The sequence below is a fragment of the Kitasatospora sp. NPDC059827 genome (assembly GCF_042731675.1).
Classification (GTDB): domain Bacteria; phylum Actinomycetota; class Actinomycetes; order Streptomycetales; family Streptomycetaceae; genus Kitasatospora.
On the sequence record NZ_JBHWIV010000055.1, the window covers coordinates 1 to 57458 of the forward strand.

Genomic DNA, 57458 nt, shown 5'->3' on the forward strand with positions numbered 1-57458 from the left:
GGGCCCGGGGGGGTTCTCCGGGGGGGTCCGCGTGGGGGGGGGGGGGGCCCGGGGGCGGCCCCCCCCCCCCCGGGCCCCCCACCGCGTCCGGTCCTCAGCGGGACGACCGGAGGACCGTGGCCGGAGTCGCACGGTCGGAAGAACACGGTCAGAAGAACACCGACCGCCGCTGCACCAGCAGCTGGTACAGGGTGTGCTGGATGGTCTCGCGCACCTCGTCGGCCAGGTCGAAGACCAGCATCGGGTCGTCCGCCGCCTCCGGCGGATGGCCGTCGGTGGCGATCGGCTCACCGAAGCGGATCGTCCACTTGGTCGGCAGCGGCAGCATCCCGAGCGGCCCCAGCCACGGGAAGGTCGGCGTGATCGGCACGTACGGCAGGCCGAGCAGCCGGGCCAGCGTCTTCACGTTGCCGATCATCGGGTAGGTCTCCTCCGCCCCGACGATCGAGCAGGGCACGATCGGCACCCCCGCGCGCAGCGCCGAGGAGACGAAGCCGCCGCGGCCGAAGCGCTGGAGCTTGTAGCGCTCGGAGAACGGCTTGCCGATGCCCTTGAAGCCCTCCGGCCAGACCCCGACCAACTCGCCGCGCGCCAGCAGCGCCTGGGCGTCCTCGTTGCAGGCCAGGGTGTGGCCGGCCTTGCGGGCCAGCTCGTTGACGCCCGGCAGCACGAAGACCAGGTCGGCCGCGAGCATCCGCAGGTGCCGGCGGTGCGGGTGGTGGTCGTGGATGGCCACCTGGGTCATCAGGGCGTCCAGCGGGATGGTGCCGGAGTGGTTGGCGACGATCAGGGCGCCGCCCTCGGCCGGGACGTGCTCGATCCCCTGGACGTCGATCCGGAAGTACTTCTCGGCCAGCGGGCGCAGCAGCGAGAGCAGCACCTCCTCGGTGAGCTCCCGGTCGAAGCCGAACTCGTCGACCTCGTAGTCGCCGGTGATCCGGCGCCGCAGGAAGGCCAGCCCCTCGGTGGCCCGGCCCTCCCAGCCCTTGCCGAACAGCCGGGTGGCCGCCGGGCCGAGCTGGCCGGACAGCGCCCCGCCGACGGCCCCGGCGAGCCGGTCGGCCAGGCCGGGGGCCTGCGGCGAGCTCCAGCTGGGGGCGGACTCGATCGGGATGACCTTGGCCTCGCCCGGTGCGTTGTCGGCGGCGGCACTCATCGCGGGTTCAGCTCCTCGGGCGGCGGGTCGGTACGGCGGGGGCGGCCCCTTCGGGGCCGAGCAGGGCGGTCAGCCGGTCGGTGACGGCGGCCAGCCGCTCCGGCGGCAGCAGGCCGGGGCCCCGTGCGGCGGCGAAGTCGGCGAAGGCCTCCGGGGTGCTGAACGCCGGACGGTAGCCGAAGGTCTCCCGCAGCCGCGTGGTGTCCACCACCCGGCCGTGGGTGAGCAGCCGCAGCTGCTCGGGCGAGACGTCGACCAGCCGGGTCTGCCGGGCCAGCACGGCCATCCAGCTGACCGCGGGCAGCAGCAGCGGCAGGGTGGGGCGGCCGAGCCTGCGGGCGCACTGGGAGAGCAGCAGCACGCCCTCCCCCGCCACGTTGAAGGTGCCGGTGTTGACGGTGCCGGGCTCGGGCTCGCCGGCGGCCCGGCAGAGCACCGCGACGGCGTCGTCCTCGTGCACGAACTGCAGCCTGGGGTCGTAGCCGAGCACCGTCGGCAGCACCGGCAGCGCGAAGTACTCGCTGAGCGGGGTGTCGGCGCCCGGGCCGACGATGTTGGCGAAGCGCAGCACCGTCACCGCGACGTCCGGGCGGCGCCGGGCGAAGCCGCGGACGTAGCCCTCCACCTCGGCCGCGTCCTTGGCGAAGCCGCCGCCGGGCGGGTCCTTCGGCTGGATCCGCTCGCTGAACACCGCCGGGTCGCGGGGCGCGGAGCCGTAGACGCCGGTGGTGGACTTCACCACCAGCCGGCGCACCCCGGGCGCCTTCTGGCAGGCGCCGAGCAGCTGCATGGTGCCGATGACGTTGGACTCCTTCACCGCGGAGCGGTTGGTGGAACCCAGACCGGTGGCGCTGACGCTCAGGTGCACCACGGTGTCCACCCGGTGCTCGGCGATCACCCGGGAGACCGCGGGGCGGCGCAGGTCGAGCTGGTGGAAGGTGTACGGGGCGGCGGGCCCGTCCGGCTCCCGGGGCGGCAGCCGCGGCGGCTGCACGTCCACGCCGACGACCCGGTCCACCCCCGGGCGGCGACGGAGCTCGGCGGCGAAACGGGCACCGAGATGGCGTGCCACGCCGGTGACGAGCACGACCACACCCACGGTGCTGCACCCCATTCCCTCGACCCGAGCGGCCTGCGTGCACCGTACCGCGCCGCCCCACCGGGCCGTGAAACGACACCGCCCGCCCCGGGCCACGAGGGCCGGGACGGGCGGTGGAAGCGCTGGGCGCGCTCAGCGCGGCCGGGGGCGCTTACTTCTTGTTGCGACGCTGAACGCGGGTCCTCTTCAGAAGCTTGCGGTGCTTCTTCTTGGCCATACGCTTGCGACGCTTCTTGATGACAGAGCCCACGGAACAACCCTCGCTCACTGAGACTCTCGTCCGTGAGAGACGGAGTCCATACGACTGACGTGAGGGCCTAGCCTACCGTCCGCGTGGCCCGGGCCGTAATCGCGCTCCCTTGAAGCGGGAAACTCGCGGGAAATCCGGGGCGAACGGGGACGGATCCACGGCTGTGGACCCGCCCCCGACCGCCCCCTCGGCTACGCGCTCTCGAGCCGCACGTAGGACTCCTTGAGGTACTCGTGCACCGCCTGCTGGGGCACCCGGAAGGACCGTCCGACCCGGATGGCCGGCAGCTCTCCGCTGTGCACCAAGCGGTACACCGTCATCTTGGACACCCGCATGACCGCGGCCACCTCGGCCACGGTCAGGAAGACGACTTCCTGCAGGGGACGCTCGACGGAACTCATGACCATCACCCGACCCTTACCCGTGTGCAAGGCACCGGCTTCCCCTCCGGTGACTCCACCGGCACACGTGTATCCCCAGAGTAGTTATGGGTGGTACCAGTGGGAAGAGGGGAGGTGCAGTCCTCGTACGGTGAGAGATAGGACCGTTGCAGTACGTAGTCACTCGGCGGTTCGCCCCAGGGGGCGTACGCACGGCCCGGCCGGCGCGCGGCCGGGGCGGCTGATTCAGGCCAGCAGACCGTGGTGGGGGAACACCGCGCGGCGGGCCGCGAGGATGGCCTGATCGAGTCGGTCGGCCGGATCGTAACCCGAGTCGAAGTCGCGCCAGGACGGGCGGGCGCCGTCGGTCATCCGCAGCGGGGCCGGGCGGCGGGTGCGGCGGTAGACCTCGGCGCGCCAGGACTCGGGGGTCTCGGTGGCCGGGTCGACGGGCCGGCCGGCGGCGGTGGCGACCAGGTGGGTCCAGCTGCGCGGGACGACGTCCACCACGGCGTAGCCGCCCCCGCCGGTGGCCACCCAGCGGCCGCCGGTGAGCCGGTGGGCCAGCCCGTGCAGCTCCTCGGCGATCAGCCGCTGGGCGTCCACCGTGACGGCGAGGTGGGCCAGCGGGTCCTCCAGATGGGTGTCCGCGCCGTGCTGGGTGACCAGGACCTGCGGCCGGAAGGCGGCGAGCAGTTCGGGCACCAGGGCGTGGAAGGCGCGCAGCCAGCCGGCGTCGCCGGTGCCGGCGGGCAGCGGCAGGTTGGCGGCGGAGCCGGGGGCGTCCGGGCCGCCGGTCTCGGTGGGCCAGCCGGTCTGCGGGAAGAGCGTGGCCGGGTGCTCGTGCAGCGAGACGGTCAGGACCCGGGGGTCGTTCCAGAAGGCCTCCTGGACGCCGTCGCCGTGGTGGACGTCCACGTCGACGTAGGCGACCCGTTCGGCGCCGAGTTCGAGCAGCCGGGCGATCGCCAGGGCCGGGTCGTTGTAGACGCAGAAGCCGGAGGCCTTGCCGGGCATCGCGTGGTGCAGTCCGCCGGCGAAGTTGACGGCGTGCGGGGTCTCGCCGTGCCAGACCGCCTCGGCGGCGGCGACCGACTGGCCGGCGATCAGCGCGGCGGCCGAGTGGACGGCCGGGAACGACCAGTTGTCGTCGGTGCCGAGCCCGTGCCGGGGGTCCGACTGCTCGGGGTGGGCGGCGGCGTGCTTGACCGCCTCCACGTACTCCTTGGTGTGCACCAGCTGCAGGGTGGACTCCCCGGCGGCCGGCGCGGACCGCACCGTCACCCCGGGCCCGGTGGCGAGTCCGAGGGCCTCGACCAGGCGCATGGTCAGCGCGAGCCGGGCCGGGTCCATCGGGTGGCCGGGGCCGAAGTCGTAGGCGGTGACGGCCTCGTCCCAGTAGAGGTGCAGGCCGCAGGAGGAGTCACGCTCGGCTTCGGGCATGGCCTCCACCGTAGTGGGTGGGGGCGGCGGGCCCCGCCCGCCCCCACCGTCAGGCGGCGGCGGGGGCCGGCCGCGGTGCGGGTGCCGGGGCGAAGCGCTCGGCCAGCGGCAGCACGGCGAGCACCAGCAGCATCGGGGCGAGCAGCGCCCAGCGGTACGAGCCGGCGTCCGCGATCGCCCCGACCAGTGGTGAACCGACCAGGAAGCCCACGTAGTTGAAGAGGTTGAGCCGGGCCACGGCGGCGTCCGAGTCGGCCGGGAAGAGCCGGCCGCCGGCCGCGAACACCTGCGGGATGATCGCGCAGATGCCGAAGCCCAGCACGGTGAACGCGGCGATGCCCGCCCAGGGGGCGGGCGCCAGCGCGGCCAGCCCGAAGCCCAGCGCGGCCAGCGCGGCGCCGGAGCGCACCACCGGGACGGCGCCGAAGCGCTGCACCGCGCGGTCGCCCAGGAGCCGGCCGAGCAGCATCGCCACCATGTAGCCGAGGTAGGAGAGTTTGGCGAGGTCCTCCCGGCTGCCCAGGCCGTCGGTGAGGTACTTGACGCTGTAGTTGGAGACCGAGGCGTCCGCGATGTACGCGAAGGCCATCGCCAGGCAGAGCGGCAGCAGCGGGCGCCAGGGGATGGGCCGGGCGGCGGCCTCCGCGGCGTCCCGGACGGCGTCGCCGAGTTCGGCCGGTCCGGCGAACCTGGTGCCGGTCAGCACCGCGAGCGGGGCGACCACCGCCGCGGCCGTGCCGAACAGCACCGGCAGTCCCAGGTCGTAGTGCGAGCCGAGGCCGGCGACCGCGGCGCCGAGGATGCCGCCGAGGCTGAACGCCGCATGGAAGCCGATCATGATCGAGCGGCCGTAGCGGTGCTGGAGGCCGACCCCGAGCATGTTCATACTGGCGTCCAGCGCCCCCACCAGCAGCCCGAAGGCGCCCAGCGCGAGGGCCAGTTGCCACAGCGTGCCACCCAGCCCGGCGCCCGCCAGGCTGAGGCAGACGGCCGGCTGGACGACCCGCAGCACAGCCCGGGCGCCGGTGCGCTTCACCAGCTGCTCGGAGAGGATCGAGCCCACCCCGGCCAGGATCGGCACCGCGGCGAGGAAGACCGGCAGCAGGCCGTCGCTCAGCCCGTACCGGTGCTGGATCTCCGGGATGCAGGTGACCAGCAGCGCGAAGGTGGTGCCCTGGAGCAGGAAGCTGACGGCGAGCGCGGCCCGCCCGGCCCGCAGGCCGGGCGGGACGACAGGGGGGACGACGCTCATGCGGGACCTCGCTACTGGCCGGTAGAACGATGTTGGCCGAGAGCGTAGGGCGTGCGCCGCCTTTGCGGGAGGGGTCGCGCAGCGGTCATTTCCCGCCGGAGGCCAGCTCCCGGGAGCGGTCCCGGGCCGCCTCCAGGGCGCCGAGCAGCGCGGCCCGCACCCCGTGGTTCTCCAGCTCGCGGATCGCCGCGATGGTGGTGCCGGCCGGGGAGGTGACCGCCTCGCGCAGCTTGACCGGATGCTCGCCGGAGTCGCGCAGCATCACCGAGGCGCCGATCGCGGACTGCACGATCAGGTCGTGCGCCACCTGCCGGGGCAGGCCGAGCAGGATGCCCGCGTCGGTCATCGCCTCGACCAGGAAGTAGAAGTAGGCCGGGCCCGAGCCGGACAGCGCGGTGGCCGCGTCCTGCTGGGCCTCCGGCAGCCGCAGCGCCTTGCCGACCGAGCTGAAGATCTCCTCGGCGCGCGCCAGGTGCTCCTCCCGGGCGTGCGAGCCGCCGGAGATGACGCTCATCCCCTCGTCCACCAGCACCGGCGTGTTGGGCATCACCCGCACCACCGGGGTGCCGGCCGCGAGCCGCTCCTCGAACCAGGCGGTCGGGACGCCGGCCGCCGCCGAGATCACCAGCCGGTCCGGGCTGATGTGCGGGGCCAGCTCCTCCAGCAGGGCGCCCATGTCCTGCGGCTTGACCGCGAGGATCAGGGTGTCGGCGAGCTTGGCGGCCTCGGCGTTGGAGACGGCCACCACGCCGTAGCGGTCGGCGAGTTCGGCCGCGCGCTCGGGGCGGCGGGCGGTCACCAGGACGTCCGCCGGGTCGGTGCCGGCCCGCAGCAGACCGGAGAGCAGGGCCTCGCCGATCTTGCCGGTGCCCAGGAAGGCGATCTTCTGTCCGTGTGCTGCGCTGCTGCCCATGGTCCGCTCCTTGCCTCGGTACTGCGGCCATCCTCGCACCGCCCGGCGGCGCCCGTCCGGACCGTCCGGTCCGTGGTCCGCGGGGCTCCGGCGGGCCGGGGACGGCCCGGGAGCACCGGAAGGGTCCGGGCGCGCGGGCTTTGCCCCTAGGGAGAAAACTCGGGGGTTTCCCCTATGGCCTCCGGGCCCGGGCGGGCGCACCGTGGAGCCATGGCACACGACGAAATGTCCCGACGTGAGAACCGGCAACTCGCCGACGCCTCGGCGACGATGGGCCCGTGGCGGACGGCCGCGGGAGTCGGTGCGGTGGTGGGCGCGACCGCCCTGGGGGTCGAGGCGATCTCCGGGGACTGGTCACTGGCCATGCTGGCCGGACCGGCCGGCTGGGCCCTGTTCTTCCTCTTCCTGGTCGGCACCGTCGGCGGTCAGCTGCGCCGCGACACCACCGACCGGCGGCTGCGCCGCTGGGCCGACGCGCACCCGTGGCAGTCGGCGCTCCCGGCGGCCGGCGGACTGCTGGTGCTGAACACCCTGGCGCAGTACTTCCTCGGCGACAGCGGGCTGTTCGGGTCCTTCTTCATCTCGCTGCTGCCGGCCGGCCTGCTGCTGGTGATCGCCGGGGTGGTGGGCTCGGTGAAGCAGGCCCGCGGCAAGGGCTAGGGCCCGGGCGCCGGGTCGGCGGTCAGCGCTTGCGCTTGCCGCCGGGTCGGCCGCTGCGGCCGGTCTGGCGCTTCTCGTACTGCTCGACGGCCTTCCGGTGGGCGTCCCGCCGGACGGCCTCGCCGGGGGCCTCGACCAGGCTGCGGGCGAAGTAGGCGGCCAGGCTGCCGACCCCGCCGATCAGCCAGACGGCGCCGAGCGACTTGTCCTCGGCCATCCAGCCGGTCAGCTGGTCCCTGCCCTCGGTGAGGACCTTCCAGGTGCGCCGGACGGCCATCAGCGAGCAGACCGCGATGGCGGCGGTCAGCAGCCCGTTCAGGAAGCCGCCGCTCTCGGAGAGGGCGATGCCCTCGACGCCGAAGCGCAGCACCAGTGCGGCGGCGGCGGTGGCGGCCAGGGCGCCGACCGAGACGCCGACCCGGCGCAGCCAGTAGCCGTTGTCCCGGTGGAGCCAGGAGGTGCCGAAGAAGCGGATCGGCTCCGGCTCGGGGGCGCCGGCGGGCTTGGGGGCGGGGGTGGGGGGCTGCTCGCTCACGTCGTCGATTATCACCCGGGCACCGCGGAACGAGGGAGGAGCCGTCCCGGGCGGGACGGCTCCTCCGGGGCGTGCGGGGTCAGCCGAGCTTGCTGACGTCCCGGACGGCGCCCTTGTCGGCCGAGGTGGCCATCGCCGCGTAGGCCCGCAGCGCCTGGCTGACCTGGCGCTCGCGGTTCTGCGGCCGGTAGCCGTGCCCGGCCTCCAGCGCCCGACGGCGCTCGGCGAGGACCTCGTCCGGGACCTCCAGGGAGATCGTCCGGGCCGGGATGTCGATGGCGATGGTGTCGCCGTCCTCGACCAGCGCGATGATGCCGCCGGAGGCCGCCTCCGGGGAGGCGTGGCCGATGGACAGGCCCGAGGTGCCGCCGGAGAACCGGCCGTCGGTGATCAGCGCGCAGGCCTTGCCGAGGCCGCGGCCCTTGAGGAAGGAGGTCGGGTAGAGCATCTCCTGCATGCCCGGGCCGCCCTTGGGGCCCTCGTAGCGGATGACGACGACGTCGCCCTCCTTGATCCGCTTGGCGAGGATCGCCTCGACCGCGGCCTCCTGGGACTCGCAGACCACCGCCGGGCCGCTGAACGTCCAGATGGACTCGTCGACGCCGGCCGTCTTCACGATGCAGCCGTCCTCGGCGAGGTTGCCGTACAGCACGGCGAGGCCGCCCTCGACCGAGTAGGCGTGCTCGACGCTGCGGATGCAGCCGCCGGCGGCGTCGGTGTCCAGCGACTCCCAGCGCTCGGACTGCGAGAAGGCCTCGGCGGAGCGCTTGCAGCCGGGTGCGGCGTGCCACAGCTCGACGGCCTCGGCGGAGGGCGAACCGCCGCGCACGTCCCAGGTCTTGAGCCACTCGGCGAGCGAGTCGGAGTGCACGGTGTGGACGTCCTCGTTGAGCAGCCCGCCCCGGTACAGCTCGCCGAGGATGGCCGGGATGCCGCCGGCCCGGTGCACGTCCTCCATGTAGTACGAGCCGTTGGGCGCGACCTTGGACAGGCAGGGCACCCTGCGGGAGACCGCGTCGATGGCCCGCATGTCGAAGTCCAGCTCGGCCTCCTGGGCGGCGGCGAGCAGGTGCAGGATGGTGTTGGTCGAGCCGCCCATGGCGATGTCCAGGGCCATGGCGTTCTCGAAGGCGGCGCGGCTCGCGATCGCGCGCGGCAGCACCGAGGCGTCGTCCTGGCCGTAGTGGCGGTTGGTGATCTCGACGACCGTGCGCCCGGCCCGCTCGTACAGCGCCCGGCGGGCGGTGTGGGTGGCGAGCACCGAGCCGTTGCCGGGCAGCGAGAGGCCGATCGCCTCGGTGAGGCAGTTCATCGAGTTGGCGGTGAACATGCCCGAGCAGGACCCGCAGGTCGGGCAGGCGTTCTCCTCGATGATCGCGATGTCCTCGTCGGAGACGTTCTCGTTGACCGCCTGGGAGATCGCGTCGATCAGGTCCAGCTTGCGCACGGTGCCGTCGACCAGGGTGGCCTTGCCGGCCTCCATCGGACCGCCGGAGACGAACACGGTCGGGATGTTGAGGCGCAGCGCGGCCATCAGCATGCCGGGGGTGATCTTGTCGCAGTTGGAGATGCAGATCAGCGCGTCGGCGCAGTGCGCGTTCACCATGTACTCGACCGAGTCGGCGATCAGGTCGCGCGAGGGCAGCGAGTAGAGCATGCCGCCGTGGCCCATCGCGATGCCGTCGTCGACGGCGATGGTGTTGAACTCGCGCGGGATGCCCCCGGCCTCCTTGATCGCCTCGGAGACGATCCGGCCGACCGGCTGGAGGTGGGTGTGGCCGGGGACGAACTCGGTGAAGGAGTTGGCGACCGCGATGATCGGCTTGCCGAAGTCCTCGCGGGCTACGCCGGCGGCCCGGAGAAGCGCCCGGGCGCCTGCCATGTTGCGACCGTGGGTGACCGTACGGGACCTCAGCTCGGGCACTGTGCTCCACTCCTTCGGGGCTCTCGCCGACGCCCCGCCGGTGATCAGGGTGCGGGGGCCGTTGTGGCTTACGAGCCTACGCCCGCCGTCCGGCCGGCGGACGGCGCGTCCGCGATGCGGGCAGCCGGGGCGGGGTGCGTACGGGGACCGGCGGCGGACGGACGGGCGGGCGGCATGCGGGCGGGCGGCGGGCGGGCGGGCGGCATGCGGGCGGGCGGGCGGCGGACGGGCGGCGTGCGGTCAGGCCGGCTTGACGGCCACGGTGAGGTCCAGGGTGAACGGTTCTGCGACCACGCCGTCCGGGAACTCGACGGCCATCGCCGCCCGCTCGGCGGCCAGCACCGGGGCGCGCTCCTCGGGGCTGAGCGAGGCCAGGTAGGAGCGGGAGGTCAGGTCGGTGAGCACGTGCTCGACGGTGACCTGCCGCTCCCAGCGCAGCACCGTCCGCTCGACCACCAGGCCGGCCGGGGCGAAGTGCCGGGTGTGGCCGCTGATCCCGCCGTAGCCGCGGTAGCGGCCGGGCAGCGCGGCGGCCAGCCGCTCGGCCCGGGCCCGGACCCACGGCACGGTCTCGTCGTGCACGTTCCACCAGGTGGCCAGGGCGCCGCCCGGCCGCAGCACCCGGAGGGCCTCCGGGACGGACCGCTCGGGCCTGGTCCAGTGGAAGGCCTGGGCGTAGCCGATCAGGTCGGCGGAGGCGTCGTGGAAGGGCAGGTCGTCGCCCGTCCCGCGGACCAGCGGCAGGGCCGGCGAGGAGGCCAGGAACTGGGCGGCCATGCCGTCGCTGGGCTCGACGGCGACGACCTCGGCACCCCGGGCGGCCAGCAGCCGGGTCGCGATGCCCGTCCCGGCGCCGACGTCCAGGACCCGGGCGCCCTTGAGGCCGCGACCCCAGATCCGCTCCACCGCGTCGAACAGCTCGTCGGGGTAGCCGGGGCGGCCCCGGTCGTACTCGGCGGCGACCGCGCCGAAGCTCACGGCGAGTTCCCGGTAGTCCCGATCCTCCGTCATGTCTCCCCCTCCGAGCGGCAGTTCGGGCCCGGGCGGGCCCGGTGCTCAGCGTACGCGCGAGGGGGTGGCGAGGTGCAAGCGGGTGAAGGCGAGGGCCTCGGCCAGGTCGGCCTCGCGTTCGGCGGGGGACGCGGAGCGGCGGGTGTTGACCTCCAGCACCACGTGGCCGTCGAAGCCGGTGCGGGCGAGGTGCTCCAGCAGTTCGGCGCAGGGCTGCTTGCCCCGGCCGGGGATCAGGTGCTCGTCCTTGCCGGAGCCGCTGCCGTCGGCCAGGTGGACGTGGGCGAGCCGGTCGCCCATCCGCTCGACCATGGCGAAGGTGTCGATCCGGGAGGTGGCCACGTGCGAGAGGTCGATGGTGAAGTGCCGGTACTCCTCGTCGGTGACGTCCCAGCCGGGGGCGTACGCCAGCACCTCGCGGTCGCGGTAGCGCCACGGGTACATGTTCTCGACGGCGAAGCGGACGTCGGTCTCGCCCGCCATCCGGTTGATGCCCTCGACGAACTCGCGGGCGTACTGCCGCTGCCAGCGGAACGGCGGGTGCACCACGACGGCGCTCGCGCCGAGCTTCTCGGCCGCCGCCCGGGCCCGGACCAGCTTGGTCCACGGGTCGGTGGTCCAGACCCGCTGGGTGATCAGCAGGCAGGGGGCGTGCACGGCCAGGATCGGCAGCTGGTGGGCGTCGGAGAGGCGGCGCAGCGCCTCCAGGTCCTGGCTGACCGGGTCGTTCCAGACCATCACCTCGACCCCGTCGTAGCCGAGCTTGGCGGCCAGTTCGAAGGCGACGGCGGTGCTCGCCGGGTACACCGAGGCGGTGGACAGCGCCACCTTGGTGTCCGGGATGTGCAGGGTCGGGTGCTGGGGCAGCACCAGCCGGTCGGTGGTGCGCAGCAGCGGCGGGCGGGCGGCGTCGCGCTTGGCGGCCTTCACCGAGCGGACGGACTGGACGGCGGCCTTGGCGGCGCCGGCGGCCTTGCGCGCCGCGGTCTTCTTGGCGGGGGCTGGGGCGGAGGCGGCGGGGGCGTCGGCGGGGGCCTTGGCGCTCTTGGCCGCCTTCGCGCTCTTGGCGACCTTGGCCACCTTCGCGGCCTTGGCCACCTTGCCCGCCTGTGCCGCGGTGGCGCCCTTGACCGCCTTGCCGAGCCCGGCCTTGCCGAGTCGGCCGCGCGGGCCGGCCGGCCGCGGCTGCCCGTCCGCTCCGGGAGCGCGGCCCTCCTGCGTTCCGTCCTCGCCCGCTGGTTGCACCACGGGAGACAGCGTAAGCGGAGCGCGCCCCGAACGGGGGCGGACGCCCGGCGGAGTGACCGCCGGCACGCTCCCCCGCTACTGGGTGAGCGCGGGGCGGCGCTGGTCGGTGGGACTGTCCATGGCGTCCAGCTCGCGCAGGATGATGCCCTCGCGCAGCGCCCACGGACAGACGTCCAGCTCGTCCAGGCCGAACAGGTCCATCGCGGCGTCCGCGACCAGGGCCCCGGCCAGCAGCTGCTTGGCCCGGCCCTCGGAGACCCCGGGGATCTGCGCGCGCTCGGCGACGGTCATCGTGGACAGCCGCGGCAGCCAGGCGGCGAGCCCGCTGCGGGTGAGCCGGCGGTCGGCGTACGGGCCGGCGTCGGCGGGGGCGGCGCCGGTCATCCGGGCCAGCTGCTTGAAGGTCTTGGAGGTGGCGACGGCGTGCTGCGGCGCCCCGAGCCGGGAGATCTCGCCGACCACGTTGGCGATCTCGGCGCGGACGTGCCGTCTCAACTCGCGCAGCGCGTCCGGGTCGGCGACGTCCCCGGGCAGCCAGCGGGCGGTCAGCCGCCCGGCGCCGAGCGGCAGCGAGCAGGCGACGTCCGGCTGCTCGTCCAGGCCGCAGGCGATCTCCAGGGAGCCGCCGCCGATGTCCAGGTTGAGCAGCCGGCCCGAGGACCAGCCGAACCAGCGCCGGACGGCCAGGAAGGTGAGCCGGGCCTCGTCCTGCCCGGAGAGCACCCGGAGTTCGACCCCGGTCTCGGCGGCGACCCGGCGCAGCACCTGCTCGCCGTTGGCGGCCTCGCGGACGGCCGAGGTGGCGAACGGCAGGATGTCGACCACGCCCTTGTCCTCGGCGACCCGCAGCGAGGAGGCGATGTGGCCGATCAGCCGGTCGACGCCGGCCTCGCTTATCGCGCCGGAGCCGTCGAGCAGCTCGGCCAGGCGCAGTTCGGCCTTGTGCGAGTAAGCGGCCAGCGGGGCGGCACCCGGATGGGCGTCCACCACGAGGAAGTGGACCGTGTTGGAACCTACGTCGAGTACACCGAGTCGCATAACTCTCCACGCTACGCGATCCGGCCGTGGAGGAGATCGGTTGTGACCGTATTCGCGCTGGTCCAGGTCGTTCCCGACCGTTCCGGGTGCGATCGGTGGGTGGTGCCCGACGGCCGTGCGCTCAGTGGCCGCGCGCTCAGTGGCCGCGCGGACCGGACCGGCGCTCGGTGCGGCAGTTGGCGTCCAGCCAGCGGCGGGCCGGGCCCGGGGTGTCGGTGATCAGGCCGTCCGCGTCCCGGGCGGTCATCAGCTGCCAGGCCTCGGCGTCGTCCAGCGTCCAGACGTAGACCTCGCGCCCGGCCTTGCGCTCGGCCGCGATCCGGGTGGCACTGGCCAGGCCCGCGTCCAGGGCGATGCCGTCCAGCTTGAGGTCCCCCGGGTCCTCGGCGATCCCGCCGCTCTGGATCAGCACCACCGGCAGCGCGGGGGCCACCGCGTGGGCCTGGCGCAGGTTGGCGACCGAGAAGGAGTAGAGCACGACGTGCGCCCGGCTGCCGGCCGCGATCCGGGCGATCCGGGTGACGTCCTCGGGGCGCTGCCACTTGATCTCCATCAGCAGCGTGGCGCTGCTGGTGGAGAGCCGCGTCAGCAGTTCCTCCAGGGTCGGGACGGGCTGGGCACCGCCCGGGCCGACGGTCACCCGCAGGGCGGCGACCTGGGCGGCGGTCAGGTCCGCGACGGCGCCCTTGCCGTTGGTGGTGCGGTCCACGGTCGGGTCGTGCATCAGCACCGGGACGCCGTCCCGGGTGGTCTGCACGTCGGTCTCCAGCCAGTCCGCGCCCTGGTTCAGCGCGGTGTCGAAGGAGGCCATGGTGTTCTCGGGCGCGTTGAACGGCGCACCCCGGTGCCCGATCACCACCGGGGACGCGCACACCGGCGGCGCGGTGGCCGAGCGGGCCTGCAGCGCGGGACCGGCGGAGGCGCACCCGGTGGCCAGGACCGCGAGCGCGGCGAGGGCGGCCGTCTGGGCGGCGCGGGGCGGGGCGGTCACGGCTCGGTGCTCCGGTTTCGGTCGCTCGGGGTCGGTTGCTCGGGGTCGGTTGCTCGGGGTGGTTCGCTCGGGTCGGCTGGTACGCGGTCGTCCGATCCTCCTGACAGCCCCGCACCGACGTCCGGTTCCCCGGTCCGCCGGGATCGCCGGGATCGGCCGGATCGCCACGGCCCGCGGCCGGATCAGAGCAGGCCGTCCCACAACTGTTCCACGATGACGGCCCACCAGTTCTCCGGATCGCCGTAGACCGTACCGTCCAGCTCCGCCAGCCCCCGCTGCAGGGCGTCCACCGCCGTACCCGCCGCGGCCGGATCCAGCCCGCGCAGGGTCGGCCACCAACCGGCGAACAGCTCCAGGCAGCGGACGAAGGCCCGCAGGTCGGCGTTGCAGTGCCGGGCCGTCGCGTCGTCCGGGTCCACCGCCCGGACGGCGCCCTCCACCGGGTCGAGGGTGATCAGCGCCCAGCCGTCCGTCCCCAGCACCAGCTGCCCGGCCGCCGCCGTCCGCTCCCGCTCGGCCGCCCGGGTGCCGCGGCCGAGCGCGGCGAGGTACGGCGCGAGCGGGGGCAGCACGGTGCCCGGGCGGGAGCCGTCCGCGATCGCCTCCGCACCCGGGTGGTGCAGCGCGAAGAAGCCGTCCACCGCCCTCGGCAGCCCGACCGCCAGCAGCAGCGCCGCCGCCTCCCCGGGCAGCTCCGCGCGCACCACCTCCGCCGGGTCGAAGCGCTGCACGCCCGCCGGACCGAACCGCCCGGCCAGCCGCTGCGCCAGCGCGGCGTCCGGCTCCGCCGGCAGCGGCGGCACCGCCCGCGGGAACGGCACCCGGTTGCGCCCCGGCCCGTCCGTCGCGTCCGACGCGTCCGTCGCGTCCGGCCCGGCGGGCAACTCCCGTACGGCGGCGGCCCGGTGGTCGAAGCGCGGGCCGTACGGCAGGTCGAAGTCCAGCCGGGCGTGCGGCAGTTCGGCCGCCAGCGCATACGACCAGTAGCCGCCGGGCAGGGCCGCCATCCGCAGGTCGGTCCGCACCGCCAGCACGTCCTCCGCCGTGACGCCCCGCTCCCGCAGCCACCACCAGCCGCGCAGCGCCGGATGCGGCAGCCCGGCGGCCGAGCGCAGCGCCAACGTGCGGGTGGCGCCGGTGCCGTCCCGGTACGTCAGCTCGGCCCGGGCGCCCCGGCCGGTGGCCGGCGGCCGGGTCGGGTCGTGGCCGCCCGCACCGACGAAGTCCCGGTAGAGCCCGACCACTTCGTCCACCGGCACGGACGGCCAGACCGTGAACCGCCCGCTCTCCCGGTCCACCACGGCACACGCGGCCCCGACCTCCTCGGGCGCCCGGCGCTCCCCCGTCCGCGGGTCCACCTCCACCCGCGGCGGCTCCGCCCAGAGCACCCACCCCAGCTCGAACTCGTGCGCGCACACCCGCCGTGCCACCCCGGCCCCCTGCGGCAGGTCCCCGTTGATCCACCGGTGCCCCGCCTCCACCGCCTGCGCCCGAGCGATCACGCGTCCACCCCCGTCGAACCGAATCCGAACGCCACCATCATCCAGCCCCGATCAGCCACCGGGGACGACACTGGACCCCGCCCGCCCGACCATGACCTCCGGAGGAACGGTGAACACCACACCCGTGCACGGCCGACAGCCCGTCGCCCGCACCCAGGGCGCCGTCGCCGCAGCCCTCCCCCCGGCACAGCGGAAGGAGTTCCACCGGGAGATGGACGAGGCAGACGAGGAGACGATCGACGGCGTCCTGCGCCGCTGGTGGCTGCGCGCACAGCTCTACCGCGACCCGGAGGGCGACCGCATCCACACCGCCGTCCGGTCCGGCACCGCTCCCGGCACTCCTGCGTCCACGGTCCTGCGCCGGCTCGGGGCGCCGTGAGCCTCAGGTCCGCGACTCGGGGCACCGCTCCCGCCCCTCGTCGATCGCGGCCAGGACGTCCACCGTGCTGACGCCGGCGCTGGTCTCCCGATCCAGTCGGGCCACCGTCTCCGCCAGCGTGGGCTTGGAGGTCTCGCGCGCGATGAGGTCCAGGACATAGGCGTTGAGCGACTTGCCGGCCCGGGCCGCACGAACTTCGAGGATCCGGAGCTGGTCTTCCGGGACGTCCCGGATCGTCAGGGCGGTCATGCCTGGAAGGTAGCGCTGCTGCACGCATCTCCGCGTGCAGCAGCGCTGTTCCCGGCTGCAAAGGCGCTCAGGCCACCGCGAGGTCGAGGGGCCGTCCCTCCGGGTTCAGGACGATGGCCCAGAGGCCCTGGGTGGCGGGGTGGAGGGGGGCGGGGCCGCGGCGGGCGAGTTGGTGGTCGAGGTAGGTGACGGCGTCCCGGTGGTTGACCGCGTTCCAGGCGTGCGGGCGACCGTAGGCGTCCAGGGTGAGCAGGACGGCCTGGGCGCCGTGCCCGGCCCGGCGGAGTTCGGCGGCGAGGCGGGTGAAGGCCTGGCCGCCGTCGCCGAGGTCGCGGAAGGGGGCGCCGAGTTCGCGTTCGGCGCGGTCGCGGCCGCCGCGTTCGCCGGCGTCGCCCTCGGTGGGGATGCGCGGGGCCGCGCAGGTGGGGCGGCCGGTGTAGGTGTCGACGGCGGAGAGGGCGATCTCCAGGCTGTTGTTGGCCCGGCCGGGTTCGCGGTGGCCGCCCGCGTTGACGGCCTCGGTCCAGCCGCCGGCCGCCGGGTCGGGGTGGCGGGCCGGCCGGTCGTCCTGGTCGCGGGGGACCCGTCGTTCGAGTTCGGCCTGGTGCTGGGGGTCGACCGGGCCGAGCCCGCCGGGCCGTCCGTACGGGCGGCTGTCGGCGATGGTGCGCAGTCGGGGTTCGGGGTCGTCGGCGAGCGGGCCGCGGCGGGCGCGCAGGGCGAGTTGGAGGGCCAGCGCGTGGGCGGTGGCGACCGGGACGGCACCCCAGGCGAGGGTCGGGTCGGCGAGGGGCGCGGCGGTGTCCCGGCGGCGGCCGTCGGGGTGGTGGGGCTCGGGCCGGCCGATGACCGGGGTGGTGCCGACGATCGGCGGCTCGGTCGGCGGTGGCGGTGCGGTGGCCGGGCCGTGGGTTCCGGCCGGGGTGCGGGGTGCGCCGGGCTGCGGTCCAGCGGCCACCGGCGCGCCGACGGCGGGTGCACCGGCCGCGGGGGTGCCGACCACGGGGGTGCCGACCACGGGGGTGCCGATGGCGGGCGCCCCCGCCCCGACACCGTTGCCGAAGGGCGCGGCCGGGTGCGCCGGGTAGCCGCCGGCGGCGAGCGGGCCGGGCCCGACGGCGCCGATCGGGCCGGCCACCGGGTAGCCACCCGAGTAGGCCGGTGTCCCGAACGGCCCGGGCGCACCGACCACACCGACGACGCCGACCGGCCGGACGACCGGGGGCGTGTCCGGCGCCGGGCTGTAGACGGGTCCGCCGGTGGACGGCGCGGTGACGGGTGCGGGCGGCGCGGCCACGGAGTCGGTCCGTACGGTCACCGGCACACTGCCGCCACCGCCACCGCCGTTGGTGTGGGTGGGCGCCTGGAGCGGGTAGTCCCCGTCCGACCAGCCCGCCGCCACCGATGAGCCGCCCTGGTGGGCGGGGGCCGCCGCCCGGACCGACGGCCCGTCGTCCCGGGCGGGCGGCGACCAGTCGGCGGCCGCGGCCACGGACCGGTGCGATCCGCCGTACGAGCCTCCGTACGAGGGGCCGGTGGCCGCCGCCGCGGCCGGGTCGGCCGTCGACACCGAGGCAGGGACGGCCGTGGGGTCCGCGGTGGGGTCCGCGACGTACGACGCCGCGGAGAGCACGGACGGGACCACCGGCGCGCCGGCCCGGTCCGCCGTCGGCTCCCCCGGCACCTTCGGGTCGCCCCCGGGAGCCCTGGGGTCCCGGGGGTCCCGGGGGTCGGTCAGGTCGGTCAGGTCGGCCAGGTCGGCGAGCGGCAGTCCGTGCAGGTCCTTGCCCGCCCGGTCGGTGAGCACCGGCTGCCCGTGCTCGTCGAGCCGGACGGCGAGGTCGGCCACCCCGACCACCGGCTTTCCGTCCGGCCCGGTCACCACCAGCAGCCCGGCGGCATCGGCCACCGGTGTGCCGTCGGAGCGCAGGATGACCGGCTTGCCGTCCGTACCGAGGACGGGCTGCCCGTGGGCGTCGAGCGCGACGCTGAGGCCGGGCACGCCGACCAGCGGCTTGCCGTCCTTCCCGGAGAGCACGACCAGGCCGGTGCCGTCCTTGCCGAGCACGCCCGGTTCGGCGAGGGCCACGGGCAGTCCGGCGGCGAGCGGGTCGAAGCCGGCCGCGGTGCGGTAGGAGGCGGTGGTGACGCCGGGCGTGGCGGCGGCGCCCAGGCGCAGCAGGGCGACGGCGGAGGGGTCCTTGAGTGCGGTGGCCAGGGCGTCCTTCATGCCGCGCCCGAGTTCGGCGAGCAGTCCGGCGATCTTGAGGGCGGCGGTCTCCACCGCGACGGCCTCGATGCTCGCGGCGACCTGACCGGCGGCGGTGTTCTCGACGCCGGCCGCGAAGCCGGCGGTGGACTTCGCCAGTCCGCCGAACACTCCCGTCTGCCCGGTCTGCCCGGTCCGGTCGGCGCTGCGGGCCACCCCGGCCGCGGTCTGCCGGACCTCGGCGGCCTGCTCCCGGGCCTGCTGGAGCTCGGCGGCCAGGTTCCGCAGGGTGGCGATGATCTCGGCCTTGCAGCCGTCGACGTCCTGCGCGGCGGTGTCGAAGGCGGCGGCGACCAGCCCGACCGCGGTGTGGGCGTCCGGCAGGCGGCCCTTGCCGCCGTCGCTGCAGGTGCGCCAGTAGGCCGTGAAGGAGTCGACGGCGTGGCCGGTGTTGTCGGCGGCCACCCGCTGGGCGGACTCGCCGCCCCGGCGGGTGATCCGTTCGGCCTCCGCCGCGAACTCCCGCCAGTGCGCGGCCGCCGTGCGCAGGGCCCCCTCGTCGGCCTGCGGCCACGGGTGGCCGGTCCTGGCCAGGAGCGGGACCAGTTCCTCGGGCAGTTTCCGGGACACGCGCTTCTCCCCCTTCGAGCCGGGCCGTTCAGACCGACATGTCCTGGGGGACGGCCGGTGCCGCCCCCGGTGTTGCCCCGGTTCCCGAAGTCGTCGGCGGGCCCTGGTACACGGCGGGCCGGGCGACCGCCCCCGGCACGGCTGCGGCCGGTCCGGTGTTCGCGCCGAAGCCGTCCGCCGTCGAGGTGTCGGTGTCGGTGGTCCGCTCGGCCATGGTGTGCAGTCCGGCGCCGACCCGGCCCACCTGGCCGGCCAGGGCCCTGAGCCCGCCGAGGAGTTCACCGTGCGCCGGGCCGTAGACGGCGGCGAAGGCGCTGCCCGGCTGGTCGGCGCCCCAGGGCGTGCCGAGCGCGGCCAGGTCCTTCTCCAAGGTGCCGACGGCCTTGCCGAGTTCGCGTCCGAGCTTCTCGAACTCCCTGCCCTCGCCGTGGAGTTCCCACGGTTTGAGGGCGAACCCGGTGTCGCCGCCGTCGGACTCGCCGGTGCTGCCGCCTGCCATCCCCGTACCTCCCCGTAGCGGACCGCGGCCGCCATCCTAGGCACGCCGCCGCCTCCGCCCGGCGGACGGCCGCACCTCTTCACCCCGCCTTCACCGCGCCCCGGGCGCGTGCCGAACGCGTCCCGGGCGCGCGGCGGGCGTCGCCCACCGGCCCGTACGCCCCCGCGAAGCTCTACCCTTGCCGGGTGGCACCAGCAGAAACGTCCAAGAAGAAGGCCAAGGCGAAGCCCCCGGCCGCCCCCGCCCCCGTCGACCTCGCGATGCCGACCCTGCGCCGCGAGATCCCGCGCGACGAGGTCCCGCTCGACTTCCCGCGCGCCTGGGTCGAGTTCGCCGACCCCGCCGACGAGGAGCAGGTCTTCCGCTGCGACCTGACCTGGCTGACCTCCCGCTGGTCCTGCGTCTTCGGCCAGGGCTGCCACGGCATCCGCGAGGGCCGCGGCGAGTCGGACGGCTGCTGCACGCTGGGCGCCCACTACTCGGACGAGGACGACGAGAAGCGCGTCCTCGGCCACGCGGCCCGGCTGACGCCCGAGCTGTGGGAGAACTTCGCCGAGGGCACCGACGCCAAGGGCCGGATCCGCTCCGACGGCGGCGTCACCATGCTGGACGAGGACGGCGACCGCCAGACCCGCCGGGTCGACGGCGCCTGCATCTTCGTGAACAGCCCGGACTTCGCGGGCGGCGCCGGCTGCGCCCTGCACGCGCTGGCCCTCAAGGAGGGCCGCGAGCCGCTGGAGACCAAGCCGGACGTATGCTGGCAGCTGCCGGTCCGCCGCACCTACGACTGGATCGACCGCCCCGACGACACCCGCTACCTCCAGGTGACGATCGGCGAGTACGACCGCCGCGGCTGGGGCCCGGGCGGCCACGACCTGCACTGGTGGTGCACCGGGGCCCCGGCCGCGCACCAGGGCGCGGTGCCGGTGTACGTCAGCTACCGCCCCGAGCTCACCGAGCTGATGGGCCGCGAGGCGTACGAGGTGCTGGCCCGGCTGTGCGAGGAGCGGATCGCCACCAAGGGCGACCGCAGGGTGGCCCCGCACCCGGCGGACCCGGTCAAGAAGGCCAAGGACAAGAAGTAGCGGCTGCGGGCCCGGTCCCCTTCCGGGGAGCCGGGCCTTCCCGTCGGTAGACCGGTCGGTCCAGACGGCCGTCGGTAGACCGGTCGGTCCAGGCGGCCATCAGTAGACCGGTCGGTCCAGAACCACCAGTAGACTGGCAGGTCCAGAACGGCCACCAGTAGACCGGTCGGTCCAGACAACCGTCAGTAGACCGGTCGGTCTATTTGTCGATGTCGCCGACCACGAAGAACATCGACCCGAGGATCGCCACCATGTCGGCGACCAGCGTCCCGGGCAGCAGCTCGGTGAGCGCCTGGATGTTGTTGAAGGACGCCGACCGCAGCTTGAGCCGCCACGGCGTCTTGTCACCGCGCGAGACCAGGTAGTAGCCGTTGACCCCGAGCGGGTTCTCGGTCCACGCGTAGGTGCTGCCCTCGGGCGCCTTGAGCACCTTGGGCAGCCGCTGGTTGACCGGGCCGGGCGGGAGGGTGGCGAGCTTGTCGAGGCAGGCGTCGGCGAGGTCCAGCGCGTTGCCGGTCTGCTCCAGCAGGCACTCGAAGCGGGCGAGGCAGTCGCCCTCCTCGCGGGTGACGACGGTGAGCACCTGCCGCAGTTCCTCGGAGCCGTACGCGAGGTAGGGCTCGTCGCGGCGCAGGTCGAGGTCGAGGCCGCTGGCCCGGGCGATCGGGCCGCTGACCCCGTACGCCTGCGCCTGGGCCGCGGTGAGCACGCCGACGCCGGCGGTGCGGGCGCGGAAGATCTCGTTGCCGAGGACGAGGTCCTCGAAGACCGGCAGCTGGGCGCGGACGGTGGCGACGGCGGCGCGGACCCGGCCGAGCCAGCCGGCCGGGAGGTCCTCCTTGAGGCCGCCGACCCGGTTGAACATGTAGTGCATCCGGCCGCCGGAGGCCTCCTCCAGCACGTGCTGGAGGTCCTCGCGGCCGGTGAAGGCGTGGAAGATCGGGGTGATCCCGCCGAGCTCCAGCGGGTAGGAGCCGAGGAACATCAGGTGGTTGAGCACCCGGTTGAGCTCGGCGAGCAGGGTGCGGATCCACACCGCCCGCTCGGGGACCTCCATGCCGAGCATCCGCTCGACGCCGAGCACCACGCCGAGTTCGTTGGAGAAGGCGGAGAGCCAGTCGTGCCGGTTGGCCAGCATGATGATCTGCCGGTAGTCACGGGCCTCGAACAGCTTCTCCGCACCGCGGTGCATGTAGCCGATCACCGGCTCGGCGGTGACGATCCGCTCGCCGTCGAGCAGCAGCCGCAGTCGCAGCACGCCGTGGGTGGCCGGGTGCTGCGGGCCGATGTTGAGCACCATGTCGGTGGTGCCCGCCCCGCCGGTGAAGTTCTCGGCTCCCGCCCCGATGCCGACCGTGGTCTCCCTCATGACCCCAGAGTCTGCCATCCCGGCAGGGCCGCCAGGCTCGTCGGTACCGGCATGCGGACGGCTTGCAGGACCCATCCGAAGCCGCCCAGCCCGGCCGGGTCGGTGAGTTCGGCCCCCTCCCCCGCGCCGCTGAGCGCCCGCAGGTAGCCGGCCGGGTCGGTGGAGGCGAGCGCCAGCGGCGGGCGCCCGCCGCTGACCCCGAGCGCGCGCAGGGCCTCGCGCTGCGTCGTCCACAGGCTGTGGAGACCGGGGACGGCGACGGCGTCCAGCGCGACGTGCGCGGTCACGTCGCGGGAGCCGTCCGGCACCGGGGCCACCTCCCGGCCGTCCCGGAAACCGGTGAAGGTCCCGAACGGCGGCCGCCGCCCGGCCGTGTGCCCGTAGTCGACGGCGACGGCCAGGCCGCGCTCCAGCCCGGCCACCGCCCGGGCCCAGGCGGCGTCCCGGGGCGCCCCGAACTCCACCACCTCCCCGGGCCCGACGGCCGGCCACCAGCGCTCGGCCCAGGCCGCGTCGGCCGCCGAGACGGGTTCGCCGAGGCGCTCCTCGCCGGTCGCGGTGTCCACCTCGCGGTAGCGCAGCACCCCGTCCTCGTCGACCTCCCCGGCGTCCAGCGGCACGTTGTCCAGCCACTCGTTGGCGAACAGCAGCCCGGTCACCCCGCGCGGCGGCTCCGTCGTCCACAGGGCTGTGGACGGGAGTCCGGCGGGCCGGTCGGCGAGCTCCACGCCGTACGGGCGCAGCCGCGCGAGCACCGGCCCGGGCAGTTCGGCCAGCACCCCGGCCAGCAGTTCCCCGCGCCCGGCCCCGACGTCGATCAGGGCCAGCTCCTCCGGACGGCCGAGGGCCTCGTCAACCTCCAGCAGCAGCCGGGCCACCGCACGGGCGAACCTCGGCGAGGCGTGCACCGAGGTCCGGAAGTGCCCGGCCGGGCCCTCCGGCCTGCGGTAGAAGCCGCCGTCCCGGTCGTACAGGGCCCGTTCCATGGCGGGCGCCCACCGCATCCACGTCATGGGGCGGGACGCTACCCGCCGGTGCGCGGCCCCTCCCAACCGGAGCGGGGGCGTCTCCGACCTACGGAGTAGGACGGATCGCCCTACCGGCGGACCTGGGCACCTCGTGCGACTGCCTAGGCTGGACACGTGCATCGACTCAACGCCTGGCTCCGCCGTCACCCCATGGTGGTCGACGCCGTCTGGGCGTCGCTCGTGCTCTTCCTCGCCCTGGTGTCCGACAGTTCCTCCGACAGCGGCTGGCGCCTCAACTCCGAGATCCTGGTCGCGGTGCTGCTGCCGCTGCTGATGGTCTTCCGCCGCCGCTTCCCCGACGTCACCGTCGCCGCCGCCACCGGCGTCGGCCTCGGGCAGGTCGCCGCCGACATCGACCCGGGCGCCTCCTCCATCGCCTACCTGGTGTTCGCCTACACCGGCGCCGCCTTCGGCCAGAAGTGGACCTCCCGGCTCGCCCTGCTCGCCGGGCTCTCCGCCGGTCCGCTGGCGTTCTGGCGGATGCACCTGGTGAAGACGTCCACCACGGACCACACCGGGGTGTACGTCTCCCGCCCGTACGGCGTCGCCGAGGCGCTGCTGTTCACCGTGCTGATGAGCACCCCGTTCATCCTCTGCTGGGCCTGGGGCCGGCTGACCAGGGTGCGGCGCGCCTACCTGACCGAGCTGGAGGACCGCGCGGCCCGGCTGGAGCGCGAGCGGGACGCCCAGTCCAAGGTGGCCGTCGCGGCCGAGCGGGCCCGGATCGCCCGCGAGCTGCACGACGTGGTCGCGCACAACGTGTCGGTGATGATCGTCCAGGCCGACGGCGCCGCCTACGTGCTGGACAACTCCCCGCAGCAGGCGAAGGAGGCGCTCGGCACGATCGCCTCCACCGGACGGCAGGCCCTGGTCGAGATGCGCCGCCTGCTGGGCGTGCTGCGCACCGCCGACACCGCCGAGGAGTACGTCCCGCAGCCGGGCGTCGAGGAGCTGCCCGACCTCCTGGAGCAGGTCCGCACGGCCGGGCTGGAGGTCGACTACGCGACCTCCGGGCACCCGCGCGAACTCCCCCGCGGGGTCGAGCTGACGGTCTACCGGATCGTCCAGGAGGCGCTGACCAACGTCCGCAAGCACGGCGGCCCCGACGTGCACGCCCGGGTGGCGGTCGACTTCGGCGAACGCGAGCTGGCCGTCCTGGTGGAGGACGACGGCCGCGGCAGCACCGACGAACAACTGGCCGCCGGCGGCACGGACGGTCTGGGCCACGGCCTGATCGGCATGCGCGAGCGGGTCGGCATGGTCAGCGGCAGCCTCGACGTGGGCCCCCGCCCCGGCGGCGGCTTCAGGATCCGCGCCGTCCTCCCGCTCAAGGCGGCACACTAGCCCCCCGTCCTCTGTTAGGAGCCACCTTGACCATCCGCGTGATGCTCGTCGACGACCAGGAACTGCTGCGCACCGGCTTCCGGATGATCCTCCAGTCGCAGGGCGACATCGAGATCGCCGCCGAGGCGGGCGACGGCGCCCAGGCGCTGGAGCGGCTGCGGCACACGCAGGTGGACGTGATCCTGATGGACGTCCGGATGCCGCGCCTGGACGGTGTGCAGGCGACCCGCCGGATCTGCCTGGCCGAGGACGGCAGCCCGCTGCCGAACGCCCCGCACGTGCTCATCCTCACCACCTTCGACCTGGACGAGTACGCCTTCGCCGCGCTCAAGGCCGGGGCCAGCGGCTTCCTGCTCAAGGACGTCCCGCCGACCGAGCTGGTGGCCGCGATCCGCGCGGTGCACGGCGGGGACGCCGTGGTCGCCCCGACCACCACCCGGCGAATGATCGACCGCTTCGCCGAGGTGCTGCCGACCCCGCACAGCGCGCCGGGCTCGGACGTCCTGGGCCCGCTGACCGAGCGCGAGCGGGAGGTGTTCCTGCTGGTCGCCCAGGGCCTGTCGAACGGCGAGATCGCGGCCCGGCTGGTGCTCTCCGAGGCCACCGTGAAGACCCACGTCGGCCGGATCCTGGCCAAGCTGGGGCTGCGCGACCGGGTCCAGGCGGTGGTGCTGGCGTACGAGGCCGGGCTGATCCGGGCCGGGGCGTCCGACTAGCCACGCCCAGGAACGACTGCCGGGGCCGCCCGTACACTGGGGCGGTACGTCCGGTACCCGACGCGGACCGGAACGGTCATTCAGGACAAGGGTGGACATGGATTCGTCCGACTTCGCCGACTTCGGAGAGTTCGCCCCGCTCGCCGACGGCCTCGGCGACCCCAGCAGCCGACCGGCCCGGCTCGCCGTCGGCGTGGTCGGCACCGGCCGGGTCGGCCCCGCGCTGGGCGCCGCCCTGCAGCTCGCCGGGCACACCGTGGTCGCCGCCTCCGGGGTGTCCGCCGCCTCCCGCCGCCGCGCCGAGTCCCTGCTGCCGGGCGTGCGGATCGTCACCCCGCCGCAGGTGATGGCCGCCGCCGACCTGGTGCTGCTGACCGTCCCGGACGACGCGCTCGCCGACCTGGTGGCCGGGCTGGTCGCCACCGGGGCGGTCCGTCCCGGCCAGCTGCTGGTGCACACCTCCGGCGCGCACGGCGTCGGCATCCTGGAGCCCGCCGCCCGGGCCGGGGCGCTGCCGCTGGCCCTGCACCCCGCGATGACCTTCACCGGCACCTCGGTGGACCTCGCCCGGCTGGCCGGCTGCCCCTTCGGGGTGACCGCCCCCGAGGAGCTGCGGCCGGTCGCCGAGGCGCTGGTGGTGGAGATGGGCGGCGAGCCCGAGTGGGTGCCCGAGGAGGTCCGCCCGCTCTACCACACCGCCCTCGCGCACGGCGCGAACCACCTGGTCACCCTGGTCGCCCAGGCGATGGACCTGCTGCGCACGGCCGGCGTCGCCGAGCCCGGCCGGATGCTCGGCCCGCTGCTCGGCGCCGCCCTGGACAACAGCCTGCGCTCCGGCGACGCGGCCCTCACCGGTCCGGTCGCCCGGGGCGACGCGGGCACCGTACGGCGCCACCTGGCGCAGCTCAGTACGGTGTCCCCGGACATCCCGGCGGCGTACCGGGCGATGGCCCGCGCCACCGCGCAACGGGCGCTCGCCAACGGGACGATCGACGACGCGTCGGCGGCGGCACTGCTGGACGTACTGAACGAGGAGAAGCACTGATGGCACGCGGGAAGCAGCCGAGCAAGGCCCAGCGGGCGCCGAAGGTCCACCGGGCCGTCGTCACCCACACCGTGGACGACTTCGAGGCCGCGTTCTGGCCGGACGAGAGCCCGGTGGACAACGCCGTGGTGATGACCATGGGCGCCCTGCACGAGGGCCACGCCGCGCTGGTCCGGGCCGCCCGCAAGCAGGTCGGCCGGGAGGGCCGGGTCGCGGTCACGGTCTTCGTCAACCCGCTGCAGTTCGGCCCGGCCGAGGACCTGGAGCGCTACCCGCGCACCCTGGACGCCGACGTCAAGCTCGCCGAGGAGAACGGCGCCGACGTGGTGTTCGCGCCGTCCGTCGAGGAGGTCTACCCGAACGGCGAGCCGCAGGTGCGCCTGGCGGCCGGCCCGATGGGCGGGCGCTTCGAGGGCGCCACCCGCCCCGGCCACTTCGACGGGGTGCTGACCGTCGTCGCCAAGCTGCTGCACATCACCGACCCGGACTTCGCCTTCTTCGGCGAGAAGGACGCCCAGCAGCTGGCGCTCATCCAGCGGATGGTCGCCGACCTGGACTTCGACGTCGAGATCGTCGGCGTGCCGACCGTCCGCGAGGAGGACGGCCTGGCGCTGTCCTCGCGCAACCGCTACCTCTCCGAGGAGGAGCGCACCCGCGCCCTCACCCTGTCCAAGGCCCTGTTCGCCGGCCGGGACGTCGCCGCGCAGGGCCCGAAGGCCGTGCGCGAGGCCGCCTCCGCCGTCCTGGACGGCGCCGAGGGCGTCACCCTCGACTACCTCGCCCTGATCGACCCGCACGACTTCTCCGAGGCGGCGGACGACTTCCAGGGCGAGGCGGTGCTGGCCGTCGCCGCACAGGTGGGCTCGACCCGCCTGATCGACAACGTTCACGTCATCTGCCGCTAGGCAGCTGACCGTCCAGCACGGAATCGTTCGTTGATCAGTTCGCCGAACAGGTAGTTCAACCCCCTCAGGCATGCACTCACAGGAGGCGTGACCCGCAATGCTCCGCACCATGCTCAAGTCCAAGATCCACCGGGCCACCGTGACCCAGGCCGACCTGCACTACGTCGGCTCGGTCACGGTGGACGAGGACCTGCTCGACGCCGCCGACCTGCTCCCCGGCGAGCTGGTCCACATCGTCGACATCAACAACGGCGCCCGGCTGGAGACGTACACCATCGCCGGCCCGCGCGGCACCGGCGTGATCGGCATCAACGGCGCCGCCGCCCGCCTGGTCCACCCGGGCGACCTCGTCATACTCATCGCCTACGGGCAGATGGACACGGCCGAGGCCAAGGGCTACGAGCCGAAGGTGGTCTTCGTGGACGGGAACAACCGGATCACCGGCTTCGGCGGCGACCCGGCGCAGGCCCCGGAGGGCAGCGGACTGCTCCGCGGCGACGCGGCGTACCGTGACGAGGACGGCGCGGCCACCACGGCCACGCGCTGAAGGAGCCACTGAGTCATGTCCGCTACGCACCGCCTCACCGCCCCGGCCCCGGGCTGGACCGCCGCCACCGACGTGGTCGTGGTCGGCTCCGGCATCGCCGGTCTCACCGTCGCGCTCAACGTCCGCAAGGCCGGCCTGCGGGCCATGGTGGTCACCAAGGCGGTGCTGGACGAGGGCTCCACCCGCTGGGCCCAGGGCGGCATAGCCGCCGCCCTGGGCGAGGGGGACACCCCGGAGCAGCACCTGGACGACACCCTGGTGGCCGGCGCCGGCGTCTGCGACGAGGAGGCCGTCCGCACCCTGGTCACCGAGGGCCCGGACGCCGTCCGCCGGCTGATCGCCGTCGGCGCGGCCTTCGACCGCGACGCGGACGGCGAGATCCTGCTCACCCGCGAGGGCGGCCACCACCGCCACCGGATCGTGCACGCGGGCGGGGACGCCACCGGCGCGGAGGTCTCCCGCGCCCTGGTCGCCGCCGTCCGCAGCGACCCGGACCTCGAACTGATCGAGCACGCGCTCGTCCTCGACCTGCTGACCGACGCCGAGGGCCACACCGCCGGGCTGACCCTGCACGTGATGGGCGAGGGCCAGCGCGACGGCGTCGGCGCCGTCCGGGCCCGTGCCGTGGTGCTCGCCACCGGTGGCCTGGGGCAGGTCTTCTCCGCCACCACCAACCCGGCCGTCTCCACCGGCGACGGCGTGGCCCTGGCCCTGCGGGCCGGCGCCGCCGCCGCCGACCTGGAGTTCGTCCAGTTCCACCCGACCGTGCTCTGGCTCGGCCCGGACGCCGCGGGCCAGCAGCCGCTGGTCTCCGAGGCCGTGCGCGGCGAGGGCGCCCACCTGGTGGACGCGGACGGCGTGCGATTCATGGTCGGCCAGCACGAGCTGGCCGAACTCGCCCCGCGCGACATCGTCGCCAAGGCCATCACCCGCCGCATGCAGGAGCAGGGCTCCGACCACATGTTCCTGGACGGGCGGCACTTCGGGGCCGAGATGTGGGAGCACCGCTTCCCCACCATCCTGGCCTCCTGCCGCTCGCACGGGATCGACCCGGTCACCGAGCCGATCCCGATCGCCCCGGCCGCGCACCACGCCGCCGGCGGCATCCGCACCGACCGGCACGGCCGTACCTCCGTCCCCGGCCTGTACGCCTGCGGCGAGGTCGCCTGCACCGGGGTGCACGGCGCCAACCGGCTGGCCTCCAACTCCCTGTTGGAGGGCCTGGTCTTCGCCGAGCGGATCGCCGCCGACCTGGCCGAGCGGCACACGGCCGGCGAACTGCCCGAGCGCACCGTGGACGTCGCCGCCGCGCAGGCCGCCCGGCCGGTGCCGCTGCCGGCCTCGGAGGCGCGCGCCGAGATCCAGCGGCTGATGTCGCGCGGCGCGGGCGTGCTGCGCTCGGCCGCCTCGCTGGCCGACGCCGCGGCCGGGCTGGCCCTGCTCGGCGAGCAGGCCCGCTCCCACGTGGCCGAGGAGAAGCCGGCCGACCCCCGGGTGGAGACCTGGGAGGCCGCCAACCTGCTGCTGGTCGCCACCGCCCTGGTCGCGGCCGCCGCGCAGCGCGAGGAGACCCGCGGCGGCCACTGGCGCGAGGACTTCCCCGAGCGCGACGACGCCCACTGGCGGCGCCACCTGATCACCACCCTCGCCGCCTCCGGCGACCCCGTCAGCACTCCCGAGGAGCAGTAGAACCATGACCCACGCGCACGAGGAACTCCCCCTGGCCGACCAGGGCGGCTGCGGCGACGGCTGCGCCTGCGGGGACGGCGAGGGCTACGAGACCGGCCTGGACCCGCAGCTGGCCGAGCTGCTGGAGGAGGCCGGGCTGGACCCGATCGAGGTCGAGGACATCGCCACCCTGGCGCTGGCCGAGGACCTGGCCGGCGGCGAGGACGTCACCTCGGTCGCCACCGTGCCCGCCGACGCGGTCGCGACCGCCGACTTCACCGCCCGCCAGGCCGGTGTGGTGGCCGGCCTGCGGGTCGCCGAGGCGGTCGTCTCGCTGGTCTGCGAGGAGGAGTTCGAGGTCGAGCGGCACGTCCAGGACGGCGACCGGGTGGAGGCCGGCCAGGTGCTGCTGTCGGTCCGCTCGCGCACCCGCGACCTGCTGACCGCCGAGCGCAGCGCGCTCAACCTGCTCTGCCGCCTGTCCGGCATCGCCACCGCGACCCGGGCCTGGGCGGACGCCCTGGAGGGCACCGGCGCGGTCGTCCGGGACACCCGCAAGACCACCCCGGGCCTGCGCGCCCTGGAGAAGTTCGCGGTCCGCTGCGGCGGCGGCGCCAACCACCGGATGGCGCTCTCGGACGCCGCCCTGGTGAAGGACAACCACGTGGTCGCCGCGGGCGGCGTGGCCGAGGCCTTCCGGGCCGTCCGGGCCGCGTACCCGGAGCTGGCGGTCGAGGTCGAGGTGGACGAGCTGGCGCAGATCCCCCCGGTGCTGGAGGCCGGTGCGGACCTGATCCTGCTGGACAACTTCACCGTCGAGCAGTTGAAGGAGGCCGTCGCGCTGGTGGCCGGCCGGGCGAAGCTGGAGGCCTCCGGCGGACTGACCCTGGCCGGCGCGCGCGAGGTCGCCCAGACTGGTGTCGACTACCTGGCCGTGGGCGCGCTGACCCACTCCTCGCCGATCCTGGACATCGGCCTGGACCTGCGCGCCTGACCGTCAGGTCGAGAGCGGTTCCTGCCCCGATCCCGTCCCGACTCGCAGAAAGCGTTCCCGTGCTCCTCACCATCGACGTCGGCAACACCCAGACCACGCTCGGCCTGTTCGACGGCGAGGAAGTGGTGGAACACTGGCGGATCTCCACCGATCCGCGCCGCACGGCCGACGAACTGGCGGTGCTGCTGCACGGGTTGACGGGCAGTCGCACCGCGGTCCGGGAGGCCGCGGTGGAGGGCCTGGCGATCTGCTCCTCCGTCCCCGCCGTGCTCCACGAGCTCCGCGAGGTGACCCGCCGCTACTACGGCGACGTCCCCGCGGTGATCGTGGAGCCCGGCGTGAAGACCGGGGTGCACGTCCTGATGGACAACCCCAAGGAGGTCGGCGCGGACCGGATCGTCAACGCGCTGGCCGCCAACCACCTGTACGGCGGCCCGTGCATCGTGGTCGACTTCGGCACCGCGACCACCTTCGACGCCGTCAACGCGCGCGGCGACTACGTCGGCGGCGCGATCGCCCCCGGCATCGAGATCTCGGTCGAGGCGCTCGGCGTCCGCGGCGCCCAGCTGCGCAAGATCGAGCTGGCCCGACCGCGCAACGTGATCGGGAAGAACACCGTCGAGGGCATGCAGTCCGGCATCCTCTACGGCTTCGCCGGGCAGGTCGACGGCCTGGTCGAGCGGATGGCCCGGGAGCTGGCCAAGGACCCGGACGACGTCCAGGTGATCGCCACCGGCGGGCTCGCCCCGCTGGTCCTCGGCGAGGCCACCACCATCGACGAGCACGAGCCCTGGCTGACCCTGATCGGCCTGCGCCTGGTGTACGAGCGCAACCGGCCGAGCTGACCCCGCCCGCCGTCCCCGCTGCCCCGCACCCCCGGTCACTCGGCTGACCCGGTGGGCGCGGGGCAGCGTCACAGGCTTGGCGAAAGGTTTCTCCAGCGGGCCGACCGTGCGGAATTCCGCGCGACGTTACCGACAAATCGGATATTCCTCACGTAGTGTCAACCCATGCCTACGCCACACGGATCGCGCGGCGGCATGGCCTTCAGCGCCGACGAAGTCCGCGTGCTGCGCCGAGCCCTCGCCCAAGCCCTGCACCCCGCCGTCCCCGTCCACCTCCAGGCGCCCGACCGGACGGCGCTCGCCGGGCCGGGCGCCGACCTGTGGGCGGAGGACGTCCAGGACGCCCTGCACCTGACCGAGGCCATCGACGAGGCCGTCCAGGAGGGCGGCCGGCTGCGCGCCTTCCTGCTCGCCGACCTCGGCCGCTACCGCGCCGCCCTGCCCGGCAGCGCCCCCGGCTACCTGGAGCGCCTGGAGGAGGCGGTGACCGACGGCTACCTGCCCGGACCCGAGGACCTCACCGCCCTGCGCGGGCTGACCCGCCAGCCCTGCGGCCACGGCGAGCGGGCCCGCCGCTCCCGGCTCGCCGGGCGCTGCCACGCCCTGGCCGAGGCCGCCGTCCGCGAGCGCCTGGCGCTCTCCACCGGGCACCCGCGCCACCTGGTGGCCGTACCGAACCCCACCGCACCACCCAGCAGTCACCCCACCCCTGTAGGAGGACGGATCACGATGAGCAGCACCGACTCCCGGGACTCCCGCCCGGAGCAGCCCGCCGCCGCGCAGACCCCGCCCCGCCCGCACCGGATGCCCACCCCGGCCGAACTCTTCGGCCGCCGCCCCAAGCCTCCGGCCCGGCCCGCCCCGGAGGCCGGGCGGGACGGCGAGGAGGTCGAGCTCGCCACCGGCACCGGCTGAGCCGCCCGCACCCGCCCCGGAGGGGAGGCCGTCGGACCGACGGCCTCCCCTCCGGCGATATCCGGTCGCGGAGCACCGTGTGTGGCTGGCTACCCTTGTGGGGTGAGCGATCAGAGCCTTGTCCCCGCGACCGACGACCTTCCCGAGCAGATGCGCGTCCGGCGCGAGAAGCTGGACCGGCTCCGGGCGGCCGGGGTCGACCCGTACCCGGTCGGATTCCCCCGCACCACCACCATCGCGGACCTGCGTGCCAAGCACCCGGACCTCGAACCCGACACCGCGACCGGCGAGCGCGCCGGCATCACCGGCCGGGTGATCCTGTCCCGCACCGGCGGCAAGCTGTGCTTCGCCACCCTGCGCGACGGCTCCGGCGACCTCCAGGTGATGTTCTCCCTGGACAAGCTCGGCGCCGAGCGGCTGGCGGCCTGGAAGTCCGACATCGACCTCGGCGACCAGGTCGGCGTCGAGGGCGAGGTGATCACCTCCAAGCGCGGCGAGCTGTCGGTGATGGTGGACCGCTGGGAGCTCACCGCCAAGTGCCTGCGCCCGCTGCCGGACAAGCACAAGGGCCTGACCGACCCGGAGGCCCGGGTCCGCCAGCGCTACGTCGACCTGATCGTGAACCCCGAGGCGCGCGAGATCCTGCACCTGCGCAGCAAGGTCGTCCGCTCGATCCGCCGCACCTACGAGGACCGCGGCTACATCGAGGTCGAGACCCCGATGCTGCAGCCGGTGCACGGCGGCGCCAACGCGCGTCCGTTCAAGACGCACATCAACGCGTACGACATCGACCTCTACATGCGCATCGCCCCCGAGCTGTACCTCAAGCGGCTGGTGGTCGGCGGCGCCGAGAAGGTCTTCGAGATCAACCGCAACTTCCGCAACGAGGGCGCGGACTCCACCCACAACCCGGAGTTCACCTCGCTGGAGTCGTACGAGGCCTACGGCGACTACGACACCCAGGCCGAGCTGATCCGCGCGACGATCGTCAACGCCGCCCGGGACGCCCTGGGCACCACGGTGATCAAGGGCGTCGACCCGCACGGCGTGGAGCACGAGATCGACCTGGCCGAGCCGTGGGCGGAGGTCAGCGTCTACCCGGGCATCTCCGCCCACCTGGGCGTCGAGGTCACCCCGGAGACCTCCGTCGAGGAGCTGCGCGCGCTGGCCACCGAGCACGGCATCCCGTTCGAGAAGAGCTGGGGCCACGGCCAGATCGTGCTGGAGATGGTGGAGCGCCTGCTGGAGGAGAACGCCGTCCGGCCGACCTTCATCAAGGACTACCCGACCGAGGTCTCCCCGCTGACCCGCCAGCACCGCTCGATCGCGGGCGTGGCCGAGAAGTGGGACCTGGTGATCTTCGGCACCGAGATCGGCACCGCCTACTCCGAGCTGGTCGACCCGGTCGAGCAGCGCGCCCGCCTGACCGCGCAGTCCCTGCTGGCCGCCGGCGGCGACGTCGAGGCGATGCAGGTGGACGAGGACTTCCTGCGCGCCCTGGAGTACGCGATGCCCCCGACCGGTGGCCTGGGCCTCGGCGTGGACCGCCTGATCATGCTGCTGACCGGCAAGAACATCCGGGAGACCGTGCTCTTCCCGCTGGTGAAGCCGGAGCCGAAGGCCTCCGCCGCCGCGGCGGAGAAGACCGAGGAGGAGTGACCTGATGGACTACGTCAGCGCGATCGTGCCGCCGTTGCTCATGGCGATCGGCTTCGGATTCCTGGTGCGGGCCATCATCCGCAGCCAGGGCGGGGCCCAGAAGGCCAAGGAAGACACCGACTGATCGACCGACGTCGTCAGCCGCTCCGAACCACCCGCGCCGCCATTCCCGATTCCCGGGGGTGGCGGCGCGCCGGTTTGGCGCACTTCACAAGATTTGCCCCATTCACTCCCTATCCTGGCCGCACTATGGTCCGGCAACTCGGCGAACTTGAGAACGCCATCATGACCCGGGTGTGGCGGTGGAACCGACCGGTGACGGTTCGCGAGGTTCTCCTGGATCTGCAGTCGGAACGCGAAATCGCGTACACCACGGTGATGACCGTCCTGGACAAGCTGCACAGAAAGGGCTGGCTGCGCCGCGAGCGGGCGGGCCGGGCCTATCGATATGAACCGGTCTCCTCGCGTGAGGCGTACACGGCGGCCCTGATGAACGACGCCTGGGCCACCGGCGACAATCCCGCGGCGGCCCTGGTCCACTTCTTCGGCCTGATGTCGCCGGAGCAGCGCGAGGCCCTCCGGGACGCCTTGCGGGTCGCGGCCTTGTTCCCGCCCGATCCAGCGGCGGATCAGCCCGCCCCGGATTCCCCCGCGGACGGCCCGGATACCGGCGGAGCGGATACCGGGGAGACCCCGCCGGGCGCGACGCGATAACGTCCCGCCATGGAGGTCACCATCCGCCGCGCGCGGACCACGGACGTACGGGCCGTACGCGGGCTCATCGACGCCTACTCGCGCGACGGCATTCTGCTCGACAAGCCCACAGTCACACTGTTCGAATCCGTCCAGGAGTTCTGGGTCGCGGAACGCGACGACAACGGCGCGGTGGTGGCCTGCGGCGCCCTGCACGTGATGTGGGAGGACCTCGCCGAGGTCCGCACCCTCGCGGTCGATCCGTCCTGCCGGGGCTTCGGGATCGGGCACGTGCTGTTGGAGAAGCTGGTGCAGACCGCCCGCTGGCTGGGCGTCCGTCGGATTTTCTGCTTGACGTTCGAGGTTCCGTTCTTCGCGAAACACGGTTTCGTCGAGATCGGGGAGCTCCAGGAAACCGATGATGGTACGACAGACCCGGCGGCGATCGCTACGGATGTCTATGAAGAACTCCTCCGCTCGTACGATGAAGGTGTCGCGGAGTTCCTCGACCTGGAGCGGGTGAAGCCCAACACACTGGGCAACTCACGCATGCTGCTGCACCTCTGAGCGGCTCCGCGCCGGTCAAGGGTTTGTGTTTTCCGCAGAAAGGCGCTTTCCTTTCCTTAGGCAATGGGTCGTTTAGCGGAAAGGGAAGCCCGTGGCACAGAGGGTGCAGGTCATTCTTGAAGACGATCTCGATGGCGGTTCGGCGGACGAGACGGTGACGTTCGCGCTCGACGGCGTTGCCTACGAGATCGATCTGAAGAGCGCCAACGCGGACAAGCTGCGCGGTCTGCTGGCGCCCTACCTGGAGAAGGGCCGCAAGCAGAGCGGCCGGCTGGCCGGGCCCCGCCGCCCGGGCCGCGCCGCCGCGGCCCGGCCGTCCGGCAGCGCTCCCGACACCGCGAAGGTCCGCGCGTGGGCCAAGGAGCAGGGCATGGAGGTCAACGACCGCGGCCGGGTGCCGAGCACCGTCCGCGAGGCCTACGACAAGGCCAACGCGGCCTGACCCCGGCGCCACCACCGGCCCGCCGGAGCGGATGCGGGGCCCCGGCTGCCGCGTACGGCACCGACGACACACGCGCGGGGCGCGGAGGTGACACCTCCGCGCCCCGCGGCGCGCACCGGGCCGGCCGCCGCACCGGGGGTCCCGGGGCCTGGGCCTGCCCGGCCGGCCGGGGCTGCGGGCTCGGGCGGCGGAACAATCACGAGCTGTGCAACGCTGTAGGGGCGAAGCGGTAACGCGGACACCCCGGGATGGCGTACGACCGTCCCCGGCCGCCGTCGAACCACCGTCACCGCGGCCGGACTTCTCGCCAGGCGAACACCGCCACCGCGGAAACTGCGCGAGAACCGCCCCGATACCGGGTATGAATGCAGGTGGACGGGTTCTTCGACCCGTCCAGGGGCAGCATGTGCGACCGGCCGAAGAGGACCCGGCTCCGCCCCGGCGACTCTTGTTCGCCGATGGCGTAGCGGTTTCCGGTGCATCCGGCCCACCTGTGGGAACACCGATTCCCAGCATCAGGTTGGGATTGGTGTCGGCTGGTCGCGCAGCATCTCGCTCCTCTACCGGGGAGTGAATCCGTGGGCCGCGCCGCTGAGCGGGACTAGCATGCGGAAGGACAGGGCGGGGACGGACCCCGAACTGCCCGACCGCTCTGAGGAGCGATAAACGATGTTCGAGAGGTTCACCGACCGCGCGCGGCGGGTTGTCGTCCTGGCTCAGGAAGAAGCCCGGATGCTCAACCACAACTACATCGGCACCGAGCACATCCTCCTGGGTCTGATCCACGAGGGCGAGGGCGTCGCCGCCAAGGCCCTGGAGAGCCTCGGGATTTCCCTTGAGGCCGTGCGCCAGCAGGTCGAGGAGATCATCGGCCAGGGCCAGCAGGCCCCGTCCGGCCACATTCCCTTCACCCCCCGGGCGAAGAAGGTCCTGGAGCTGTCGCTCCGGGAGGCCCTGCAGCTCGGCCACAACTACATCGGCACCGAGCACATCCTGCTCGGCCTGATCCGCGAGGGCGAGGGCGTCGCCGCCCAGGTCCTGGTCAAGCTGGGTGCCGACCTCAACCGGGTGCGCCAGCAGGTCATCCAGCTGCTCTCCGGCTACCAGACCAGCGGCGGCAAGGAGTCGGCCACGGCCGGCGGGCCCGCCGAGGGCACCCCGTCGACCTCGCTGGTCCTGGACCAGTTCGGGCGCAACCTCACCCAGGCCGCCCGCGAGGCCAAGCTCGACCCGGTCATCGGGCGCGAGAAGGAGATCGAGCGGGTCATGCAGGTGCTGTCCCGCCGCACCAAGAACAACCCGGTCCTGATCGGTGAGCCCGGCGTCGGCAAGACCGCCGTGGTCGAGGGTCTGGCGCAGGCGATCGTCAAGGGCGAGGTCCCGGAGACGCTCAAGGACAAGCAGCTCTACACGCTGGACCTGGGCGCCCTGGTGGCCGGCTCGCGCTACCGCGGTGACTTCGAGGAGCGCCTCAAGAAGGTGCTCAAGGAGATCCGCACCCGCGGCGACATCATCCTGTTCATCGACGAGCTGCACACCCTGGTCGGCGCGGGCGCCGCCGAGGGCGCCATCGACGCCGCCAGCATCCTCAAGCCGATGCTGGCCCGCGGCGAGCTGCAGACCATCGGTGCCACCACCCTGGACGAGTACCGCAAGCACCTGGAGAAGGACGCCGCGCTGGAGCGCCGCTTCCAGCCGATCCAGGTCGCCGAGCCCTCGCTGCCGCACACCATCGAGATCCTCAAGGGTCTGCGCGACCGCTACGAGGCCCACCACCGGGTCTCCATCACGGACGCCGCCCTGGTCGCCGCCGCCACCCTGGCCGACCGGTACATCTCGGACCGCTTCCTGCCGGACAAGGCGATCGACCTGATCGACGAGGCCGGCTCGCGCATGCGCATCCGCCGGATGACCGCGCCGCCGGACCTGCGCGAGTTCGACGAGAAGATCGCCGACGTGCGCCGCGAGAAGGAGAGCGCGATCGACGCGCAGGACTTCGAGAAGGCCGCGTCCCTGCGCGACGACGAGAAGCAGCTCCTGCAGGCCAAGGCCAAGCGCGAGAAGGAGTGGAAGGCCGGCGACATGGACGTCGTCGCGGAGGTCAACGAGGAGCTCATCGCCGAGGTCCTGGCCACCGCCACCGGCATCCCGGTCTTCAAGCTGACCGAGGAGGAGACCTCCCGGCTGCTGCGCATGGAGGACGAGCTGCACAAGCGCGTCATCGGCCAGAAGGACGCCATCAAGGCGCTCTCCCAGGCCATCCGGCGCACCCGTGCGGGCCTCAAGGACCCGAAGCGCCCCGGCGGTTCGTTCATCTTCGCCGGCCCGTCCGGCGTCGGTAAGACCGAACTGTCCAAGACGCTCGCCGAGTTCCTCTTCGGCGACGAGGACGCGCTGATCGCGCTCGACATGTCCGAGTTCTCCGAGAAGCACACCGTCTCCCGGCTGTTCGGCTCCCCGCCCGGGTACGTGGGCTACGAGGAGGGCGGCCAGCTGACCGAGAAGGTCCGCCGCAAGCCGTTCTCGGTCGTCCTCTTCGACGAGGTCGAGAAGGCCCACCCGGACATCTTCAACTCGCTGCTGCAGATCCTGGAGGACGGTCGTCTGACCGACTCCCAGGGCCGCGTGGTCGACTTCAAGAACACCGTCATCATCATGACGACCAACCTCGGCACCCGGGACATCTCCAAGGGCTTCAACCTCGGCTTCGCGGCCACGGGTGACTCCCAGACCGGGTACGAGCGGATGAAGGCGAAGGTCGGCGAGGAGCTCAAGCAGCACTTCCGCCCCGAGTTCCTGAACCGCGTCGACGACATCGTGGTGTTCCACCAGCTGTCCGAGGTCGACATCATCCAGATCGTCGACCTGATGATCGCCAAGGTGGACGAGCGGCTCAAGGACAAGGACATGGGCCTGGAGCTCAGCGTCGAGGCCAAGAAGCTGCTGGCCAAGCGCGGCTACGACCCCATCATGGGTGCCCGTCCGCTGCGCCGCACCATCCAGCGCGAGATCGAGGACCACCTCTCCGAGAAGATCCTCTTCGGCGAGCTGCGGGCCGGCCACATCGTGGTCGTGGACGTGGACGGCGAGGGCAAGGACGCCAAGTTCACCTTCCGCGGCGAGGAGAAGTCGGCCGTCGCGGACACCCCGGCCGAGGTCGCTTCGTCCGGTCCGGACCTGACGAAGTAGACCAACATTTAACAGACAACTTCACAGCCACGAGCCCCCGGCGTTCGCGCCGGGGGCTCGTTGCGTTCCGGATCCCGGTGCAGGGCCCGGACCAGGCGTTTTCTGATCGACCGTCAGCTGACACGAAATCGGCGAGCATAGCGCCGTGGCCATGTCAGGGTCAAGGTCTATCTTTTCCAGCTCTACTTCGGTCAAATGACGTCCACCTGTCTTTCATATTGGTTTACCGGGCCTTGGCCAAGAGTCAGCTCGGTCGGGGAGGGCGTCACAACGTTGAAGACCACCAGGAGAGCCGCAGCGGTCACCACCGCGGCGGCGGTCATAGTCACGCTCGGCGCGGGTCTGTTCCCGAGCAGCGCCGTCGCGGCCGGCTCGGCACCGGTCCCGAAGGACCCGGCCGACGCCGTCCAGTCCGTCAACACCGAGCACAACATCCCGGGCCCGCTGACCGCCAAGGTCGACGCGGAGAAGAAGGCCGCCACCGAGCAGCTGCTCAACGGCACCGCCCAGGTCGAGCAGCACAACGGCAGCACCAGCGTGAAGCTCGGCAAGGACAAGTACGTCGAGCTCCCCCGTGAGCGCTCGGACAAGATCTTCACGATCCTGGTCGACTTCGGCGACCAGGTCGACAACACCACCAAGACCGCCGACGGCAAGGTCAAGTACGGCGGCGAGGCCGGCCCCAAGCACAACGAGATCGAGGCGCCCGACCGCGCCACGAACAACTCGACCGCCTGGCAGGCCGACTACAACCAGCAGCACTACCAGGACCTGTACTTCGCCAAGGACAAGCCCTCGCTGAAGACCTTCTACGAGAAGCAGTCCTCGGGCCGCTACACGGTCGACGGCGTGGTCTCGGACTGGGTCCGGGTGCCGTGGAACGAGGCCCGGTACGGCTCCGACTACTGCGGCTCCAACGTCTGCTCCAGCGCCCAGGACCTGATCCGCGACGCCGTCGACATCTGGTACAAGGACCAGCTGGCGAAGGGTCAGACCAAGGAGCAGGTCAAGGCGACGCTGGCCTCGTACGACCAGTGGGACCGCTACGGGTCGCACCACGACGGGAACTTCAACCAGCCCGACGGGTACATCGACCACTTCCAGATCGTGCACGCCGGTGAGGACAAGTCGGCCGGTGGCGGCAAGCAGGGCAGCAAGGCCCTGTGGGCGCACCGCTCGTACGTCTACGGCAACCTGACCGGCCAGGCCGGCCCGGACAGCAACAAGCTCGGCGGCGTCCAGGTCGGTGACTCCGGCTTCTGGATCGGCGACTACACGATGCAGCCGGAGAACGGCGGCCTCGGCGTCTTCGCGCACGAGTACGGCCACGACCTCGGTCTGCCGGACCTCTACGACACCGCCGGCAAGGGCATCGACAACTCGGTCGGCTTCTGGTCCCTGATGTCCTCCGGCTCCTGGCTCGGCGAGGGCAAGGACAGCATCGGCGACATGCCGAACGACCTCGACGCCTGGAGCAAGTACCAGCTCGGCTGGCTCAAGGTCGACCGCGCCAAGGCGGGTACCGAGTCGACGCACCACATCGGCCCGGTCGAGTACAACACCAACCTTCCGCAGGCGCTCATCGTCGACCTGCCGAAGAAGAGCATCACCACCGACATCAACAAGCCCTTCGCCGGCAACAACGAGTGGTGGAGCGGCAGCGCCGACAACCTGAACGTCACGCTGACCCGCGACGTCGACCTGACCGGCAAGACCAAGGCCAGCATCAACGCCAAGGCCTGGTACGAGCTGGAGCCGGACTTCGACTACGCCTTCGGCGAGGTCTCCACCGACGGTGGCAAGAACTGGACCGTGGTGGACGGCACCTGGAACGGCGCCGCCCTCCCGAAGGAGAACGGCCGCCCGGCCCTCAGCGGCCTCACCGCCGCCTGGGGCGACCTGTCGTTCAACCTGGACGCCTACGCGGGCAAGAAGATCCAGTTCCGCTTCCACAACACCACTGACGGCGGTCTGCACTACCGCGGCTTCGCGGCGGACAACATCGCCGTGGTAGCCGACGGTGCCACCGTGTTCAGCGACGACGTGGAGAACGGCGACAACGGCTGGACCGCCGCCGGCTTCACCCGCTTCGGCGGCTCGTACACCAAGGACTACGCGCAGTACTACATCGCGGAGAACAAGCAGTACGTGTCGTTCGACCAGACCCTCAAGACCGGCCCGTACAACTTCGGTTCGGCCGCCAAGCCCAGCTGGGTCGAGCACTACTCGTACCAGCCCGGCCTGCTGATCTGGTACTGGGACGAGTCGCAGACCGACAACAACGTCAGCGCCCACCCGGGCCACGGCCTGGTCCTGCCGGTCGACTCGCACCCGGCCCCGATCAAGTGGTCCGACGGCACCCTGATGCGTCCGCGCATGCAGGGCTTCGACTCGACCTTCGGTTCGCGCCGCGTCCCGGCGCTGACCCTGCACAAGGCCGACGTCGAGACCGTCATCCCGAAGTCCAAGGGCGTCGACGAGTTCAACGACCTGAAGTCCTGGTGGTCGAAGGACGACCAGTACGCCGGTGTGGACGTGCCGAAGACCGGCACCAGCATCGAGGTCGAGAACGAGTCCGCGAACTACCTGGAGACCTGGATCCGGGTCCGCCCGGTCGACAACTGATCGTCCTGACGGTCAGGCCGTGATCGCGCGGCACTGAGTTCTCCACGTCCGGCCCGCCCCCGCCACCGCGCGGGGGCGGGCCGGACGCTTTTCGGCGGCCAGGCGCTTTTCGGCGGCCGGCCCCGCCCGGGAGCGCGGGCACCGGGTGGCGCTGGTCACAGCGGTTCGGCGCGGTACGACCGGGCCTAGTAGTCGACAGGGCGGGACCGCGGCGTGGACCCGGTCGGGCCTCGGCGATCCGATCTCATGATCATTACTCCGTCGGTGGGAATCCCCGGCGCCACGCCGACTACACGGGGTAGTACATCGCCGAGTTTGGGGCTGCGCTCGGTGACGGTTAAAGCTGAGTGCTCCCCTGCGCAGCCGACCGCCCGACCGGGCGTTTCCGTGCTGCCCCCGCACGACCGTGAGGTACGACCCGCGATGTCCAACGTCCCGCCCGTGGGGCCGGCCCTGCGCCGGCTCGCCGTCCGCGCGACGGCCCAGGCGGCCGTCTGGCAGCCGCGGATCGGCCAGGCCGTCCGCCGCCACGCCGTACCGCCGCTGCGGCTGCTCACCACCCCCCGGCACGCCACCCTGCCGGGCAGCCGGCAGCGGACCGAGCGCGACCACGCGGTGGCCTCGGCCGGGGCGGCCGCCGCGCTGCTGGCGGGCGTGCTGCTGATCGCCGCTCCGGGCAGCGCCTCGGCGCAGACCGTACGGCCGACCACGCCCGGCAGCTCGGCCTTCACCGCCCCGCGGGCGGAGGTGCCCAACCCGGGCCTGGTGCAGGTGGCCGGGCCGAGCCCGTACAAGCTGCCCGACGACGCCGCCTCGGCACAGGCCTTCGTGGCCGTGGCGCCCAACCTGCTGCCGCTCGACCCGGCCGCCGGGGAGCCCGCGCCCGCCGAGCAGCCCGGCGCGCAGCCGGAGGCCGCACCGGACCCCGCGCCCGCGCCCGCGCCGGACTGGTCGGCGCCGGCGCCGGACGCGCCGACCAGCAACCCGTTCGGGAAGCCCAACCGCAGCTACGCCGCCGGGTACCACACCGGGGTGGACTTCGCGGTCTCCCCCGGCACGCCGGTGCTGGCGGTCGGCGACGCGACCGTGGTCTCGGCCGGCTGGGACGGCGCGTACGGCAAGGAGGTCGTGCTGCGGCTGGCCGACGGGCACTTCGCGCAGTACGCGCACCTGTCGGCGGTCTCGGTGTCGGCCGGCGACCGGGTGCCGGCGGGCCTGCGGGTCGGGCTGTCCGGGAACACCGGCAACTCGACCGGGCCGCACCTGCACTTCGAGATCCGCACCAGCAACCGCTACGGCGCCGTGGTCAACCCGATCGCCTACCTCTCCGCGCACGGCGTCACGGCGTTCTAGGACGCCGTGCCGCGGTGATCAGCCGGTGGTGGGCCGGCCGATCCGGCTGCTGATCTCCAGCGCGACCTCGCGGGCCGCTTCGAGCGCCTCCTCCAGGTCCGCGGTCGGCAGCTTCTCGCCCCACACGTTCTCGGTGTCGCCGCAGTCGGAGGAGTCCTGCTTGAGCAGGAAGAACGCCGAGTGGGCGGTGAACAGCGCCATCGTCGCCCGCAGCCGGTCCCGGAACCCGGCGTCGGGCCCGTGCACCAGCTGCATCATGGTGATCACGCGCTCCCGGAAGGCCAGCCCGGCCGGGGACTCCCGCAGCGCGGGCTGGTTCTCGTGGAAGAAGCGCAGCAACGGGGCCCGCTCGGTCATCCCGTCCGCGTAGCGCCGGATCAACTCGTCGCGCATCTCCGGGCTCCAGGCCTCCTGCTCCCGGCCCCACGCGATGATCTCGTCGATCGGCGCGGCCATCCGCTCCACGATGCCCAGGACGATGTCGTCCTTGGTCTTGAAGTGGTAGTACAGCGCGGCCTTGGTGACGCCCAGTCGGTCGGCGATCTCACGCAGCGAGGTCTGCTCGTAGCCCTGCTCCGAGAAGAGCTCCAACGACACCTCGATGATGCGAGCCCGGGTGTCGCTGCGGGGGCTGTGCGGAGTGCCCATGGCCTGCCTCGTTGACTGCGTCGGTGACGGCTGCGGTGACTTGCTGCGGTGACGGCTGCGGACCCAGGGTGGCGTCCGCCCCGGGCCCATTCTCCCTGCCCAGGCGCTCGGTCTTAAAACTGGCTTGACGACCGGCTAGTAAAAAGCCTACCGTGCCGACGATCGATAAACTAGCCGGGCGTCAAGTAAGTGATCCGCACCGCGGCGCGAGGCCCGTCCGAAACACCCCTCCGGGAGACCCCACCCCATGTCACAGTCCAAGACCGCCGGCCCGGTACCGGAGGACAAGGCGACCGAGGAGGAGCAGCCGCGGTCACCCCGCGAGATCCGCCTCGTGATGGTCGGCCTGGTCGTCACGATGCTGCTGGCCATGCTCGACAACCTGATCGTCGGCACCGCGATGCCGACCATCGTCGGCGACCTCGGCGGCGCCGAGCACCTCTCCTGGGTGGTCACCGCGTACACCCTGGCCACCGCCGCCTCCACCCCGATCTGGGGCAAGCTCGGCGACCTCTACGGTCGCAAGGGCATCTTCCTGACCTCGATCGTGATCTTCCTGGTGGGCTCGGCGCTGTCCGGCCTGTCCCAGAACATGAACGAGCTGATCGGCTTCCGCGCCGTGCAGGGCCTCGGCGCCGGCGGCCTGATGGTCGGCGTCATGTCGATCATGGGTGCGCTCGTCCCGCCGCGTGACCGCGGCAAGTACCAGGGCATGTTCGCCGCCGTGATGGCCCTCGCCACCATCGGCGGCCCGCTGGTCGGCGGCTTCATCACCGACCACCTGAGCTGGCACTGGACCTTCTACATCAACCTGCCGCTCGGCCTGATAGCCCTCGCCGTGGTCGTCGTCACCCTCAAGCTGCCGAAGGTCACCAACACCGCCCGGATCGACTACCCGGGCGCCGTGCTGCTCACCGCGGGCATCACCTCGCTGGTGCTGATCACCACCTGGGGCGGCCAGCAGTACGCCTGGGGCTCCAAGGAGATCCTCGGCCTGGCCGCGCTCGCCGTCGCCTCGCTGATCGCCTTCTGCTACGTGGAGCAGCGGGCCCAGGAGCCGATGCTGCCGCTGAGCCTCTTCAAGAACCTGAACTTCACCCTGGTCTCGATCATCGGCTTCGTGGTCGGCTTCGTGATGTTCGGCTCGACCGTCTTCCTGCCGCTCTACCAGCAGATCGTCCAGGGCGCCTCGGCGACCAACTCCGGCCTGCTGCTGATGCCGATGATGCTGGGCATGCTGGTCGTCTCGCTGGTGGTCGGCCAGACCGTCACCAAGACCGGCAAGTACCGGATCTTCCCGATCATCGGCACCATCGTGATGACCGCCGGCATGATCCTGCTCTCCACCATGGGCGTCGGGACCAGCAGCTTCACCTCGGCCTGCTGGATGGTCGTGCTCGGCGCCGGCATGGGCTTCCTGATGCAGATCACCATGCTGGTCGCCCAGAACAGCGTCGAGCTCAAGGACATGGGCGTGGCCAGCTCCACCGCCACCCTGTTCCGCACCATCGGCGGTTCCTTCGGTGTCGCGCTGTTCGGCGCCCTGTTCAACAACCGGGTGAAGGACACCATGACCGCGCGCCTGGGCGAGCAGGCCTCGGCCGGCGGCGGGGCGAAGGACCCGGGCCAGATGGGCCCGGCCGAGCTGCGCAAGCTGCCCGAGGTCGTCCAGGACGCCTACCACCACGCGGTGTCCAACGGCATGCACACCGTCTTCCTGTGGGGCGCCGGGGTGGCCGTGATCGCCATCGCCGCCGCGGTCTTCCTGCGCGAGGTGCCGCTGCGCGGCACCGGCAAGGGCGAGAAGCCGGCCGAGGCCTCGCTGGAGGCCGCGGCCGTCTGACGACCGCCCACCGACGACGGCGCCCCCGGGAAGGGATCTCCCGGGGGCGCCGTCCTCGTTGTCCGGGAGGCTTCGCCGCCGACTACTGGGGCAGCCGGTAGACGCCCTGCTCGACCGGCTCGACCAGGCCGTCGGCGACCAGGCCGTCCAGGGCCCGGGCACGCTGCACCGCGTCCGGCCAGACCGCGTCCAGCCGGGCCTGCGGGACGGTGCCGTGCGCCTCGCGCAGCACCGCGAGCAGCTTGCCGCGCACCTGGCGGTCGGTGCCCTCGTAGGTCTGGCCGCGCCGGGCCGGGCCCTCGTAGGGCGGGCGGCCGGCCCGCTGCCAGGCGCAGACGGTGAACAGCGGGCACTCCCCGCACTCCGGGCCCCGGGCGGTGCAGACCAGGGCTCCCAGCTCCATCACGCCGACCGCCCAGGTGGCGGCCGTCCCCGCGTCGTCCGGCAGCAGCGCGGTCGCGGTGCGGCGCTCGGCGGCGGTGGTGGCGGTGGCCGGGTACTCCACGCCGGTCACCGCGCGGGCGAAGACCCGGCGGACGTTGGTGTCCAGCACCACGTGCCGCTGGCGGAAGGCGAAGGAGGCGACGGCCGCAGCGGTGTACTCCCCCACCCCGGGCAGCGAGAGCAGCGTGGCGTGGTCGTCCGGGACCTCCCCGCCGTGCTCCTCGGTGATCGCCACGGCGGCCGCGTGCAGGCGCAGCGCGCGGCGCGGGTAGCCCAGCCGGCCCCACAGCCGGACCGCCTCGCCGGGCGCCTCGGCGGCGAGGTCGGCGGGGGTGGGCCAGCGGGTCATCCAGGCCTGCCAGGCGGGCAGCACCCGCTTCACCGGGGTCTGCTGGAGCATGAACTCGCTCACCATGACGGCCCAGGGCGTCGCGTCGGGGGTCCGCCAGGGCAGGTCGCGCTTGCTGGCCTCGTACCAGTCGATGACGGTCGAGTGCAGCAGCGGCAGGGGCAGTGGCGGCGCGGGGGCGGCTTCGGTGGCGGTGATGGCAGTCATGGCCCTTCGATCCTCCCACGGCCGCGGAGCCGGACCGAAGCGGATGCGAGGGCTCCGGACGGACCGTTCTCCCCCGGTTTCCGCTCGGGTCTCCCCTCGGGTCCCCACCCGGGCTCCTTCCGGGCTCCAGCCGGTTTCCGGCCGGGCATCCGGGTGAAAGGACTCCCTCGAACGGATCAAATGGCGGATCATGTGAAAGAAGGGGCGACTGTGCGGTGTTGGTGAGTCAATCGCCACACGCAGTCCCATAGAGTTTGATCGTGCCCTCTTTGCGTCAACCCGTGGGACCGCTGCCGGCCTCGATCTACTGGCGTCGGCGTGTCGTCGTGCTCGTCGCCGTCGCGGCGGTCGTCGCCCTGATCGCCTGGCTGATGACCGATCAGGGCGGGGGCGGTGACGGCGGCTCGTCGAGCAAGGCCGCGCAGCCCGTACCGTCCCAGAGCCAGACGCCCGCTCAGGCGATCACGCCCGGCGCCTCGCCGAGCGGCCCCGCGGCGCACCCGGCCGGCGGCTCCGGCGGCGGGCCGGTGGCCAGCGGCGGCGGCAGCGAGGTCGGCCTCAGCGGCGGCGCCACGGGTGGCGGCGCCGGCGGGGCCGGCGGCGCGGGCGGGACCGGTGGGTCCGGCGCCTCGGGTGGTTCCGGCGGCGCGGGCGGTTCCGGTGGCGGCAGCCCGGCGCCCGGCGGGGCCGGCGGCTCGGGTGGCGGCGCCCCGGCGGTGAACACCGCCGAGGTGATGGCGCTCCCGGTCTGCTCCTCCTCGCAGGTCGCCCTGGAGCTGGCCGGCACCCAGAACTCGTACCAGCCCAAGGACAAGCCCAAGCTGGCGCTGACGGTCAAGAACTCCTCCGGTGCCAACTGCCGGGTGGACCTGGGCCGCACCGCCTCCGTGATCACGGTCAGCAGCGGCAGCAACAACGACCGGGTCTGGTCCTCCGGCGACTGCCCGCCCGACAAGGGCAACATCTGGGTGCAGATCCCGGCGAACGGCAGCCAGACCGAGACCTTCACCTGGGACCGCAGCCGCAGCAAGCCGCAGTGCGCGACCGCCGACCAGACCGCCCCGGCGAACGGGACGTACGTGGTGCTGGCGGAGCTCACCGGGCTCTCCGGCGACAAGGTGTCGGCCCGGACCTCGATCCGACTGGACAGCTGAACGCCCGTCACGCCCCTTGTGTGAAGCCCCACGGAGCCCCCGACCGCCGAGCAGTCGGGGGCTCCGCGCGTCGGCCCGTCAGGGCGCTCAGGGGCCCGGGAACGCGGAACGGCCCCCGAGGAAGCGTTTCTCCGGGGGCCGTCCGTGGTCCGCTGCGCGTCCGGTCAGACGTAGCGCTCCAGGATGGACGATTCGGCAAGGCGGGACAGGCCCTCGCGGACCGAGCGGGCCCGGGTCTCGCCGACGCCCTCGACCGTCTGCAGGTCGTCGATGCTGGCCGCGAGCAGCTTCTGCAGGCCGCCGAAGTGCTCGACCAGGCGCTCTATCACCGTGTTGGGCAGGCGCGGGATCTTCGCCAGCAGGCGGTAGCCGCGCGGGGAGACGGCGGAGTCCAGGGACTCCGGCGTGCCGGAGTAGCCGAGCGCCTTGGCGACCGTCTGCAGGTCCAGCAGCTCGGCGTGGGTGAGCGCCTCCAGGTCGGCCAGCACCTCGGTGACCGTGCGGCCCTTCTTGGCGGCGCGCTCCGGGAAGTAGTCCCGGGCGACCAGTTCGCGCTCCGGCTCCACGCCCGCGATCAGCTCGTCCAGCTGGAGCGAGAGCAGGCGGCCGTCGATGCCGAGCTCCAGCACGTAGCCGGCGATCTCGGTGGCGATCAGCCGGACCATCTCCAGCCGCTGGGCCACGGCGGTGACGTCCCGGACCGTCACCAGGTCCTCGATCTCCAGCGCGGAGAGCGTGCCGGCCACCTCGTCCAGGCGCAGCTTGTAGCGCTCCAGGGTGGCCAGCGCCTGGTTGGCACGGGAGAGGACGGTGGTGGAGTCCTCCAGCACCCGGCGGGTGCCGTTGACGTACATGGCGATCAGCCGCATCGAGTGCGAGACCGCGACCACCGGGTAGCCGGTCTGCCGGTTGACCCGCTCCGCGGTGCGGTGGCGGGTGCCGGTCTCGTCGGTGGGGATGGTGGAGTCCGGCATCAGGTGGACGCCGGCCCGGACGATCTTGGTGATGTCCTTGTCCAGCACCACCGCGCCGTCGAGCTTGCACAGCTCGCGCAGGCGGGTCGCGCTGAACTCCACGTCCAGGACGAAGCCGCCGGTGCAGATCGGCTCGACGGTCTTGTCGAAGCCCAGCACGATCAGGCCGCCGGTGTTGGCCCGCAGGACCCGTTCCAGTCCGTCACGAAGCGCGGTACCGGGCGCGATGGCGGTGAGGGAGGCCCGCAGCAGGGCCTCCTCACGGGAGGCCTTGTCCGCCCCCCGGTCGCTGGCTGCCACGTGACTCCTCCGGTCGACCCCGTGCCGCGCGCCTCGCGCCGTGCGCCGGTCCGCGGTCTGTTGCTCTGTCGCTCAGTACCGCTCCGGTACTGCCTTCTGGCCAATGAGACTGGGGAAAGTCTAACTGCGTGCGGCTTCGGCAGGGCTTGGGTCAGCGCAGTTCGTCGGAGTCGAGCGGCTCCCAGCCGTCCATCAGCTCCTCCGGGTACGCCGGGACCCGGGGTGCGCGGGGCGCCGGCGGGGCCGACGGAGCCTCACCACGCGCCTCCGTACGGGCCTCACCGCGGGCCTCGGAGCGGCCCTCGGAGCGCGACTTGGCGGCGGCCCGGCGGCGGCCCGGGATGGCCCGCAGCGCCTCGCCGATGTCGGCCACCTCGACCACCTTCATGCCCGGCGGCACCTTGCCCGGGTCCGGCGGGACCAGGGCGTGGGTGAAGCCCAGCCGGTGCGCCTCGGCCAGCCGGCGCTGCACCCCCGTCACCCGCCGCACCTCGCCGGCCAGGCCGACCTCACCGATCGCCACCAGGTTGCTGGGCAGCGGGGTGTCGGTGGAGGAGCTGGCCACCGCGAGCGCGACCGCGAGGTCGGCGGAGGGCTCGGTGAGCTTCACCCCGCCGACCGTCGCGGTGTAGATGTCCTGCTTGCCGAGCTTCACCCCGCCGTGCCGCTCGACCACGGCCAGGATCATCGCGATCCGGGGCGACTCCAGGCCCGAGGTGGTGCGTCGCGGGGAGGGGATCTGCGAATCCACCATCAGCGCCTGCACCTCGGCGACCAGCGGGCGCTTGCCCTCCAGGGTGACGGTGAGGCAGGTGCCCGGGACGGGCTTGTCACGCCTGGTCAGGAAGAGGCCGGACGGGTCGGCCAGGCCGACGATGCCCTCGTCGTGCAGCTCGAAGCAGCCCACCTCGTCGGTGGCGCCGTAGCGGTTCTTGACCCCGCGGATGAGCCGCAGCCGGGCGTGCCGGTCGCCCTCGAAGCTCAGCACCACGTCCACCAGGTGCTCCAGCAGGCGGGGGCCGGCGATCTGGCCGTCCTTGGTGACGTGGCCGACCAGCAGGGTGGCCATGCCCCGCTCCTTGGAGGCCCGGATCAGCGCGCCCGCCACCTCGCGGACCTGGGCCGGGCCGCCGGGGGCGCCGTCCAGCTCGGCGGAGGCGATGGTCTGCACCGAGTCCAGGATCAGCAGGCCGGGGTTGACCGCCTCGATGTGCCCCAGCACCGCGCCGAGGTCCTGCTCGGCGGCGAGGTAGAGGTGCTCGGAGAGGGCGTTGATCCGGTCGGCGCGCAGCCGGACCTGGCCGGCCGACTCCTCGCCGGTGACGTAGAGCGTGCGGTGCCGGTCGGTGGCCGCCTTGGCCGCGACGTCCAGCAGCAGGGTGGACTTGCCGACGCCGGGCTCGCCGGCCAGCAGCACCACCGCGCCGGGCACCAGGCCGCCGCCGAGCACCCGGTCCAGCTCCGGCACGCCCGTGGAGCGGGCCGTCGCGACCTGGCCGTCCACCTGGGCGATCGGCCGGGCGGGCGCGCTGACCGGGCCGGCGGCGGTGGTGCGGATCGGCACCGCGCCGTACTCCTCGACCGTGCCCCAGGCGTTGCACTCCGGGCAGCGGCCGACCCACTTCGGCAGCTGGTTGCCGCACTCGGTGCAGCGGTAGGCCGGGCGCGGCTTGGCGGTGGTCTTGGAACGCGGAGGCATGCGGCCCACGGTAGCGGCTGGGTGTGACAGCGGCGGACCACCGCCGGACCGGACGCGCGCCCACACAGATGGGCGATGTTGTTACCCGAAAGAAGTACATACGCGGCGAACGGCGGGGACGGACCGCCCGCTGCTCCTACCGTCGGACGGGTGACAACGCGAACTGTTGGGCCCGTCGGGGCGGCGGACGCCGTGCTCGCGGCGTACGACCGGCAGGTGGACGGCCTGTTCACCTACTGCCTCTCGGTGCTGTGCGAGCACGACGCGGCGGCCGGCGCCCTGCGTGAGGTCCGCGAACTGGCCCGGCGGCACGGCAACCGGCTGGCCGAGCCCGGACTCGTCCGGGCCTGGCTCTTCTCACTGGCCCGGTACTGCTGCCTGCGGCGGCTCGCGGAGGGGGCCTGTTTGGAGGGCGGGAGCGGGCCGGAGGGCGGGAGCGGCGCGGGGCCCGGGGCCGAGTCGACCGGGGCGGAGGCGCCCGGGGCGGAGGCGGTCCGGCGGCGGCGCGAGCTGGCCTCGCTCGCCTGGCCGGAGGCCGCCGGTACGGACCCGGAGCAGCGCGAGGCGCTGGAACTCTCCGTCCGGCACCGGCTGACCCCGCTGGAGGTGGCGGCCGTCCTGGGCCTGCCGTTCGAGCGGACCCGGGCCCTGCTCGCCGCCGCCGAGGCCGAGGTGGCCCGGACCAGGGCGGCACTGCTGGTGCTCGGGGTGGGCAGCTGCCCCGAGCTGGACCGGCTGGGCGGGGCCGGGGCCGAGTCCTGGCGGGACTGGGTGCTCGGCCCGGCGCTGCGGCGGGAGCTGGTGCAGCACGTGGTGGACTGCCCGACCTGCCGGGGAACGGCGGAGCGGGTGGCCGCCGGCGGGGCGGCGGAGGGCGCGTCCGGGCTGTCTGGGCTGTCCGGGCTGTCGGGGCTGCCGCTGCTGACGGCGCCGGTCGCGGTGGGCGGCGCGGCGCAGCCCCCGGCGGCAGGGGCGTCGGGGCGGCGGGGTACCGCGGCGGCCGAACCGGGGCTGCGCTTCGACCACGGCGGCTTCCCCCGGCACCGGGCGCCGGACGCGGGCCGGAGCCTGGCGGTCCGTCGGCGGGTGGTGACCACCGGGGTGCTCGCGGCCGTCCTGGCGGCGCCGGTGGTGGCGCTCTGGGCCGGGCACCGGGGCGGCACCGGGGCCGGGGCGGCGGCCTCGGTGTCGGCGGTACGGGTGGACGGGGCCGGATCGGACGCCGAGCAGCGGCCGCCCTGGTCGGCCGGGGTGGGCGCGGGCGGCGGTGCGGGGATGCCCGGGCTGGAGCTGGCGGGTGCGGGTGGCGGTGGGGCGGGTGACGGGAGTGGCGGGAGTGGTGCAGAAACGTTGCTGCCCGGCTTTCCGCGGCTCACCCTCCAGGGGCCGCTGGTCCCCGTGCCGGCCCGCGGCGCGACCCCGCTCGGCAGCCCCGCCCTGGTCGCCGCCCCGGCCCCCGCGGTCGAACAGGCCTCCGCGCCGGGCGCGGGCAACCCGGCGCCCGCCGGGCTGCTCACCGTCGAGGCCGGGGAGTACGGCAGCCGGACGGTGCTCACCCTCACCAACTCCGGCACCACGGAGATCCGCTGGCACGCGGTGACGGACGCCGGCTGGCTCCGGCTCAGCCGCGACTCGGGGACGCTGGCGCCGGGGCAGCGGATCACCGTGATCGTCACCGTGGACGAGGACCTCGCGCCCACCACCCACTGGACCGCCCGGATCGCGCTGCCGCCCTCCCAGGCGGTGGTCACCCTGGAGGGCGGACCGCAGAACCGGGGCGGTACCGCGTCCTCCTCGGCGGAGCCCTCGTCGGGGAGCTCGACGGGGAGCTCGACGGGGAGCCCGGCAGGGCCTTCCTCGGGGCCTGCTCCCTCGGGGCCTTCGTCGGCCTCCGCCTCGCCCTCCTCGCCGGCATCGCCTTCGACGACGGCCCCGGCCCAGCCCACCGCGACGCCGAGCCGGACGGTCCCGCCGTCCCCCTCCGGATCGCCGAGCAGCGCACCCGCGACCACGGCGTCTCCGACGGCCGGCGCCTCGCCCCACCCGACGGGAGCCGCGACGGGGCACTAGGCAGGCGGGCCGCAGTGCCGCGTGGAGTGGGAAGTCGGCCGGGTCGACTTCCCACTCCGCGTGCTGTGGGTGGGGCGGCGGGAGCGGGGGGCAGGCGGGGGCGGGGCGTCAGTGGCGGTGGATCGGGGGGACCTGGTAGGTGCCGTCCAGGACCGGCGGCTTCGGGCGGTAGAGCCGGATGATCGGGCGGAACTCGCCGAGCGGGGTGGGGAGCCAGTTGGCGGCGGCCGTCGGGTCCTCGGGCGGTTCGTGCTGGAGGGTCACGGTCAGCGAGCCGTCCGGGCCGTAGACCAGGCCGGGGGTGCGGTCGCCGATCGAGTAGCGGTCCTCCGGGTTCTCCACCAGGTAGTAGTCCGGCACCGAGTACATCGTGACGGACCAGAAGGCCTCGGCCGGCGGGGGCTCCTCGAAGCGGAGGGTGTAGCTGTCGGCGCCGGTGAGCGGGCGGCCGTCGGAGTCGTCGTAGGTCATCGCGTACGAGGCCTCGTACGCGTGGTTGCCCCACAGGCCGGCCCGGGCGGCGGCGGCCCGGCTGAGGTAGGCGGCGCGGCGGTCGGGGATGCGCCACTCGGGGTCGTCCAGGGTGCCGGGGCCCAGGTGGTCGATGTTGTAGTCGAAGAGGTGGAGCGCCGAGCGCCACTCGCCGAGCGGGTGGTCCTCGGGCGGGCGGGTCGCGTCCTCGACCCGCTCCCGCCCGGCGGCCAGGCCCTTGGCGAGTGCGAGGGTCCACTCGGCGGCGGCGGCGCGGTACGGGGAGGCGCCGTCGTCCAGCAGGCCGAGCGGGGCGAAGCGGCGCTGGTACTCGATGTCGGGGGTGGCCGGCGGGAAGGCCTGCATCCACACCCGCAGGCGTTCGAAGAAGGCCAGCCGCTCGGGGACGTCCGGGTCGGGCGCGGGGACTCCGGCGACCAGGCCGCCGGGCTCCAGCGGCTCCAGGGCGAGCGCGGCCTGGAGGGCCTTGACCCGGGGAAGGTCGTCCGGGCCGTCGCAGGCGAACCGGCCGACGATCGTGCCGACGGTGGTGGGCAGTTCGATCACCCGGGCCGGGTCCGGCGCGGTGCCGTGCCAGTCCGGCGGGACGACCAGCCAGGTCTGCGCCGCGGTGCCGGTGGCGCGGCTGCCGAGGTAGGCGACGTTGTCCGTCCAGGCCCCGATGAACTGCAGCACGTAGTAGGCGCCGGCGGTGTCCGGGACGTGCAGCACCTGCGGGCCCTCGGAGAGGTCCAGTTGGGCGATCGAGTAGATGGTGTCGTTGTTGACCGAGACGAAGTGGTCGCCGGGGCCGGCCAGCCGGGTGGCGTGGCTGAAGTGGTTGAACGGCGCCGCCGGGAGGGTGCCCAGGCCGCCCTTGGCGAAGCGCTCGACCATGGTGAGGCCGGCGACGAGCGGGTAGCCGTAGACGTAGGCGTCGGCGGCCAGGGCCTCCAGCTCGGGCAGGTTCATCGGGGTCCTTCGTCGGGTCGGTGCCGGGGCGGGGCAGGGCGGGAGTCAGCGCGGGGTCGGCGCGGGGTCAGCGCGGGGTGAGCGGCGGGGGCTGCCAGCGGCCGTCCAGTACGGCGGCCTCCGGGCCGTGGATCCGGAGCACCACGGCGAACGGGCCGTCCGGGGCGGGCAGCCAGTTGGCGGAGTGGTCGGCGTTGGCGGGGCGCTTGTGCTGGAGGTAGAGGGTCAGGCCGCCGTCCGGGTCGCGGACCAGGCCGGGGGTGTCGCCGCCGACCGAGTAGCGGTCCAGGGTGTTGTCGACCAGCCGGTGCCCGGGGAGCGCGTACACGGTCACGGACCAGAAGAAGCGGGCGGGTGGCAGGGCGTCCGGGGCGAAGCGGATCAGGTGGTCGCGGTCGGCGGCGTTCGGCGGGCGGCGGCCCTCGCTGTCCGCCGCCCAACGGCCGTACCAGACCTCCTCGGTGGGCAGTCCGTACGGGTCGAGCTCGGCGGCGACGGCCAGCCGGAGGAAGTCCCCGCCGAGTTCCTCGCGGGTGCCGAACAGGCCTGCGGAGTCGCGGAGTTCGGCGACCGCCCGGGTCAGCCGGGCGCGGCCGTCGGCGATCCCGCGGCCGAGTTCGGCCCGTACCTCCAGCGGGAGGGCGGCGGGCTCGAACTCGCCGCGGCCGTCGACGCCGAGGTCGGTGAGGCGGCCGCGCAGCGCGGTCTCGGCGGGCGGGAGTGCGTCGGTCGGCGGGAAGAAGCCGAGCAGGAAGTCGAGGAAGGTGAGGAACTCGACGCCCTCCGGGACCTCGTCGCGCCAGACCGGCCAGACCGGTTCGGGGGCCGGGGCGGGGGCCGGGGTGCCCGCGTACGCGTGCAGCGGGCGCAGCCGGTACTGCTCCTGGACGGCCCGTAGTGCGGTGAGGTCGGCGGGGGTGTCCCCGGACAGGCGGGTGCGGCCGACGACGCCGACCAGCCGGGTGGCGGTGCGGATCACGCCGGTGATGCCGGGCGGGACCTCGCCCTGCCAGTCGGGGCCGGCCACCAGGAAGTCCCCGGCGTCCTGGCCGGTGGTCCGGGAGCCGATCAACCCGGCCGGCAGGGTGTCGAGTTCGTGTACCGCGAGGGCACGGTAGTCGTCCGTGGCGGGCACCGAGAGCACCCAGGGTTCGGCGCGCAGGTCGAGCCAGGCGCGGGAGGGGAGGGTGTCGTTGTCGGGGGTGACGGCGTCGGTGTCGGCGGGCCCGGCCGGCCGGGTGGTGTGGCGGAAGACGCCGAAGCCGCCGACGTAGCCCGGGTCGGCGTCGTCCAGGGCCTGGGTGTAGAGGGCCCGGTAGTTCCGCAGGAGGGGGTGGGCGCGGATCCAGGCCTCGGCCGCGGTCGCGCGGATGGTGGCCGGATCGACGAGTGCCGGGTTGACCATGCTGTCGCTCTCCCAGGCCGGATCAGGCAGACAAGGGCAGGTAAGTGCAGACAAGGGGTAGATCAGGACGCATCAGGGCAGATCGGTACACCTGGGATGCTAAGGGGGGTGGGTGGGGGTGGCATGTCGGGCGGCGCCCGCGGCGGGCGGATCCGGTCCGGCGCTCTGCCCAGCGCTAACCCGGGCGTGGCGGCGGGCCGGCGGGGACAGGCTGAGCGGTATGAAGATCCTCCTGCTCGGGGGCTCGTCCTTCCTCGGACGTGCCTACGCCGCCGAGGCGCTCGCCCGCGGCCACCAGGTCACCACCTTCAACCGCGGCCGCAGCGCCCCCGACCTGCCCGGGGTCGAGGCCGTCCGGGGCGACCGCGACAGTGCCGAGGACCTCGCCCGACTGGTCGAGGGCCGCCGCTGGGACGCCGTCGTCGACACCTCCGCCCGTCAGCCCGCCCAGGCCGCGCTCTCCGCCCGGCTGCTGCGCGGACGGACCGACCACTACACCTTCGTCTCCTCGGTGCACGCCTACGCCGACTGGGCCACCCAGGTGATCACCGAGGACTCCCCGCTCCTCCCCTGCCCCGCCGACACCCCGCCCGACCAGCCCTTCGGGCGCGAGTTGAAGGCGGGCGGCGAGCGCGCGGTGCTGGCGGGCTTCGGCGCCGAACGCACCCTGGTGCTCAGCAGCGGACTGCTGATCGGCCCGTACGAGCTGGGCGGCCGGCTGCCCTGGTGGCTGGAGCGGATGGCCCGCGGCGGGCGGGTGCTCGCGCCCGGCGATCCGGAGCGGACCATCCAGGTGATCGACGTCCGGGACTTCGCCGCCTTCGGGCTCGACCTGCTGACGGCCGGGACGGTCGGCCGGTTCCTCACCACGGCGCCGCCCGGGCGGCTCACCTTCGGGCAGTGGCTGGAGACCTGCCGGGAGCTCGCGGGCGCGGCCGGCACCGAGCTGGTCCCGGTCGGGGACGCCGCCCTGCTGGCCGAGGGGCCGGACCAGGTCGGCCCCTGGCTCGAACTGCCCTTCTGGGCGCCGGACCTGCCGGAGTGGCGGTACATCTGGCAGGTCGACAGCAGCCGCGCCGAGGCGGCCGGGCTGCGCTGCCGCCCGTTCGCGGAGACCGCCCGGGACACCTGGGAGTGGCTGCGCGCCCGGGGGCCGGCCGAGGACACCGATGCCGAGGGGCGGAAGCTGGTGCCGGGGGCGCCGTTCACCCAGGGGATCGAACCGGCCAAGGAGCAGCGGCTGTTGGCCGCACACGGGTGAGGCGCCCGGGGGCGGGGGCCTCGCGCGGAGCCTGAGCGCGGAGCCCGAGGGCGGGGGCCGAGGGCGGGGGCCGGTCCCCGCCCCGGCGGGCCTCGCTCAGTGGCTGCGGCGGGTCACCAGTTCGGCCAGCGCCAGCAGTTCGTCCGCCGCGGCCGGCTCCGGTACGGCCACGGCCAGCTGCGCCATCGCCGCGGCCATCCGCTCGCAGGACTCGCCCTGCGCCCAGCCGCGCCCGCCAGCCTCGTCGACGGCCGCCGCGCACTGCGCCAACTCTGCGGTGGTGAGCGGGCGTTCGAGCGCGTAGAGCTCGCCGAGCCGGGCCCCGGCAGGGGTGCCGGAGCCGAGCGCCTTGACCACCGGCAGCGACTTCTTCCGGGCGACCAGGTCCGCGCCGACCGGCTTGCCGGTGACCGTCGGGTCCCCCCAGATGCCGATCAGGTCGTCGATCAGCTGGAAGGCCAGGCCGATCTCGCGGCCGAAGCCGTCCATCGCCCGGGCCGCCTCCTCGGAGCCGCCGCCGTACAGCGCGCCCATCGCGCAGGCGGCGCCGAGCAGGGCGCCGGTCTTGGCCTCGGCCATCGCCAGGCACTCGGCGAGCGAGACGTCGTTGCGCTGTTCGAAGGCGCAGTCGATCTGCTGGCCCTCGCAGAGCTCGACCACGCAGTCGGCGAGCCGGCGGATCGAGCCGCGGGCGGCCGGGTGGGCGTCCTCGGCGACCAGGCGCAGCGCCAGGGAGTGCATCGCGTCGCCGGCCAGGATGGCCTCGGTGGTGCCGAACACCCGCCAGGCGGTGGGCCGGTGGCGGCGGGTGTCGTCCCGGTCGATGACGTCGTCGTGGAGCAGGGTGAAGTTGTGGACCAGCTCCACGGCGGCGGCCGCGGCGGCGGCCGTCCCGGGGGTGCCGCCGAGGGCCTGGGCGGCGGCGAGGACCAGGGCCGGGCGGATCGCCTTGCCGGAGGAGGACTCGGAGGGCGTGCCGTCCGCCTCCCACCAGCCGAAGTGGTACCCGGCGACCTTGCGCATCGTGCCGGGCAGCGAGTCGACGGCGGCCCGCAGGACCGGGTCGACCAGGCCGCGGGCGCGGGCGAGGATGTCCGCGGCCTCGTGGCCCTCTTTGTGGTCCCGCTCCAGCGTGGAGCTCGTCATGGGTTCCTCCCCCGTATGTCGTGGGACGGCCGGCCCGTCGGGCGGCCGGGTTGCGCCGGGGCGGCGGGCCGGTGGCCGTGCACACCGCGGCGCGGGGGCCGCCCCCCGGGGGGGGGGCGCCGCCGGCGGCCGGGCGGGCGGCGAGGGGCGCCGCCGCA

General features: G+C 73.8%; 49 protein-coding genes. 23 read left to right on the forward strand and 26 right to left on the reverse strand.

Annotated elements, in window-relative coordinates:
• Nucleotides 1-148: 148 nt before the first annotated feature.
• The 7 genes from ACFV8H_RS28335 to proC form a co-directional block, all read right to left on the reverse strand.
• Nucleotides 149-1156, reverse strand: a complete 1008-nt coding sequence (locus tag ACFV8H_RS28335) for a lysophospholipid acyltransferase family protein (protein ID WP_380405427.1) — start codon at nucleotides 1154-1156, stop codon at nucleotides 149-151.
• Nucleotides 1157-1163: 7 nt separating this feature from the next.
• Complete coding sequence (locus ACFV8H_RS28340) at nucleotides 1164-2255, reverse strand: NAD-dependent epimerase/dehydratase family protein (protein WP_380405530.1); 1092 nt, start codon at nucleotides 2253-2255, stop codon at nucleotides 1164-1166.
• A 151-nt stretch (nucleotides 2256-2406) separates the two neighbouring features.
• Complete coding sequence (locus ACFV8H_RS28345; RefSeq protein WP_003948845.1) at nucleotides 2407-2505, reverse strand: 30S ribosomal protein bS22; 99 nt, start codon at nucleotides 2503-2505, stop codon at nucleotides 2407-2409.
• 191 nt (nucleotides 2506-2696) lie between these two features.
• On the reverse strand, nucleotides 2697-2906 hold the full coding sequence (locus tag ACFV8H_RS28350) for a helix-turn-helix domain-containing protein (protein WP_045699258.1): 210 nt from the start codon (nucleotides 2904-2906) through the stop codon (nucleotides 2697-2699).
• Nucleotides 2907-3131: 225 nt separating this feature from the next.
• A complete protein-coding gene (locus tag ACFV8H_RS28355) occupies nucleotides 3132-4328 on the reverse strand; it encodes an acetoin utilization protein AcuC (protein WP_380405429.1) in 1197 nt (398 codons plus the stop codon).
• Between the two features lie 49 nt (nucleotides 4329-4377).
• A complete protein-coding gene (locus tag ACFV8H_RS28360; RefSeq protein ID WP_380405432.1) occupies nucleotides 4378-5580 on the reverse strand; it encodes an MFS transporter in 1203 nt (400 codons plus the stop codon).
• A gap of 85 nt (nucleotides 5581-5665) precedes the next feature.
• A complete protein-coding gene (proC, locus tag ACFV8H_RS28365; RefSeq protein WP_380405435.1) occupies nucleotides 5666-6493 on the reverse strand; it encodes a pyrroline-5-carboxylate reductase in 828 nt (275 codons plus the stop codon).
• A 210-nt stretch (nucleotides 6494-6703) separates the two neighbouring features.
• Between proC and ACFV8H_RS28370 the strand changes: the two genes are divergently transcribed.
• Nucleotides 6704-7153: a hypothetical protein gene (locus ACFV8H_RS28370; protein WP_380405438.1), complete on the forward strand. Its 450-nt coding sequence runs from the start codon at nucleotides 6704-6706 to the stop codon at nucleotides 7151-7153.
• Nucleotides 7154-7175: 22 nt separating this feature from the next.
• Here ACFV8H_RS28370 and ACFV8H_RS28375 read toward each other — a convergent pair whose 3' ends face one another.
• From ACFV8H_RS28375 to ACFV8H_RS28405, 7 genes are all read right to left on the reverse strand, one after another.
• A complete protein-coding gene (locus ACFV8H_RS28375) occupies nucleotides 7176-7688 on the reverse strand; it encodes a hypothetical protein (RefSeq protein ID WP_380405440.1) in 513 nt (170 codons plus the stop codon).
• A 79-nt stretch (nucleotides 7689-7767) separates the two neighbouring features.
• Nucleotides 7768-9612: a dihydroxy-acid dehydratase gene (gene ilvD, locus ACFV8H_RS28380; RefSeq protein ID WP_380405443.1), complete on the reverse strand. Its 1845-nt coding sequence runs from the start codon at nucleotides 9610-9612 to the stop codon at nucleotides 7768-7770.
• A 240-nt stretch (nucleotides 9613-9852) separates the two neighbouring features.
• Entirely contained in the window at nucleotides 9853-10623 is a 771-nt protein-coding gene (locus ACFV8H_RS28385) for a class I SAM-dependent methyltransferase (RefSeq protein WP_380405446.1), read from the reverse strand.
• Between the two features lie 45 nt (nucleotides 10624-10668).
• The gene (locus ACFV8H_RS28390; RefSeq protein ID WP_350507752.1) at nucleotides 10669-11472 is read right to left on the reverse strand and encodes a sugar phosphate isomerase/epimerase; all 804 of its coding nucleotides are present in this window, start codon (nucleotides 11470-11472) and stop codon (nucleotides 10669-10671) included.
• Nucleotides 11473-11946: 474 nt separating this feature from the next.
• Nucleotides 11947-12909, reverse strand: coding sequence for a Ppx/GppA family phosphatase (locus ACFV8H_RS28395; protein WP_375881728.1), 963 nt, complete (start codon nucleotides 12907-12909; stop codon nucleotides 11947-11949).
• A 136-nt stretch (nucleotides 12910-13045) separates the two neighbouring features.
• Complete coding sequence (locus ACFV8H_RS28400) at nucleotides 13046-13900, reverse strand: glycerophosphodiester phosphodiesterase (protein ID WP_380405449.1); 855 nt, start codon at nucleotides 13898-13900, stop codon at nucleotides 13046-13048.
• A gap of 182 nt (nucleotides 13901-14082) precedes the next feature.
• Complete coding sequence (locus tag ACFV8H_RS28405; protein ID WP_380405452.1) at nucleotides 14083-15402, reverse strand: SUKH-4 family immunity protein; 1320 nt, start codon at nucleotides 15400-15402, stop codon at nucleotides 14083-14085.
• 109 nt (nucleotides 15403-15511) lie between these two features.
• Here ACFV8H_RS28405 and ACFV8H_RS28410 point away from each other — a divergent pair, with 109 nt between their 5' ends.
• Nucleotides 15512-15781 carry a DUF6247 family protein gene (locus ACFV8H_RS28410; protein ID WP_380405455.1) on the forward strand — a complete coding sequence of 90 codons (270 nt, stop codon included), beginning with the start codon at nucleotides 15512-15514 and terminating at the stop codon, nucleotides 15779-15781.
• A gap of 3 nt (nucleotides 15782-15784) precedes the next feature.
• Here the strand turns inward: ACFV8H_RS28410 and ACFV8H_RS28415 are convergent, their stop codons facing one another.
• From ACFV8H_RS28415 to ACFV8H_RS28425, 3 genes are all read right to left on the reverse strand, one after another.
• Nucleotides 15785-16030 (reverse strand): antitoxin, encoded by a 246-nt coding sequence (locus tag ACFV8H_RS28415; RefSeq protein ID WP_380405458.1) that lies wholly within the window; start codon nucleotides 16028-16030, stop codon nucleotides 15785-15787.
• 67 nt (nucleotides 16031-16097) lie between these two features.
• The gene (locus ACFV8H_RS28420) at nucleotides 16098-18869 is read right to left on the reverse strand and encodes a toxin glutamine deamidase domain-containing protein (RefSeq protein ID WP_380405461.1); all 2772 of its coding nucleotides are present in this window, start codon (nucleotides 18867-18869) and stop codon (nucleotides 16098-16100) included.
• A gap of 28 nt (nucleotides 18870-18897) precedes the next feature.
• Entirely contained in the window at nucleotides 18898-19368 is a 471-nt protein-coding gene (locus ACFV8H_RS28425) for a hypothetical protein (RefSeq protein ID WP_380405464.1), read from the reverse strand.
• A gap of 260 nt (nucleotides 19369-19628) precedes the next feature.
• Here ACFV8H_RS28425 and ACFV8H_RS28430 point away from each other — a divergent pair, with 260 nt between their 5' ends.
• Complete coding sequence (locus ACFV8H_RS28430; protein ID WP_380405534.1) at nucleotides 19629-20453, forward strand: hypothetical protein; 825 nt, start codon at nucleotides 19629-19631, stop codon at nucleotides 20451-20453.
• Nucleotides 20454-20652: 199 nt separating this feature from the next.
• Here the strand turns inward: ACFV8H_RS28430 and ACFV8H_RS28435 are convergent, their stop codons facing one another.
• Nucleotides 20653-21822, reverse strand: a complete 1170-nt coding sequence (locus tag ACFV8H_RS28435) for an NADH-quinone oxidoreductase subunit D (RefSeq protein WP_380405467.1) — start codon at nucleotides 21820-21822, stop codon at nucleotides 20653-20655.
• Nucleotides 21819-22835, reverse strand: a complete 1017-nt coding sequence (locus ACFV8H_RS28440) for an SAM-dependent methyltransferase (protein ID WP_380405470.1) — start codon at nucleotides 22833-22835, stop codon at nucleotides 21819-21821. Before ACFV8H_RS28440 ends, ACFV8H_RS28435 begins: the two co-directional genes overlap by 4 nt.
• 165 nt (nucleotides 22836-23000) lie before the next feature.
• Between ACFV8H_RS28440 and ACFV8H_RS28445 the strand changes: the two genes are divergently transcribed.
• From ACFV8H_RS28445 to ACFV8H_RS28520, 16 genes are all read left to right on the forward strand, one after another.
• Complete coding sequence (locus ACFV8H_RS28445; RefSeq protein ID WP_380405537.1) at nucleotides 23001-24194, forward strand: sensor histidine kinase; 1194 nt, start codon at nucleotides 23001-23003, stop codon at nucleotides 24192-24194.
• A 26-nt stretch (nucleotides 24195-24220) separates the two neighbouring features.
• Complete coding sequence (locus ACFV8H_RS28450) at nucleotides 24221-24910, forward strand: response regulator (protein ID WP_375881707.1); 690 nt, start codon at nucleotides 24221-24223, stop codon at nucleotides 24908-24910.
• Nucleotides 24911-25007: 97 nt separating this feature from the next.
• Nucleotides 25008-25955: a Rossmann-like and DUF2520 domain-containing protein gene (locus tag ACFV8H_RS28455; protein ID WP_375881705.1), complete on the forward strand. Its 948-nt coding sequence runs from the start codon at nucleotides 25008-25010 to the stop codon at nucleotides 25953-25955.
• Nucleotides 25955-26860: a pantoate--beta-alanine ligase gene (gene panC, locus ACFV8H_RS28460; protein ID WP_380405474.1), complete on the forward strand. Its 906-nt coding sequence runs from the start codon at nucleotides 25955-25957 to the stop codon at nucleotides 26858-26860. Before ACFV8H_RS28455 ends, panC begins: the two co-directional genes overlap by 1 nt.
• 97 nt (nucleotides 26861-26957) lie before the next feature.
• Nucleotides 26958-27407 (forward strand): aspartate 1-decarboxylase, encoded by a 450-nt coding sequence (panD, locus tag ACFV8H_RS28465; protein WP_375881700.1) that lies wholly within the window; start codon nucleotides 26958-26960, stop codon nucleotides 27405-27407.
• A gap of 15 nt (nucleotides 27408-27422) precedes the next feature.
• Nucleotides 27423-29096 (forward strand): L-aspartate oxidase, encoded by a 1674-nt coding sequence (locus ACFV8H_RS28470; protein WP_380405477.1) that lies wholly within the window; start codon nucleotides 27423-27425, stop codon nucleotides 29094-29096.
• 4 nt (nucleotides 29097-29100) lie between these two features.
• Nucleotides 29101-30069, forward strand: a complete 969-nt coding sequence (nadC, locus tag ACFV8H_RS28475) for a carboxylating nicotinate-nucleotide diphosphorylase (RefSeq protein ID WP_375881694.1) — start codon at nucleotides 29101-29103, stop codon at nucleotides 30067-30069.
• 59 nt (nucleotides 30070-30128) lie between these two features.
• Nucleotides 30129-30914 carry a type III pantothenate kinase gene (locus tag ACFV8H_RS28480; RefSeq protein ID WP_375881691.1) on the forward strand — a complete coding sequence of 262 codons (786 nt, stop codon included), beginning with the start codon at nucleotides 30129-30131 and terminating at the stop codon, nucleotides 30912-30914.
• A gap of 165 nt (nucleotides 30915-31079) precedes the next feature.
• Nucleotides 31080-31829: a hypothetical protein gene (locus ACFV8H_RS28485; RefSeq protein WP_380405480.1), complete on the forward strand. Its 750-nt coding sequence runs from the start codon at nucleotides 31080-31082 to the stop codon at nucleotides 31827-31829.
• A gap of 102 nt (nucleotides 31830-31931) precedes the next feature.
• Nucleotides 31932-33488, forward strand: a complete 1557-nt coding sequence (lysX, locus tag ACFV8H_RS28490; RefSeq protein ID WP_380405483.1) for a bifunctional lysylphosphatidylglycerol synthetase/lysine--tRNA ligase LysX — start codon at nucleotides 31932-31934, stop codon at nucleotides 33486-33488.
• Between the two features lie 249 nt (nucleotides 33489-33737).
• Complete coding sequence (locus tag ACFV8H_RS28495; protein WP_380405486.1) at nucleotides 33738-34202, forward strand: BlaI/MecI/CopY family transcriptional regulator; 465 nt, start codon at nucleotides 33738-33740, stop codon at nucleotides 34200-34202.
• Between the two features lie 9 nt (nucleotides 34203-34211).
• Nucleotides 34212-34748, forward strand: a complete 537-nt coding sequence (locus ACFV8H_RS28500) for an amino-acid N-acetyltransferase (protein WP_375881681.1) — start codon at nucleotides 34212-34214, stop codon at nucleotides 34746-34748.
• Between the two features lie 91 nt (nucleotides 34749-34839).
• Nucleotides 34840-35190, forward strand: a complete 351-nt coding sequence (locus tag ACFV8H_RS28505; protein ID WP_380405489.1) for an Lsr2 family protein — start codon at nucleotides 34840-34842, stop codon at nucleotides 35188-35190.
• Between the two features lie 669 nt (nucleotides 35191-35859).
• The gene (locus tag ACFV8H_RS28510; protein ID WP_380405492.1) at nucleotides 35860-38379 is read left to right on the forward strand and encodes an ATP-dependent Clp protease ATP-binding subunit; all 2520 of its coding nucleotides are present in this window, start codon (nucleotides 35860-35862) and stop codon (nucleotides 38377-38379) included.
• A gap of 273 nt (nucleotides 38380-38652) precedes the next feature.
• On the forward strand, nucleotides 38653-41004 hold the full coding sequence (locus ACFV8H_RS28515; RefSeq protein WP_380405495.1) for an immune inhibitor A domain-containing protein: 2352 nt from the start codon (nucleotides 38653-38655) through the stop codon (nucleotides 41002-41004).
• Between the two features lie 423 nt (nucleotides 41005-41427).
• Complete coding sequence (locus tag ACFV8H_RS28520) at nucleotides 41428-42357, forward strand: M23 family metallopeptidase (RefSeq protein ID WP_380405498.1); 930 nt, start codon at nucleotides 41428-41430, stop codon at nucleotides 42355-42357.
• A gap of 18 nt (nucleotides 42358-42375) precedes the next feature.
• Here the strand turns inward: ACFV8H_RS28520 and ACFV8H_RS28525 are convergent, their stop codons facing one another.
• Nucleotides 42376-43005, reverse strand: coding sequence for a TetR/AcrR family transcriptional regulator (locus ACFV8H_RS28525; RefSeq protein WP_380405501.1), 630 nt, complete (start codon nucleotides 43003-43005; stop codon nucleotides 42376-42378).
• A gap of 247 nt (nucleotides 43006-43252) precedes the next feature.
• On the opposite strand from ACFV8H_RS28525, the gene ACFV8H_RS28530 reads away from it, so the two are divergent.
• Nucleotides 43253-44848 carry an MDR family MFS transporter gene (locus ACFV8H_RS28530; RefSeq protein WP_380405504.1) on the forward strand — a complete coding sequence of 532 codons (1596 nt, stop codon included), beginning with the start codon at nucleotides 43253-43255 and terminating at the stop codon, nucleotides 44846-44848.
• Nucleotides 44849-44930: 82 nt separating this feature from the next.
• On the opposite strand, the gene ACFV8H_RS28535 is transcribed toward ACFV8H_RS28530, so the two are convergent.
• Nucleotides 44931-45848, reverse strand: a complete 918-nt coding sequence (locus ACFV8H_RS28535; protein WP_380405507.1) for an A/G-specific adenine glycosylase — start codon at nucleotides 45846-45848, stop codon at nucleotides 44931-44933.
• Between the two features lie 281 nt (nucleotides 45849-46129).
• Here ACFV8H_RS28535 and ACFV8H_RS28540 point away from each other — a divergent pair, with 281 nt between their 5' ends.
• Nucleotides 46130-47002 carry a hypothetical protein gene (locus tag ACFV8H_RS28540; RefSeq protein ID WP_380405510.1) on the forward strand — a complete coding sequence of 291 codons (873 nt, stop codon included), beginning with the start codon at nucleotides 46130-46132 and terminating at the stop codon, nucleotides 47000-47002.
• Between the two features lie 164 nt (nucleotides 47003-47166).
• Here the strand turns inward: ACFV8H_RS28540 and disA are convergent, their stop codons facing one another.
• The gene (disA, locus tag ACFV8H_RS28545) at nucleotides 47167-48225 is read right to left on the reverse strand and encodes a DNA integrity scanning diadenylate cyclase DisA (protein WP_350507754.1); all 1059 of its coding nucleotides are present in this window, start codon (nucleotides 48223-48225) and stop codon (nucleotides 47167-47169) included.
• 202 nt (nucleotides 48226-48427) lie between these two features.
• Nucleotides 48428-49975: a DNA repair protein RadA gene (radA, locus tag ACFV8H_RS28550; RefSeq protein ID WP_380405513.1), complete on the reverse strand. Its 1548-nt coding sequence runs from the start codon at nucleotides 49973-49975 to the stop codon at nucleotides 48428-48430.
• A gap of 150 nt (nucleotides 49976-50125) precedes the next feature.
• On the opposite strand from radA, the gene ACFV8H_RS28555 reads away from it, so the two are divergent.
• The gene (locus ACFV8H_RS28555) at nucleotides 50126-52045 is read left to right on the forward strand and encodes a hypothetical protein (RefSeq protein WP_380405516.1); all 1920 of its coding nucleotides are present in this window, start codon (nucleotides 50126-50128) and stop codon (nucleotides 52043-52045) included.
• 108 nt (nucleotides 52046-52153) lie between these two features.
• Here the strand turns inward: ACFV8H_RS28555 and ACFV8H_RS28560 are convergent, their stop codons facing one another.
• Nucleotides 52154-53488: a DUF1254 domain-containing protein gene (locus tag ACFV8H_RS28560; protein WP_380405518.1), complete on the reverse strand. Its 1335-nt coding sequence runs from the start codon at nucleotides 53486-53488 to the stop codon at nucleotides 52154-52156.
• 67 nt (nucleotides 53489-53555) lie between these two features.
• Nucleotides 53556-54893, reverse strand: a complete 1338-nt coding sequence (locus ACFV8H_RS28565) for a DUF1254 domain-containing protein (RefSeq protein WP_380405521.1) — start codon at nucleotides 54891-54893, stop codon at nucleotides 53556-53558.
• A 220-nt stretch (nucleotides 54894-55113) separates the two neighbouring features.
• On the opposite strand from ACFV8H_RS28565, the gene ACFV8H_RS28570 reads away from it, so the two are divergent.
• Nucleotides 55114-56154 (forward strand): NAD-dependent epimerase/dehydratase family protein, encoded by a 1041-nt coding sequence (locus tag ACFV8H_RS28570; protein WP_380405524.1) that lies wholly within the window; start codon nucleotides 55114-55116, stop codon nucleotides 56152-56154.
• A 96-nt stretch (nucleotides 56155-56250) separates the two neighbouring features.
• Here the strand turns inward: ACFV8H_RS28570 and ACFV8H_RS28575 are convergent, their stop codons facing one another.
• Nucleotides 56251-57300, reverse strand: a complete 1050-nt coding sequence (locus ACFV8H_RS28575) for a family 2 encapsulin nanocompartment cargo protein polyprenyl transferase (protein ID WP_380405527.1) — start codon at nucleotides 57298-57300, stop codon at nucleotides 56251-56253.
• Between the last annotated feature and the right edge of the window lie 158 nt (nucleotides 57301-57458).

Coding starts and splice junctions, on each gene's coding strand:
- ACFV8H_RS28335 (WP_380405427.1), bottom strand. CDS start 1,156: ATGAGTGCCGCCGCCGACAACGCACCGGGCGAGGCCAAGGTCATCCCG.
- ACFV8H_RS28350 (WP_045699258.1), bottom strand. CDS start 2,906: ATGAGTTCCGTCGAGCGTCCCCTGCAGGAAGTCGTCTTCCTGACCGTG.
- ACFV8H_RS28355 (WP_380405429.1), bottom strand. CDS start 4,328: ATGCCCGAAGCCGAGCGTGACTCCTCCTGCGGCCTGCACCTCTACTGG.
- ACFV8H_RS28360 (WP_380405432.1), bottom strand. CDS start 5,580: ATGAGCGTCGTCCCCCCTGTCGTCCCGCCCGGCCTGCGGGCCGGGCGG.
- proC (WP_380405435.1), bottom strand. CDS start 6,493: ATGGGCAGCAGCGCAGCACACGGACAGAAGATCGCCTTCCTGGGCACC.
- ACFV8H_RS28370 (WP_380405438.1), top strand. CDS start 6,704: ATGGCACACGACGAAATGTCCCGACGTGAGAACCGGCAACTCGCCGAC.
- ACFV8H_RS28385 (WP_380405446.1), bottom strand. CDS start 10,623: ATGACGGAGGATCGGGACTACCGGGAACTCGCCGTGAGCTTCGGCGCG.
- ACFV8H_RS28395 (WP_375881728.1), bottom strand. CDS start 12,909: ATGCGACTCGGTGTACTCGACGTAGGTTCCAACACGGTCCACTTCCTC.
- ACFV8H_RS28415 (WP_380405458.1), bottom strand. CDS start 16,030: ATGACCGCCCTGACGATCCGGGACGTCCCGGAAGACCAGCTCCGGATC.
- ACFV8H_RS28425 (WP_380405464.1), bottom strand. CDS start 19,368: ATGGCAGGCGGCAGCACCGGCGAGTCCGACGGCGGCGACACCGGGTTC.
- ACFV8H_RS28430 (WP_380405534.1), top strand. CDS start 19,629: ATGCCGACCCTGCGCCGCGAGATCCCGCGCGACGAGGTCCCGCTCGAC.
- ACFV8H_RS28435 (WP_380405467.1), bottom strand. CDS start 21,822: ATGAGGGAGACCACGGTCGGCATCGGGGCGGGAGCCGAGAACTTCACC.
- ACFV8H_RS28440 (WP_380405470.1), bottom strand. CDS start 22,835: ATGACGTGGATGCGGTGGGCGCCCGCCATGGAACGGGCCCTGTACGAC.
- ACFV8H_RS28445 (WP_380405537.1), top strand. CDS start 23,001: ATGGTGGTCGACGCCGTCTGGGCGTCGCTCGTGCTCTTCCTCGCCCTG.
- ACFV8H_RS28455 (WP_375881705.1), top strand. CDS start 25,008: ATGGATTCGTCCGACTTCGCCGACTTCGGAGAGTTCGCCCCGCTCGCC.
- panC (WP_380405474.1), top strand. CDS start 25,955: ATGGCACGCGGGAAGCAGCCGAGCAAGGCCCAGCGGGCGCCGAAGGTC.
- panD (WP_375881700.1), top strand. CDS start 26,958: ATGCTCCGCACCATGCTCAAGTCCAAGATCCACCGGGCCACCGTGACC.
- ACFV8H_RS28470 (WP_380405477.1), top strand. CDS start 27,423: ATGTCCGCTACGCACCGCCTCACCGCCCCGGCCCCGGGCTGGACCGCC.
- nadC (WP_375881694.1), top strand. CDS start 29,101: ATGACCCACGCGCACGAGGAACTCCCCCTGGCCGACCAGGGCGGCTGC.
- ACFV8H_RS28485 (WP_380405480.1), top strand. CDS start 31,080: ATGCCTACGCCACACGGATCGCGCGGCGGCATGGCCTTCAGCGCCGAC.
- ACFV8H_RS28495 (WP_380405486.1), top strand. CDS start 33,738: ATGGTCCGGCAACTCGGCGAACTTGAGAACGCCATCATGACCCGGGTG.
- ACFV8H_RS28500 (WP_375881681.1), top strand. CDS start 34,212: ATGGAGGTCACCATCCGCCGCGCGCGGACCACGGACGTACGGGCCGTA.
- ACFV8H_RS28510 (WP_380405492.1), top strand. CDS start 35,860: ATGTTCGAGAGGTTCACCGACCGCGCGCGGCGGGTTGTCGTCCTGGCT.
- ACFV8H_RS28520 (WP_380405498.1), top strand. CDS start 41,428: ATGTCCAACGTCCCGCCCGTGGGGCCGGCCCTGCGCCGGCTCGCCGTC.
- ACFV8H_RS28525 (WP_380405501.1), bottom strand. CDS start 43,005: ATGGGCACTCCGCACAGCCCCCGCAGCGACACCCGGGCTCGCATCATC.
- ACFV8H_RS28530 (WP_380405504.1), top strand. CDS start 43,253: ATGTCACAGTCCAAGACCGCCGGCCCGGTACCGGAGGACAAGGCGACC.
- ACFV8H_RS28535 (WP_380405507.1), bottom strand. CDS start 45,848: ATGACTGCCATCACCGCCACCGAAGCCGCCCCCGCGCCGCCACTGCCC.
- radA (WP_380405513.1), bottom strand. CDS start 49,975: ATGCCTCCGCGTTCCAAGACCACCGCCAAGCCGCGCCCGGCCTACCGC.
- ACFV8H_RS28560 (WP_380405518.1), bottom strand. CDS start 53,488: ATGAACCTGCCCGAGCTGGAGGCCCTGGCCGCCGACGCCTACGTCTAC.
- ACFV8H_RS28565 (WP_380405521.1), bottom strand. CDS start 54,893: ATGGTCAACCCGGCACTCGTCGATCCGGCCACCATCCGCGCGACCGCG.
- ACFV8H_RS28570 (WP_380405524.1), top strand. CDS start 55,114: ATGAAGATCCTCCTGCTCGGGGGCTCGTCCTTCCTCGGACGTGCCTAC.
- ACFV8H_RS28575 (WP_380405527.1), bottom strand. CDS start 57,300: ATGACGAGCTCCACGCTGGAGCGGGACCACAAAGAGGGCCACGAGGCC.